Source organism: Nocardia sp. CDC159, assembly GCF_023740735.1.
In the GTDB taxonomy this organism is placed as follows: domain Bacteria; phylum Actinomycetota; class Actinomycetes; order Mycobacteriales; family Mycobacteriaceae; genus Nocardia; species Nocardia pulmonis.
Genome location: NZ_JAMRXH010000013.1, coordinates 1 through 55516 on the forward strand (window position 1 = coordinate 1; position 55516 = coordinate 55516).

59 protein-coding genes and 1 rRNA gene (1 of these 60 cut by a window edge) are annotated in these 55516 nt (G+C 67.5%); 39 read left to right on the top strand and 21 right to left on the bottom strand.

What is annotated here, in order from left to right:
• The first annotated feature begins 158 nt into the window (after positions 1-158).
• Positions 159-275 (top strand): 5S ribosomal RNA (gene rrf, locus NDR87_RS25270).
• Positions 276-408: 133 nt separating this feature from the next.
• Positions 409-1371, top strand: coding sequence for a nitronate monooxygenase family protein (locus tag NDR87_RS25275; protein ID WP_251912667.1), 963 nt, complete (start codon positions 409-411; stop codon positions 1369-1371).
• Positions 1372-1387: 16 nt separating this feature from the next.
• On the opposite strand, the gene NDR87_RS25280 is transcribed toward NDR87_RS25275, so the two are convergent.
• From NDR87_RS25280 to NDR87_RS25290, 3 genes are read right to left on the bottom strand one after another with little or no spacing between them, the layout of a single operon-like run.
• The gene (locus tag NDR87_RS25280) at positions 1388-1852 is read right to left on the bottom strand and encodes an LOG family protein (RefSeq protein ID WP_251912669.1); all 465 of its coding nucleotides are present in this window, start codon (positions 1850-1852) and stop codon (positions 1388-1390) included.
• On the bottom strand, positions 1849-2298 hold the full coding sequence (locus NDR87_RS25285; RefSeq protein WP_251912671.1) for an SRPBCC family protein: 450 nt from the start codon (positions 2296-2298) through the stop codon (positions 1849-1851). Before NDR87_RS25285 ends, NDR87_RS25280 begins: the two co-directional genes overlap by 4 nt.
• A gap of 2 nt (positions 2299-2300) precedes the next feature.
• A complete protein-coding gene (locus NDR87_RS25290; RefSeq protein ID WP_251912673.1) occupies positions 2301-2639 on the bottom strand; it encodes a metalloregulator ArsR/SmtB family transcription factor in 339 nt (112 codons plus the stop codon).
• Between the two features lie 597 nt (positions 2640-3236).
• Here NDR87_RS25290 and NDR87_RS25295 point away from each other — a divergent pair.
• The 3 genes from NDR87_RS25295 to NDR87_RS25305 all read left to right on the top strand — a co-directional run bounded on the left by NDR87_RS25295 (position 3237) and on the right by NDR87_RS25305 (position 6737).
• A complete protein-coding gene (locus tag NDR87_RS25295) occupies positions 3237-3869 on the top strand; it encodes a TetR/AcrR family transcriptional regulator (protein WP_251912674.1) in 633 nt (210 codons plus the stop codon).
• Positions 3870-3902: 33 nt separating this feature from the next.
• Complete coding sequence (locus tag NDR87_RS25300; RefSeq protein WP_251912676.1) at positions 3903-5576, top strand: NAD-binding protein; 1674 nt, start codon at positions 3903-3905, stop codon at positions 5574-5576.
• A 300-nt stretch (positions 5577-5876) separates the two neighbouring features.
• Positions 5877-6737 carry an alpha/beta fold hydrolase gene (locus NDR87_RS25305; RefSeq protein ID WP_251913211.1) on the top strand — a complete coding sequence of 287 codons (861 nt, stop codon included), beginning with the start codon at positions 5877-5879 and terminating at the stop codon, positions 6735-6737.
• Here NDR87_RS25305 and NDR87_RS25310 read toward each other — a convergent pair.
• The gene (locus tag NDR87_RS25310) at positions 6734-8800 is read right to left on the bottom strand and encodes a prolyl oligopeptidase family protein (RefSeq protein WP_251912678.1); all 2067 of its coding nucleotides are present in this window, start codon (positions 8798-8800) and stop codon (positions 6734-6736) included. The genes NDR87_RS25305 and NDR87_RS25310 overlap by 4 nt on opposite strands.
• Positions 8801-8885: 85 nt before the next feature.
• Here NDR87_RS25310 and lpdA point away from each other — a divergent pair, with 85 nt between their 5' ends.
• Positions 8886-10289, top strand: coding sequence for a dihydrolipoyl dehydrogenase (gene lpdA, locus NDR87_RS25315; protein ID WP_251912679.1), 1404 nt, complete (start codon positions 8886-8888; stop codon positions 10287-10289).
• Positions 10290-10331: 42 nt separating this feature from the next.
• Here the strand turns inward: lpdA and NDR87_RS25320 are convergent, their stop codons facing one another.
• Positions 10332-10730, bottom strand: coding sequence for a helix-turn-helix domain-containing protein (locus NDR87_RS25320; RefSeq protein WP_251912681.1), 399 nt, complete (start codon positions 10728-10730; stop codon positions 10332-10334).
• 108 nt (positions 10731-10838) lie between these two features.
• On the opposite strand from NDR87_RS25320, the gene NDR87_RS25325 reads away from it, so the two are divergent.
• A complete protein-coding gene (locus NDR87_RS25325; RefSeq protein WP_251912683.1) occupies positions 10839-11696 on the top strand; it encodes an SDR family oxidoreductase in 858 nt (285 codons plus the stop codon).
• 93 nt (positions 11697-11789) lie between these two features.
• On the opposite strand, the gene NDR87_RS25330 is transcribed toward NDR87_RS25325, so the two are convergent.
• Entirely contained in the window at positions 11790-12191 is a 402-nt protein-coding gene (locus NDR87_RS25330) for a VOC family protein (RefSeq protein WP_251912686.1), read from the bottom strand.
• Between the two features lie 166 nt (positions 12192-12357).
• Between NDR87_RS25330 and NDR87_RS25335 the strand changes: the two genes are divergently transcribed.
• Complete coding sequence (locus NDR87_RS25335; RefSeq protein ID WP_251912688.1) at positions 12358-13116, top strand: TetR/AcrR family transcriptional regulator; 759 nt, start codon at positions 12358-12360, stop codon at positions 13114-13116.
• A 1-nt stretch (position 13117) separates the two neighbouring features.
• On the opposite strand, the gene NDR87_RS25340 is transcribed toward NDR87_RS25335, so the two are convergent.
• The 3 genes from NDR87_RS25340 to ramB form a co-directional block, all read right to left on the bottom strand.
• On the bottom strand, positions 13118-13990 hold the full coding sequence (locus NDR87_RS25340) for an LLM class flavin-dependent oxidoreductase (protein ID WP_251912689.1): 873 nt from the start codon (positions 13988-13990) through the stop codon (positions 13118-13120).
• 31 nt (positions 13991-14021) lie between these two features.
• The gene (locus NDR87_RS25345) at positions 14022-14561 is read right to left on the bottom strand and encodes a carboxymuconolactone decarboxylase family protein (protein WP_251912690.1); all 540 of its coding nucleotides are present in this window, start codon (positions 14559-14561) and stop codon (positions 14022-14024) included.
• A gap of 116 nt (positions 14562-14677) precedes the next feature.
• Positions 14678-16087 carry an acetate metabolism transcriptional regulator RamB gene (ramB, locus tag NDR87_RS25350; protein ID WP_251912691.1) on the bottom strand — a complete coding sequence of 470 codons (1410 nt, stop codon included), beginning with the start codon at positions 16085-16087 and terminating at the stop codon, positions 14678-14680.
• A gap of 94 nt (positions 16088-16181) precedes the next feature.
• Between ramB and NDR87_RS25355 the strand changes: the two genes are divergently transcribed.
• Together NDR87_RS25355 and NDR87_RS25360 are read left to right on the top strand one after the other, a co-directional pair.
• Positions 16182-17774 (top strand): ATP-dependent DNA ligase, encoded by a 1593-nt coding sequence (locus tag NDR87_RS25355; RefSeq protein ID WP_251912692.1) that lies wholly within the window; start codon positions 16182-16184, stop codon positions 17772-17774.
• Positions 17775-17850: 76 nt separating this feature from the next.
• Positions 17851-19101 (top strand): lipase family protein, encoded by a 1251-nt coding sequence (locus tag NDR87_RS25360; protein ID WP_251912693.1) that lies wholly within the window; start codon positions 17851-17853, stop codon positions 19099-19101.
• A 149-nt stretch (positions 19102-19250) separates the two neighbouring features.
• Here the strand turns inward: NDR87_RS25360 and NDR87_RS25365 are convergent, their stop codons facing one another.
• Positions 19251-19688: a DUF4254 domain-containing protein gene (locus NDR87_RS25365; RefSeq protein WP_251912694.1), complete on the bottom strand. Its 438-nt coding sequence runs from the start codon at positions 19686-19688 to the stop codon at positions 19251-19253.
• A 50-nt stretch (positions 19689-19738) separates the two neighbouring features.
• Positions 19739-20284, bottom strand: a complete 546-nt coding sequence (locus NDR87_RS25370; protein ID WP_251912695.1) for a MarR family transcriptional regulator — start codon at positions 20282-20284, stop codon at positions 19739-19741.
• Between the two features lie 75 nt (positions 20285-20359).
• On the opposite strand from NDR87_RS25370, the gene NDR87_RS25375 reads away from it, so the two are divergent.
• Positions 20360-21085: an SDR family NAD(P)-dependent oxidoreductase gene (locus tag NDR87_RS25375; protein WP_251912696.1), complete on the top strand. Its 726-nt coding sequence runs from the start codon at positions 20360-20362 to the stop codon at positions 21083-21085.
• A 34-nt stretch (positions 21086-21119) separates the two neighbouring features.
• Here the strand turns inward: NDR87_RS25375 and NDR87_RS25380 are convergent, their stop codons facing one another.
• From NDR87_RS25380 to NDR87_RS25395, 4 genes are read right to left on the bottom strand one after another with little or no spacing between them, the layout of a single operon-like run.
• On the bottom strand, positions 21120-21899 hold the full coding sequence (locus NDR87_RS25380) for a DeoR/GlpR family DNA-binding transcription regulator (RefSeq protein WP_251912697.1): 780 nt from the start codon (positions 21897-21899) through the stop codon (positions 21120-21122).
• A complete protein-coding gene (locus NDR87_RS25385; RefSeq protein ID WP_251912698.1) occupies positions 21896-22816 on the bottom strand; it encodes a carbohydrate ABC transporter permease in 921 nt (306 codons plus the stop codon). Before NDR87_RS25385 ends, NDR87_RS25380 begins: the two co-directional genes overlap by 4 nt.
• Positions 22813-23709, bottom strand: coding sequence for a carbohydrate ABC transporter permease (locus NDR87_RS25390; protein WP_251912699.1), 897 nt, complete (start codon positions 23707-23709; stop codon positions 22813-22815). Before NDR87_RS25390 ends, NDR87_RS25385 begins: the two co-directional genes overlap by 4 nt.
• Positions 23706-24950, bottom strand: coding sequence for an extracellular solute-binding protein (locus tag NDR87_RS25395; protein ID WP_251912700.1), 1245 nt, complete (start codon positions 24948-24950; stop codon positions 23706-23708). Before NDR87_RS25395 ends, NDR87_RS25390 begins: the two co-directional genes overlap by 4 nt.
• A gap of 118 nt (positions 24951-25068) precedes the next feature.
• On the opposite strand from NDR87_RS25395, the gene NDR87_RS25400 reads away from it, so the two are divergent.
• The 5 genes from NDR87_RS25400 to NDR87_RS25420 all read left to right on the top strand — a co-directional run bounded on the left by NDR87_RS25400 (position 25069) and on the right by NDR87_RS25420 (position 30007).
• Complete coding sequence (locus NDR87_RS25400; protein WP_251912701.1) at positions 25069-25980, top strand: sugar isomerase; 912 nt, start codon at positions 25069-25071, stop codon at positions 25978-25980.
• 10 nt (positions 25981-25990) lie between these two features.
• Positions 25991-26917 carry an ROK family protein gene (locus tag NDR87_RS25405; RefSeq protein WP_251912702.1) on the top strand — a complete coding sequence of 309 codons (927 nt, stop codon included), beginning with the start codon at positions 25991-25993 and terminating at the stop codon, positions 26915-26917.
• A gap of 174 nt (positions 26918-27091) precedes the next feature.
• On the top strand, positions 27092-28243 hold the full coding sequence (locus NDR87_RS25410; protein ID WP_251912703.1) for an N-acetylglucosamine-6-phosphate deacetylase: 1152 nt from the start codon (positions 27092-27094) through the stop codon (positions 28241-28243).
• On the top strand, positions 28240-29169 hold the full coding sequence (locus NDR87_RS25415) for a hexose kinase (protein ID WP_251912704.1): 930 nt from the start codon (positions 28240-28242) through the stop codon (positions 29167-29169). Before NDR87_RS25410 ends, NDR87_RS25415 begins: the two co-directional genes overlap by 4 nt.
• A 13-nt stretch (positions 29170-29182) precedes the next feature.
• Positions 29183-30007 carry a class II fructose-bisphosphate aldolase gene (locus NDR87_RS25420; protein WP_251912705.1) on the top strand — a complete coding sequence of 275 codons (825 nt, stop codon included), beginning with the start codon at positions 29183-29185 and terminating at the stop codon, positions 30005-30007.
• Positions 30008-30010: 3 nt separating this feature from the next.
• Here NDR87_RS25420 and NDR87_RS25425 read toward each other — a convergent pair whose 3' ends face one another.
• A complete protein-coding gene (locus NDR87_RS25425) occupies positions 30011-30247 on the bottom strand; it encodes a hypothetical protein (RefSeq protein ID WP_251912706.1) in 237 nt (78 codons plus the stop codon).
• Between the two features lie 164 nt (positions 30248-30411).
• On the opposite strand from NDR87_RS25425, the gene NDR87_RS25430 reads away from it, so the two are divergent.
• The 5 genes from NDR87_RS25430 (at position 30412) to NDR87_RS25450 (ending at position 34365) form a co-directional block, all read left to right on the top strand.
• Positions 30412-30789 (top strand): hypothetical protein, encoded by a 378-nt coding sequence (locus NDR87_RS25430; RefSeq protein ID WP_251912707.1) that lies wholly within the window; start codon positions 30412-30414, stop codon positions 30787-30789.
• Positions 30790-30855: 66 nt separating this feature from the next.
• Positions 30856-31695 carry an ABC transporter ATP-binding protein gene (locus tag NDR87_RS25435; RefSeq protein WP_251912708.1) on the top strand — a complete coding sequence of 280 codons (840 nt, stop codon included), beginning with the start codon at positions 30856-30858 and terminating at the stop codon, positions 31693-31695.
• The gene (locus NDR87_RS25440) at positions 31692-32441 is read left to right on the top strand and encodes an ABC transporter permease (protein ID WP_251912709.1); all 750 of its coding nucleotides are present in this window, start codon (positions 31692-31694) and stop codon (positions 32439-32441) included. The genes NDR87_RS25435 and NDR87_RS25440 overlap by 4 nt, the downstream gene beginning before the upstream one ends.
• On the top strand, positions 32438-33226 hold the full coding sequence (locus tag NDR87_RS25445; protein WP_251912710.1) for an ABC transporter permease subunit: 789 nt from the start codon (positions 32438-32440) through the stop codon (positions 33224-33226). Before NDR87_RS25440 ends, NDR87_RS25445 begins: the two co-directional genes overlap by 4 nt.
• Before the next feature lie 62 nt (positions 33227-33288).
• Positions 33289-34365: an ABC transporter substrate-binding protein gene (locus NDR87_RS25450; RefSeq protein WP_251912711.1), complete on the top strand. Its 1077-nt coding sequence runs from the start codon at positions 33289-33291 to the stop codon at positions 34363-34365.
• Position 34366: 1 nt separating this feature from the next.
• On the opposite strand, the gene NDR87_RS25455 is transcribed toward NDR87_RS25450, so the two are convergent.
• Positions 34367-35350, bottom strand: a complete 984-nt coding sequence (locus NDR87_RS25455) for an XdhC family protein (protein ID WP_251912712.1) — start codon at positions 35348-35350, stop codon at positions 34367-34369.
• Between the two features lie 261 nt (positions 35351-35611).
• Between NDR87_RS25455 and uraD the strand changes: the two genes are divergently transcribed.
• Positions 35612-36124, top strand: coding sequence for a 2-oxo-4-hydroxy-4-carboxy-5-ureidoimidazoline decarboxylase (gene uraD, locus NDR87_RS25460; protein ID WP_251912713.1), 513 nt, complete (start codon positions 35612-35614; stop codon positions 36122-36124).
• A complete protein-coding gene (gene uraH / locus NDR87_RS25465) occupies positions 36121-36441 on the top strand; it encodes a hydroxyisourate hydrolase (RefSeq protein WP_251912714.1) in 321 nt (106 codons plus the stop codon). Before uraD ends, uraH begins: the two co-directional genes overlap by 4 nt.
• A 4-nt stretch (positions 36442-36445) precedes the next feature.
• Here the strand turns inward: uraH and NDR87_RS25470 are convergent, their stop codons facing one another.
• Entirely contained in the window at positions 36446-37585 is a 1140-nt protein-coding gene (locus NDR87_RS25470) for a lipase family protein (RefSeq protein WP_251912715.1), read from the bottom strand.
• A gap of 474 nt (positions 37586-38059) precedes the next feature.
• Between NDR87_RS25470 and aceA the strand changes: the two genes are divergently transcribed.
• From aceA to NDR87_RS25525, 11 genes are all read left to right on the top strand, one after another.
• Positions 38060-39349, top strand: a complete 1290-nt coding sequence (gene aceA, locus NDR87_RS25475) for an isocitrate lyase (protein ID WP_251912716.1) — start codon at positions 38060-38062, stop codon at positions 39347-39349.
• Between the two features lie 269 nt (positions 39350-39618).
• Positions 39619-40494: a 3-hydroxybutyryl-CoA dehydrogenase gene (locus tag NDR87_RS25480; RefSeq protein WP_308212144.1), complete on the top strand. Its 876-nt coding sequence runs from the start codon at positions 39619-39621 to the stop codon at positions 40492-40494.
• Positions 40495-40625: 131 nt separating this feature from the next.
• Positions 40626-42956: a 5-methyltetrahydropteroyltriglutamate--homocysteine S-methyltransferase gene (metE, locus tag NDR87_RS25485; RefSeq protein ID WP_251912717.1), complete on the top strand. Its 2331-nt coding sequence runs from the start codon at positions 40626-40628 to the stop codon at positions 42954-42956.
• Between the two features lie 36 nt (positions 42957-42992).
• Positions 42993-43214, top strand: a complete 222-nt coding sequence (locus NDR87_RS25490) for a CopG family transcriptional regulator (RefSeq protein ID WP_251912718.1) — start codon at positions 42993-42995, stop codon at positions 43212-43214.
• Between the two features lie 24 nt (positions 43215-43238).
• Entirely contained in the window at positions 43239-44150 is a 912-nt protein-coding gene (locus tag NDR87_RS25495) for a hypothetical protein (protein WP_251912719.1), read from the top strand.
• 215 nt (positions 44151-44365) lie between these two features.
• Positions 44366-45280, top strand: coding sequence for a triacylglycerol lipase (locus NDR87_RS25500; protein WP_251912720.1), 915 nt, complete (start codon positions 44366-44368; stop codon positions 45278-45280).
• A 282-nt stretch (positions 45281-45562) separates the two neighbouring features.
• The gene (locus NDR87_RS25505; protein ID WP_251912721.1) at positions 45563-46240 is read left to right on the top strand and encodes a hypothetical protein; all 678 of its coding nucleotides are present in this window, start codon (positions 45563-45565) and stop codon (positions 46238-46240) included.
• Between the two features lie 76 nt (positions 46241-46316).
• Positions 46317-47312 (top strand): BtrH N-terminal domain-containing protein, encoded by a 996-nt coding sequence (locus tag NDR87_RS25510; protein WP_251912722.1) that lies wholly within the window; start codon positions 46317-46319, stop codon positions 47310-47312.
• Positions 47313-47475: 163 nt separating this feature from the next.
• Entirely contained in the window at positions 47476-48393 is a 918-nt protein-coding gene (locus tag NDR87_RS25515; RefSeq protein WP_251912723.1) for an NADP-dependent oxidoreductase, read from the top strand.
• 39 nt (positions 48394-48432) lie between these two features.
• The gene (locus NDR87_RS25520) at positions 48433-48831 is read left to right on the top strand and encodes a PPOX class F420-dependent oxidoreductase (protein ID WP_251912724.1); all 399 of its coding nucleotides are present in this window, start codon (positions 48433-48435) and stop codon (positions 48829-48831) included.
• Between the two features lie 134 nt (positions 48832-48965).
• The gene (locus NDR87_RS25525) at positions 48966-49202 is read left to right on the top strand and encodes a hypothetical protein (protein ID WP_251912725.1); all 237 of its coding nucleotides are present in this window, start codon (positions 48966-48968) and stop codon (positions 49200-49202) included.
• Positions 49203-49212: 10 nt separating this feature from the next.
• On the opposite strand, the gene NDR87_RS25530 is transcribed toward NDR87_RS25525, so the two are convergent.
• Together NDR87_RS25530 and NDR87_RS25535 are read right to left on the bottom strand one after the other, a co-directional pair.
• A complete protein-coding gene (locus NDR87_RS25530; RefSeq protein WP_251912726.1) occupies positions 49213-50538 on the bottom strand; it encodes a DoxX family protein in 1326 nt (441 codons plus the stop codon).
• Positions 50535-51203, bottom strand: coding sequence for a M15 family metallopeptidase (locus NDR87_RS25535; protein ID WP_251912727.1), 669 nt, complete (start codon positions 51201-51203; stop codon positions 50535-50537). Before NDR87_RS25535 ends, NDR87_RS25530 begins: the two co-directional genes overlap by 4 nt.
• Positions 51204-51292: 89 nt before the next feature.
• Here NDR87_RS25535 and NDR87_RS25540 point away from each other — a divergent pair, with 89 nt between their 5' ends.
• The 4 genes from NDR87_RS25540 to NDR87_RS25555 all read left to right on the top strand — a co-directional run bounded on the left by NDR87_RS25540 (position 51293) and on the right by NDR87_RS25555 (position 54685).
• Positions 51293-51988, top strand: a complete 696-nt coding sequence (locus tag NDR87_RS25540; protein ID WP_251912728.1) for a response regulator transcription factor — start codon at positions 51293-51295, stop codon at positions 51986-51988.
• Positions 51981-53063 carry a HAMP domain-containing sensor histidine kinase gene (locus NDR87_RS25545; protein WP_251912729.1) on the top strand — a complete coding sequence of 361 codons (1083 nt, stop codon included), beginning with the start codon at positions 51981-51983 and terminating at the stop codon, positions 53061-53063. Before NDR87_RS25540 ends, NDR87_RS25545 begins: the two co-directional genes overlap by 8 nt.
• A gap of 519 nt (positions 53064-53582) precedes the next feature.
• Entirely contained in the window at positions 53583-54488 is a 906-nt protein-coding gene (locus NDR87_RS25550) for a helix-turn-helix transcriptional regulator (RefSeq protein WP_251912730.1), read from the top strand.
• Positions 54485-54685, top strand: coding sequence for a DUF397 domain-containing protein (locus NDR87_RS25555; RefSeq protein ID WP_251912731.1), 201 nt, complete (start codon positions 54485-54487; stop codon positions 54683-54685). Before NDR87_RS25550 ends, NDR87_RS25555 begins: the two co-directional genes overlap by 4 nt.
• An 81-nt stretch (positions 54686-54766) precedes the next feature.
• Here the strand turns inward: NDR87_RS25555 and NDR87_RS25560 are convergent, their stop codons facing one another.
• A complete protein-coding gene (locus NDR87_RS25560) occupies positions 54767-55207 on the bottom strand; it encodes a pyridoxamine 5'-phosphate oxidase family protein (RefSeq protein WP_251912732.1) in 441 nt (146 codons plus the stop codon).
• A gap of 147 nt (positions 55208-55354) precedes the next feature.
• Between NDR87_RS25560 and secY the strand changes: the two genes are divergently transcribed.
• Positions 55355-55516: the start of a preprotein translocase subunit SecY gene (gene secY / locus NDR87_RS25565; RefSeq protein WP_251912733.1), read on the top strand. It continues 1143 nt past the right edge of the window; 162 of the gene's 1305 nt are visible here — the first part of the coding sequence; its start codon is at positions 55355-55357; the stop codon falls past the right edge of the window.

The following is a 55516-nucleotide window of genomic DNA, read 5'->3' on the forward strand; positions in this document are numbered from 1 at the left end:
GGGTGTAGGTGACCGGTACTAATAGGCCGAGGGCTTACCAACAAAGGTGCTACGCGTCCACTGTGCGGTATCTGAAACAACACACAGATACCAGAAGACGAGGGATGGGAGTGTTTGTGCTCCTGGGCCTTGGCTTGCTGTGTACAGTTTCATAGAGTTACGGCGGTTATAGCGGTGGGGAAACGCCCGGTCCCATTCCGAACCCGGAAGCTAAGCCTGCCAGCGCCGATGGTACTGCACTCGACAGGGTGTGGGAGAGTAGGACACCGCCGGACATACTTTCAGAAAGGCCCCCAACACAGTTGGGGGCCTTTCGCATGTCCGTACCATTTCGCGTCCACTGACACAGTTCTCATCGCCACCTACGCCGCTCGCGAAGGCCGGCTGCGCTCTGCCAAGCTCGTAGGTATGGCCTTGCAGACATCGTTCACGAAGTCCCTGTCCATCCGATACCCGATCGCCTCGGCACCGATGGGCGGGGAGGCCGGCGGCGCACTCGCGGCGGCGGTTTCCAACGGAGGCGGCCTCGGTCTGATCGGCGCGGGACGCGGTGACCGGGAATGGCTCACCCGCGAGGCGCGCACGGCCCGGGAGTCGACCGTCGAGCCGTGGGGTATCGGCTTCCTCACCTGGGCCATCGATGCCGACGCCGTGGCCTTCGCCCTGGAATTCGCACCCGCGGCGATCATGCTGTCGTTCGGTGACCCGCAGCCGTTCGCACGGCGGGTGCTCGACTCCGGGGCCAAGCTGATCCTGCAGGTGACCGATCTGGAGGAGGCCCACCGCGCGCTCGATGCCGGTGCCGACATCATCGTCGCCCAGGGCAGCGATGCCGGCGGTCACTGTGGTGAGAACGGCATGGGCACATTGTCTTTCGTCCCCGCGGTGGTCGACCTGGCCGGTTCGACGCCGGTGCTCGCCGCGGGCGGGATCGCCGACGGTCGCGGACTGGCCGCGGCGCTGACGCTCGGTGCGTCCGGGGTACTGATCGGCACCCGTTTCCAAGCCACCCCGGAGGCGCTGGTCTCGGCCGATCTGCGCGCGGCCCTGCTCGACGCCTCCGGCGCGGACACCGAATGCAACCGCACCCTCGACATCGCCCGCGGCGCGCCCTGGCCGCACCGCTACCCCGCCCGCACCCTGCGCAACGAATTTCTCGATCGCTGGCGCGGCCGCGACGAGGAATTGCGTTCGGACGCAACGGCCCTTCGGGAGTATCGCGACGCCCTCGAGCGCGGCGACCTGACCGCCGCCCCGGTCTGGGCGGGCCAGTCCGTCGGCCTGGTGACCGCCATCGACTCGGCCCGAGATCTCGTCGCTACGATCGCCGCCGAGGCCGAGCAAGCCCTTACCCGCGCCACGGCGCATTGAGCCGAACCGGACCTGTTCAGGCGCCCAGCGCGAGCGCGACGGCCTCGGTCGGGTCGGCGGCGGTTGTGATCGCAACGGCATTGCCGTCCCGGTCGAGCACTGTCCAACCGCCCAGGGACACAACGGGAATGCCGCGGCGCCGGGCCAGTGCCAGCTCCGACAGGGTCCCCCACGAGCCGCCGATCACGATGACCGCATCGGCGGACTCGACCAGGATGGCATTGCGGGCCTCGCCCATATTCGTATAGATCACGGCGGAGAGGTTTCGGCAGGCCGCGGTGCGATCGGTATCGGGCCGTACGCCGATCACCAAACCGCCTGCGCCGCTGGCGCCTTCGGCAACGGCGGCCATGACGCCCGGGCCGCCGCCGCACAACACCGTCGCACCGGCCTCGGCCAGCATACGACCCACCTCGCGGGCGCGTGCGGCCTCGATCCGATCGCAGTCGCGCGGGCCGCAGACCGCGACCTGAGGCGTCATCGGGAGGACGGCGTGCGTTCGAGTTCCCTTGCCAGGGCGTACAATTGGTTACCGGTGCCCTCTTCGCGCCAGGCGGGCTGCTCATGGCCGTCGAGATAGACACCGTGTTCGGTCACCACCAGGCGCGTGCCCGCCTCGGTCGCCACGAATTCCACCGCGGCCAGCGATATCGTCGCCACGGTCTCGCCCCAGTGCATCGTGGAGGTGTAGACGAGGCGCTCGTCGGGGACGATCTCCTGATAGACGGTCTCGAACATCAGGTCGACGCCGTCATGGACGCCCCTGGCGGTCTCTCGGCCGCCGACCCGGAAGTCGAGTTGGTGCTGGGCGCTGCTCCCGGCGAACCAGCGGGCCTTGATCGCGGGGTCGGACCAGGCGGCGAAAACCGTTGCGGGCGAGGCGTTGTACTCGCGTTCGAGGGTGAAGGTGGCGTGGACGACGGACATGGTTACTCCTCGTGATCGGTGTGCTCGGCGAGGATCTCGCCGAGTGCGTCCAGCCGGCGCTCCCAGGCGGTCCGCCGCGCCCCGAGCCATCGCTCGGCGTCCCGCAGCGCATCGGGCACCAGCTGGCAGGTTCGTACTCTCCCAACCTTTTCCGACCGCACCAGCCCGGCATCCTGCAGCACCTGCAAATGCTGGACCACGGCCGCCAGCGACATCGACAGCGGCTCGGCGAGTGAACTCACACTCGCGGGGCCGCTGCTCAGTCGCTCCAGCAGCCGCCGCCGAGTGGGATCGGCGAGTGCGCGGAAGATTTGATCGAGCTCCTCGGATTGGTTAAGCACCGACTTAAGTATAGAACGAATGGGTCGATAGTCAAGAGGTCACTTAACTATTGTCTGTCCGGAGTTTCGGAAACCGACATCCTTTCACGCACAACGCATCCCGTGTGCTCAGTCCGATTCGGGCGGTTCGGGGCCTGCGGGATGGTGCGAACGGCTCGCTACCTCCATTGCCTCGGGACGGCGCGTGTTCGCCCCTCTTGGCGGCCGGTTGTCCGGTGGCGCGAACGAGCGCGCGCGCCGATGTCGGGGTCGCCCGGCCGGACCCGATCTGCGGGCCTCATCCGCATTCGACCTGGTCCGGGCATATGTCGCACTTGCCGCAATAAGTACCGCTCGGTGCGATTTTCGGGCCGAGTCCTCATAGCGGTGAGAATTTCCAAATAATAGCTAAAAAAATCCTCCAAAAAGTCTTCCCCTGATCGACGCGATCGACTATCGTCCGATTCGGCAAATTGTCAGTGACCCGGTCGTTGCTGTTTGTCAACCACATCCCAGGTCAAAGAGACAACTTTCGGCTAACACGCGAAAAGTCGGAGGTACAACCGAAGAGCCCGATCTATGACGAGGGGATCGGGCCCTTCGGTAAAGTCCTGCGCAATGTCACAGGAAACGAACGCGGGCAGGATGTACGCCGGGCAGCCCGTAGAAGACCGGCAACGGCAGCGACGTGCGCGTTTTCTGGAGTCCGGATTGACGGTTTTCAGCCGAGACGGCTATGCCAACAGCTCGGTCGGAGCCATCTGTAAAGATGCCGGACTCTCCTCACGGCAGTTCTACGAGGAGTTCACCGGGCGCGAATCGCTGCTGCTCGAGCTCTACGAACATATCGACCGGGAGTCACGGGAGGCGGTATCGGCCGCACTGGCCGACCATCCCGACCACAGCGCGGTCGGAGCCATCGACGCGGCCGTGCGGGCCTACGTCGAATCCATCGGCCGCGATCCGCGTCGGGCGCGCATCGTGCTGGTCGAGGTGGTCGGCGCGGGACCGAAGGTCGAGAAATTCCGACTGGAATTACGCCGGGCCTGGGGATCGCTCCTGGCCGGTGCGGCGGAAGACGCTGCGCTACAAGGGGAGATCCCGCTCGGCGACTACGAGATGCGCTCGCTCGCGATCATCGGTGCGGTCAACTACGTCGTCGACGCGTGGAGCGGATCGGAACCGCGTCGGCCCCTCGACGATGTGATCCGAGTGCTGCGCCGGGTGATCATCGGAGCCCTCAGCGCATAGCTGAGGTGTCCGATTCGCTCTAGCATCGCTGGTATGCACGTCCATGAGGGGGGCGGGACGGCCCCGAGTTTCGTTGTCTGCGGGGATAATCCGCTCGTCTACCAGCTGTCCCTGCAGCTGGTGACCCGGTTCGCCGACGCGACCGTGACCGTCGTACTGCCTAACCGCGACGGTGCGTACGTACCGCAGCTGGAGCGATTGGAGCGGGTGCGGATCCAGTGCTCGGACCGATTGGACGAGGAGACGTTGCGGCGGGCGGGCGTGGCGCAGGCGCGTGCGTTGGTGCTCGTGGACCAGGCCGACGTGGAGAACTTCCATGCCGCCCTGCGCGCACACGAGCTCAATGCGCACATCCGGCTGGTGGTCCGGATGTTCAACACCGGCCTGGGGTTTCGCATTCGCAGCCTGTTCGCCGACTGCGTCGTGCTGTCGATCTCCGAGATCGCCGCGCCGTCGTTCATCGCGGCGGCGCTCGGCGAGAAGGCGCTGGACTATCTGCGGCTCGGGGAACGGACGCTGTATGTCACCGGGGCGGGGGACGCACCGGCCGGAAAGGTGGTCTGCGCGCTGACCGAGCCGGACGGGGCCATCCGGCTGCTGCCGCCCGGTCGCGGTGGTGAGCGGGTGCTGGCGTTGGCGGATCGGGCGCCGTATCGGCCCAACCGGCGCAGCCGTTGGCTGCGCATCGTGCGCTATCTGATGCGAAACAACCTCGTTCGGCTGGTGCTGGTGTTGCTGACGCTGATGACACTCGGTTGCGTGGGCCTGGTGGCGATCGGAACCGCCTGGGGCGACGCGATTTACGAGACGCTGCTCGATGCCGCCGGGGCCGCGCAGCCCGAACACCACCGCGATCCCATCTTCAAGGTGCTGCAGGTGGGCGTTGTATTCACCGGGCTGGCACTGACTCCGGTCGTGACCGCCATGGTCGTGGGCGGCGTGCTGCGCGCCCAGCTGTCGGAACAGATCGGTCCCGATCCCGCGGATTTCTCCGACCACGTCGTGGTGGCCGGGTTGGGCAATGTCGGCTCCCGCGTGATGGAGCAGCTGTGCGATCTCGGCGTACCCGTGGTCGGCCTGGATTACGACGAGAACTCCCGCGGTATCGCGCTGGCCCGCACGCTCGGGGTGCCGGTGGTGATCGGCCAGGCCACCTGGGAGGATTCGCTGCGCGCGGTCGGTGTCTCCCGGGCCCGCGCGCTGGTGCTGCTGACCAGCAGCGATGCGGTCAATCTGGAGGCGGCGCTGCTCGGCCAGTCCTACCGCGACGACCTGCGGGTGGTGCTGCGGCTGTACGATGACGACCTCGCCGAGCGAGTCCAGAAGAGCCTCGGAAAGGCCGTGGTGCGCAGCGTGTTCCAGCTCGCGGCCGACGGCTTCGCGGCCGCGGCCGCCGAGCGCCGGGTGATCGCGACGCTGTCGGTCAACTCCGACACCCTGATGGTCGCCGAGGTCCCGGTCGAGCCGGAATCGGAACTGGTGGGCAGGCCCATCCGCGCCGCCGACCTCACCGAGCACACCCGCGTCATCGCCCTGCAGCGCGCGGTCGGCGCGGAGCTGGAGTGGCAACCGGATCCGGAAACCCTACTGGCCCAGGGCAACCAACTGGTGGTGGTATCCACCCGCACGGGCCTCGAGCAGCTGCTGTCCCGCAGCGAGGGCAGCGCCGACGGCGATCCCACCGCACCGGACCCATTGCCCGGCTGATCCCGGCGAAAAGCGTGCCGGGATAAGGAAGGTCTGGTGCGTGCCGGGTTATGAAGAGGCTGGGTGTGTGTCGGGGCACGAAGGAGCTGGGTGTGTGTCGGGGCACGAAGGAGCTGGGTGTGTGTCGGGGCACGAAGGAGCTGGGTGTGTGTCGGGGCGCGAAGAGGCTGGGTGTGTGTCGGGGCACGAAGGAGCTGGGTGTGTCGGGGCGCGAAGAGGCTGGGGGATGCCGGGATGACGGAGGAGTTGGGGGTGTGCCGGGGTGACGATCGGCGGCGGGGACGCAGTAGCGTGCTGGGAGTGGAGATCGTTCCGATTCAGGTGCCCGATGGCAGTACCGTGCCGGTGCGGTTGATCGGGGCGCGGGGGGAGCATGTGCGGGCGATTACCGCCGATGCGCCGCGGCCGGTGGTTGTGATCATTCCTGGGCTGGGGGTGCCCGGGGCGTATTACGAGATGTTCGCGGCGCATTTGGCGCGGCGGGGGTTCGATGCGGCGATCGGGGAGTTGCGCGGTAACGGTGACAGTCGCCCCAAGCCCGGTCCGGCCAGCGGATATGGGTATCAGGAACTGGTTTCGGTGGATTTTCCGGCGATGTTCGAGGTGGTGCGCGAGCGGTTTCCGGACAGTACGCCGTATCTGCTGGGGCACAGTATGGGCGGGCAGCTGGGGGTCATGTACGCGTCGCGGATTCGCGGGCGGCTGGGCGGGCTGATCCTGATCGCCTCGGGCACACCCTATTTCCGCGGCTACAACGGGCTCGCCCGCTCGGCCCTGCTGCTCGGCCCGGCGGCCATCTCGCTGACCGCCAACCTCGCCGGTTTCTGGCCCGGCGACCGGATTACCGCGGGCGGATTCGGCCGCCAGTCCAAGGTGCTGATCTCCGATTGGGCGCGGCTGGCCCGCACCGGCCGCTTCGAACCGGCCGGTGCGGACATCGACTACGAGGAACGCATCGCCCGACTGAAGCTGCCGGTGCTGTCGATCACGATCGAGGGCGACGACCTCACCCCGCGCGGATCGGCCGACCATCTGCTGGAGAAGCTGCCCAATGCCCGGATCAGCACCTGGCATCAGCCGGAAGCGCTGGGGCACAACGGCTGGATCACCAACCCGGCCACGACGGTCGACCGCATCGAGAAGTGGATCCGCGACCTCTAGCGCTCCATCAGCAGCTGGGTGAAGAACTCGTAGATCAGCGCCGCCTGGAACGCCATCTGCTTGTTGTCCGCCGCACCGCCGTGGCCGCCCTCGATGTTCTCGTGATACCAGACCGTATGGCCCTGCTCCTCCAGGAGCGCGGCCATCTTGCGCGCATGGCCGGGATGGACGCGATCGTCGCGGGTGGAGGTGGTCAGCAGGATCGGCGGATAGGTCGCGTCGGCGCGCACGTTCTGATACGGCGAATACTTGCCGATGTACTCCCACTCCTCCGGCTTGTCCGGATCGCCGTACTCGGCCATCCAGGATGCCCCGGCCAGCAGCAGGTGGTAGCGCTTCATATCCAGCAGCGGCACCTGGCACACGATGGCGCCGAACAGTTCCGGATACCGGGTGAGCATCACGCCCATGAGCAATCCGCCGTTACTGCCCCCGACGGCGCCCAACTGCGGTGCGGTGGTGATGCCGCGCTCCACCAGATCGCGGGCGATGGCGGCGAAGTCCTCGTACACCTTGTGCCGGTTGGCCTTCTGCACCTGCGTGTGCCACTGCGGCCCGTACTCGCCGCCGCCGCGGATATTGGTCATCACCCAGGTGCCGCCGCGTTCCAGCCAGCCCATACCGGAGGCGCCGCTGTAGGCGGGGGTGCGGGAGACCTCGAAACCGCCGTAGCCCGACATCACGGTCGGACCGGGCGCGCCCTTGCGGTCGCGGTGCCGAATCACGAAGTACGGCACCATGGTTCCGTCGTCGGAGCGCGCGAAGAACTGCTCGGTCTCGATGCCCGCGGCGTCGAAGAAGGCCGGTTCCTGCTTGAGCAGTTCGGTCGAACCGCCAACCGAACTGGCCAGCAGCGTGGCCGGCGTGGTGAAACCGCTTGTGGTGAGCATGAACTCGTCACCACCCTCGAGCGGGTCGAGGTTCATGACATTGGTGGTGGCCATGGGTGGCGTATCGGCCAGCGGCTCGCGCGTCCATCCCGCTGTTCGCCCGGCACGCTTTTCGCCGGGCTTCACCACGTACAGCTTGGTCTGCACATCCTCGAGGGTGATGAGGATCAGATAGTTCTCGGTCCAGCCGTACCCGTGCAGCGAGGTATGCGCATCGGGCGTGAACACCACCTCAAAATCCCTTGCGCCCGCGAGGAATTCCTCCAGATCGATGGCCAGCAGCGCCCCCGCCGGATAGCTGTTGCCGCCCACCTCCCACGGCGACTTCAGCCGCACCAGCAGCCAGTCCTTGTACCACGACTCCGAGGCGTCGCTGGGCACATCGATATGGCGCAGGCTGCCGTCCGACTCGAGCAGATACACCGATTCGTTGAAGAAGTCGGTGGCCCGGCCGATGTAGTGCCGCTCGTATCCGGGTGTGCGGTCGTACCCCGCCGACACCAGCACATCGCCCTGTTCACCCTCGAACACCGTCTGCGCCTGCGACAGCGGCGTACCGCGCTTCCACCGCTTGGCGATGCGCGCGTATCCGGAGTCGGTGAGCGAGCCCGGCCCGAAATCCGTTCCGACATAGACGGTATCGGCATCGATCCAGCGGATCTGCGACTTCGCCTCGGGGAGATGGAAACCGCCGTCGGCCGGATCGCGGAACCGCTTGGTGGTCATGTCGAATTCGCGCACCACCTTGGCGTCGGCGCCGCCGCGCGAGAGGCTGATCAACGCCAGCGACTGTTCCGGCCGCAGCACCGCGGCCCCGCCCCACACCCAGTTCTCCTCCTCGGCCGCGGCCAGCGCGTCGAGGTCGATCAGCACCTCCCACCGCGGGTTGGCGTTGCGGTACTCGTCGAGGGTGGTCCGGCGCCACAGGCCCTTGGGATGTTCGGCATCGCGCCAGAAGTTGTAGAGCCACCCGGCCCGGCGGGTCGGATACGGGATGCGGGTGTCGGTGTCGAGCATCTCGAGGATGCGGTGTTCCAGCTCCGAGAACCGATCGGAGGTGGCGAATCGCTCGACCACCACCTCGTTGTGCGCCCGCGCCCACTCCAGGGGCCGGTCACCGGTCACCTCTTCGAGCCACAGGTACGGATCGGGCTGATTCTCGACACCGCTCATGAAGCCATTCTGGCCGACGCTGTCGGGGCCGCGAACACGCGACGCCGGAGGCGGCGCAACAGGACACTGCGTTAGGCTCGACTACGTGACTTCCCACTACGATGTCGTCGTTCTCGGTGCTGGTCCCGGCGGGTATGTCGCCGCGATTCGCGCCGCTCAACTCGGCCTGCGAACAGCGATCGTCGAGCAGAAATATTGGGGTGGCGTGTGCCTGAACGTCGGGTGCATTCCGTCCAAGGCGCTGCTGCGGAACGCGGAGCTGGCACACATCTTCACCAAGGAAGCGAAGACCTTCGGTATCACCGGCGAGGCGAGCTTCGACTTCGGCGCGGCATTCGATCGCAGCCGTAAGGTCGCCGACGGCCGCGTCAAGGGCGTGCACTTCCTGATGAAGAAGAACAAGATCGACGAGTTCGACGGGAAGGGCACCTTCACCGACGCCAACACGCTGTCGGTCGAGCTGTCCAAGGGCGGCACCGAACAGATCACCTTCGACAACGTCATCATCGCCACCGGCACCGTCACCAAGCTGCTGCCCGGCACCTCGCTGTCGCAGAACGTGGTCACCTACGAAGAGCAGATCATGACCCGCGACCTGCCGGGCTCGATCCTCATCGTGGGCGCGGGCGCGATCGGCATGGAGTTCGGCTACGTGCTGAAGAACTACGGCGTCGACGTGCGCATCGTGGAGTTCCTGGATCGCGCGCTGCCCAACGAGGACGCCGACGTGTCCAAGGAGATCACGAAGGCGTACAAGAAGCTGGGGATCACGATCACCACCGGCGCCGCGGTGCAGTCCATCGAGGACAACGGCACCAAGGTCACCGTCAGCATCAAGGACAACAAGTCCGGCAACATCGAGACCGTCACGGTCGACAAGGTGCTGCAGGCCGTCGGCTTCGCGCCGCGGGTGGAGGGCTACGGCCTGGAGAACACCGGCGTGCAGCTGACCGAGCGTGGCGCGATCGCCATCGACGACTACATGCGCACCAATGTGCCGCACATCTACGCCATCGGGGATGTCACCGCCAAGCTGCAGCTGGCCCATGTGGCCGAGGCGCAGGGCGTGGTCGCGGCCGAGACCATCGCGGGCGCGGAGACCTTGCCGCTGGGCGACTACCGGATGATGCCGCGCGCGACCTTCTGTCAGCCGCAGGTCGCCAGCTTCGGCCTCACCGAGGAGCAGGCGCGCAACGAGGGCTACGACGTGAAGGTCGCCACCTTCCCGTTCACCGCCAACGGCAAGGCGCACGGCCTGGGCGACGCCCAGGGCTTCGTGAAGCTGATCTCCGACAACAAGTACGGCGAACTGCTCGGCGGTCACCTCATCGGCCCCGACGTCTCCGAACTGCTGCCCGAGCTGACCCTGGCTCAGAAGTGGGACCTGACGGTCAACGAGCTGACCCGCAACGTGCACACGCATCCGACGCTCAGCGAGGCGCTGCAGGAGGCATTCCACGGCCTGGCCGGGCACATGATCAACTTCTAGTTGGCGCGCCGACGCCCCGCACCGGAAGGTGCGGGGCGTTTTTCATTCCCGGTGATACGCCGCCTGCGCCGCGCTGATCGTGTCCATATTGGTCTCCAGCGTCACGATCAGCGCCTCGAGGTGCTCGGCGACCTGCGCGCCCAGGTCGGTCAGCGTGTACTCGACGCGCGGCGGAATAGCCTGGACGACCTCGCGGTGAATCATCCCGTCGCGCTCGAGGGCCTGCAGGGTCTGCGACAGCATGCGCTCGCTGACCCCGTCGACCCGTCGGCGCAGGGCGCTGAATCGGTAGGGCCCGTCGCGCAGGGCCACCAGGGCCAGAACTCCCCAGCGACTCGCGACATTTTGCAACACCGGCCGCGAGGTGCAGTTCTTGGCGAAGACGTCGGCTTCCAGCGTCGGATCGGCGCTGTCGGCCGCCTGGATGTGCCCCGTGCTCATGACTGCGATGCTACCCATCGGTGGTGTAGTGCCGGAATATCATGTACTAACTCTTAGTTAGTGCTAGTTGTTCCGTAGGCACTGAACAAAAGATCACTGGAGGTAGTCATGACCGTCGCCGTCACCGCGGCCAGCGGGCAATTGGGTCGTCTCGTCGTGGAGGCGCTGCTGCGCCGCGATGCCGGTCCGGTCGTCGCGATCGTGCGCGATCCGGCGAAGGTGGCCGATCTGGCCGAACGTGGCGTCGACGTCCGGCAGGCGTCCTACGACGACGCCGCGGCACTGGATCGGGCGCTGGCCGGAGTAGATCGGGTGCTGCTGGTCTCCGGCAACGAGTTCGGCGCCCGGGTTACCCAGCACACCAACGTGATTCGCGCGGCCGAGCGGGCCGGTGTGGAACTGCTCGCCTACACCAGCATTCCGCGGGCCACCGAAAACCCGACCATCCTCGCGCAGGAACATCGCGCGACCGAGGCCGTGCTCGCGAATTCGGCCGTGCCGTATGCCCTGCTGCGCAACAGCTGGTACTGGGAGAACTACGAGCACAGCGTGCCCGCGGCCGTCGCGTCCGGGGTGCTGTACGGCGCGGGCGGCGAGGGTCGGATCGCCGGGGCGTCGCGCGCGGATTACGCCGAGGCGGCCGCGGTGGTGCTCACCACCGATGGGCACGCCGGGCAGGTCTACGAACTCGGTGGCGACGAGCGGTTCACCTATGCCGAACTGGCGCAGCGGATTTCGGAAGCCGCCGGAAAGCCGGTCCGCTATCGGGACGTCGCCGAGGCCGACTACTCCGCCGCGCTGCAGCAGGCCGGTCTGCCCGCGGATTATGCGAATGTGCTGGCCGATTCGGATGCCAAGGGCGTCGCCCTCGGATTCCTGGACGTCACCGGCGGCGAACTGCGCAAGCTCATCGGCCGGGCTTCGACGCCAGCGGTCGAGGTGTTTCGGGCCGCGTTGACCGGGTAGCACGAGGATGCGCCGTCCGATGCCACGCGGCGCGCTTCATGGGATGGGATGGACAGGCGTTCCCGGCTCCCGGCCGGGAACGCCTGCGCCCGATCAGGATTCGGCGCCCGCCGGCACGGTCACCCACTGCACCAGCTGAACGACGATGCCGTTGGGATCGCGCATCTGGAAGTAGCGCTCACCCCAAGGTTCGGTCTCGATCGGCGTTTCGATCGGTACCCCTTCCCGTTGCACCCGTTCGTATTCGGCATCGATGTCCTCGACGACGAACACCACCAGCGTGCCCTGCCCGGCGGAATCCGCGATCCGCTCCGGCTTGAAGCTGGACAGCCCGGTCCGCAGGTAGATCACATTGAGCCCGCCCTCCGGGCGAGACAGCGATACGAACTCCTCGGCCGACATCCGCACCTCGAATCCGAAGTGGTCGATGAGGAACTTCGCCGAGGCCTCGGGGTCGGCGACGTTCAGCGAGAGCGCGTACTCGGTGATTTTCATGGCTGCCTCCTCCTGCCGCGCGGTCCGCCCGGCGGGTGCCGGGCCGGTGCGGGGCGTAGTTGTATTCTATACTTAGTACTAAATACTTTGTATAGTAATCTACGGTGTGGTAACGGTCACACCGATAGGATCGGGCGGTGGCGAGCGGGAAAGTGGGTGGGCAACGGTGAGTGCGCGCAGCAGCGCCGGAGATCCGGCGCGGACATTGGAACTGCTGTGGGGTGAGCCGGGCCGGGCGCCGACGCGCGGGCCCAAGCAGCGCAGCAGCGTCGAGGAGGTGGTCGCCGCGGCGATCGGGATCGCCGACACCGACGGCCTGGAGGCCCTGACCATGCGGGCGGTCGCCAAGAAGCTGGGCCTCACGCCCATGGCGACCTATACCTATGTGCCGGGCAAGGCGGAACTGCTCGACCTCATGCTGGATGCGGTGTACCGGCGGATGCCGCGCGCGGACCTGACTGGAATGGCTTGGCGGCAAAGGGTTTCCACCATTGCCGCCGAGAACCGGGAGATGCTGGCCCGTCATCGCTGGGTCGCCTACGTGCCCACCACCCGCCCGCCGCTGGGCCCCGGCCTGGCAGCCAAATACGATCACGAGCTCAGCGCCTTCGACGGCCTCGGCCTCGACGATCTGACCATGGACGCGGCCCTGACCCACGTCCTCGGCTTCGTCACCGCGGTCGCGCGCATCGCCATCGATACCGAGCGGGCCGCCGCCGACAGCGGGCTGTCCGACCACGAATGGTGGCAGCGCACCGCCCCCGTGCTCGATCGGGTCTTCGATCCGAGCCGCTATCCGCTCGCGGCCCGCGTCGGCGCCGCCGCGGGCCAGGCCCACGACAGCGCCTACAGTGCCGACCACGCCTGGGAATTCGGCCTCGCGCGGGTGCTGGACGGGCTGGCCGTGCTCATCGAGCGGGAGTGAGTTACGGCACCAGCGGCCGCACCTTCTCCGCGACGAAGCGCACGAATCCGGCCAGATCGGGCTCGTCGGCGGTCGGCTGCAGCGTCACCGAATCCGCCCCCGCGTCGACCCGTTTCGCGATCGCGTCGGCCACCGCCTGCGCATCCCCGGCCACGCCGAGTCCCGCGGTGTCGGTCGCGCCCATCGCGCGCAGATCCGCGTCCAGGCGTTCGGCGGCATCGGCTCCGGTCGCCACGGCGAGATTCACAACGACGGGGGGCTTATCCGCGCGGCCGGCGGCGGCTCGCCCCTCCGCGACGAGTTCGACCGCGCCGCGCAGCTTTTCGACCGTGGTGCCCGAGGTGAGCACTACCCCGTCGGCCACGGCCCCGACCAGGCGCAGCGTGCGCGGGCCCGTGGCCGCGGACAAGACCGGGGGAGTGTCGACAGGCGGCCACTCCAGGGCGACATCGTCGAGCTCGACGTAGCGCCCCCGCACCGACACCCGCTCGCCCGCGAGCAGCCGACGCAGCGCGTCGATGTACTCGCTCAGCAGCGTCACCGGTGATTCGACCCGCGCTCCCGCCTGGCCCATCCACTCCTGAACGCCGTGCCCCACACCCCAGATCGTGCGGCCGGGGAACATTCGCTCCAGCGTGGCGATCTCCATGGCGGCCAGCGCCACATTGCGCAGCGGCACCGGGAGTACGCCCACGCCGATCCGCACGCGCTCGGTCCATGCCAGCGCCGCGGCGGTGGTGGAGACGCCCGCCTGGAAGAAGCAGTCCTCCCAGATCCACAGCTCCTCGAGCCCGGATTCGTCTGCGATGCGGGCGATCTCGCGCAGGCTTTCGGGCGGATTCTGCGGACGGAAGGCAATACCGAGCGTGGTCATGCCCCATCGTTACCAGATGGGGCCGACAGCGTCAGTGGTCGTTCTGAATGCGCAGCGTGGTGATGGTACTGGCGAGGCCCTCGTACTGATTGACCAGCAGCACGATCTCGATCAACCGGTGCTCGTCGTAGTGCGCGGCCAGCGCCGACCAGGCGTCGTCGTCGAGGTCGCGCGTGGTGACGAGCTGATCGACGGCGGTGAGCAGGGCCCGTTCCCGGTCCGACCAGCCCGGCGCCTGCGGTCCGACCCGCAACCGCTCGAGAATCTCCTGGGTGATTCCGGCGCGCTTGCCCAGCCGGATGTGATGATCGGTCTCGTATTCGCACTGCCGCAGGTGAGCGACCCGCAGGATGACCAGTTCGGTCTCGTGGCGGCGCAGCTTCCCGCCGGGCATCAGCCGCCCCGAATAGTGCAGCCAGCCGCGGAACAACCCACCCGTGCGCCCCAGGGTGCTGAACAGCTGCGCGTCCGACGTCCCCGCCGCGCGCGAAAGCACCTGCCAGACAACCCAATTGATCGGCCCCAGCTCACGCAGCCGACCCGGTGCGATGCGCGGTTGTTTCGACACCATGCCCCACGCTAACAGGGCCCGCCCCCGGGGCGCAGGATTCGGGCCGGTATCCCGCTGCGCCACCATCCCGATCCGAATTCGGAATCGCCGCCCCGGCCGCGCCCCCGATCGCGCGGCTATCGCAGCACGTAGGGCGAGATGGAGCTGCGGTGCTCACTGATGTCCAGCGACTTGCCCAGCGGCGGGAACGCGCGCTGCGGGCAGTTGGTGCGCTCGCACACCCGGCAGCCCGCGCCGATCGGGGTGGCCTTGGGGTCGTTGAGGTCGAGACCGTCGGCGTAGACGACCCGATTGGCATGGCGCAGTTCGCATCCCAGGCCGATGGCGAAGGTCTTGCTCGGTTCGCCGTAGCGGGTGGCGCGGCGCTCGACCGTGCGCGCGATCCACAGATATTTGCGGCCGTCGGGCATCTGGGCGATCTGGGTCATGATTCGGCCGGGATAGGCGAAGGTCTCGTAGACATTCCACAGCGGGCAGGTGCCGCCCGCGGAGGAGAAGTGAAATCCGGTGGCGGACTGGCGCTTCGACATATTTCCGGCGCGGTCGACGCGCACGAACGAGAACGGCACCCCGCGCAGCTTCGGGCGCTGCAGCGTCGAAAGCCGGTGGCAGATGGTCTCGTAACTCTGGGTGAAGAACGCCGAAAGCCGCTCTATGTCGTAGCGGAAGTCCTCGGCCACCTCGTGGAAATAGGAATACGGCAGCACCGTGGCGGCGGCGAAGTAGTTGGCCAGGCCCAGCCGCGCCAGCTTGCGGGTGTCCTCGGAGGCGAAATTGCCCTCCTCGACCAGCTTGTCGATCAGCTCCCCGCATTCCAGATAGGCCAGCTCGGCGGCGAGTTTGAACACCCGTTGCCCGCCGGACAGATAGGGCGCGATCTCGAGCCGCCGCTCGGCCGCGTCGAAGCGGTGCAGCACGCCCTCGCCCAGATCGATGCGCTCGACGATCTGCACGCCGTGGGCGGTGGTGAGCCGGCGGGCGATCTCGCGCTTGAGATCGCCGCCGTGGAAGCGCATGCGGGTCGCCAATTCCTCCGCCGCGGTATCCAATTCGTGGATGTAGTTCTGCCGCTGATAGAAGAAGTCGCGGACCTCCTCGTGCGGGCGTGAGATGGCGCCGGAGCCGCTGCCGTCGGAGAAGCGGTCCTCGGTGGCCGCGGCCAGCTGGGCGGTGGTATTGCGGTAGCGGCGATGCATATTGACCATCGCCCGGGCCAGACTCGGATGTGCGGACACCATATCCGCGATCTCCTGGGCGTCGGCCTCGATGCCCAGCTCCTGATCCATCACGACCTCCTGCAGCTCGGCGATGAGCCGGGTGTCGTCCTGGGAGGAGAAGAAGCTGGCGTCGACGCCGAAGATCTCGCTGATGCGCAGCAGCACCGGCACGGTCAGCGGGCGCACATCGTGCTCGATCTGATTGAGGTAACTCGCCGAGATCTCCAGCTTCTTGGCGAGCGAGACCTGGCTCAGCCCTCGTTCGGTGCGCAGCTGGCGAAGCCGCGCCCCGACGTAAGTCTTGGCCATATGTCCAGTTTATGGGCGCTTTCGCAGGTTTGCCAATGCGGGAATTAGCAATCCGCTGCGCGATATGTCACACCCCGGCGCTACCGTCGAAACCGTGCTGCTCACCCGAGTCGTCGAGGCGTCGCAGGCCGTGCGGGCGACCTCCTCGCGCAAGACCAAGATCGCCACGCTGGCCGAACTGCTGGCGCAGGCGGGTCCCGGCGAGCTCGCGCAGGTGGTTGCGTGGATCTCCGGCGAGCTGCTGCAGGGGCGGATCGGCACCGGATGGCGCACGCTGACGGCCATCGCGGTCGATCCGGCCGCGCGGCCGCGCCTGACCGTGGCCGAGGTCGACGCCACCTTCACCGACCTGGCCGCGACGGCGGGGTCCGGTTCGGCCGCCCGTCGCCGCGAATTGCTGGTCGCCCTGCTGGGCGCGGCCACCGCGGCCGAACGCGACTTTCTGATCCGCCTGCTCACCGGCGAGCTCCGCCAGGGTGCGCTGACCGCGATCGTCGCCGAGGCCGTCGCGCGCGCGGCGGAGGTGCCGGTGGATCTGGTCCGCCGCGCCTACATGCTGTCCGGTCAGCTGCCGGTGACCGCCGCCGCGGCGTTGACCGGCGGCGCGGCGGCGTTGGCGGAATTCCGGCTCGAGGTGGGCAGGCCGATCCAACCCATGCTGGCCTCGCCCGGGGCCGCCCTCGACGAGGCGCTGAAGGAGTTCGCGGGCGAGGTGAGCGTGGAGCACAAGCTGGACGGTGCGCGAATTCAGGTGCACCGCAAGGGCTCCCGGGTGTGGGTGTTCACCCGGACGCTGCGCGACATCACCTCCGGCGTACCGGAGCTGGTGCAGCTGGTCGGCGAACTGCCCTGTGAAAGCGTGGTTCTCGACGGCGAGACGCTGGCGCTCAACGACTCCGGCCGCCCGCGCCCGTTCCAGGAGACGATGAGCCGCTTCGCCACCGATCCCACCCTCGATCCGGCCCTGCGCCTGCCGCAGGCGGCCTCCACCCGGGATCTGCTGCTGCATCCGTACTTCTTCGATTGCCTGCACCTGGACGGAGCCGACCTGCTCGACGCCCCGCTGAGCGAGCGCCGCGCCGCGCTGACCAAGGTCGCGGGCGAACACAGCATTCCGGCGCTCATCCGCCCCGACGCCGAGACCGCGGCCGAATACTTCGACGGCGCCCTGGCGGCCGGACACGAGGGCGTGATGATCAAATCACTGTCCGCGCCCTACGCCGCGGGCCGACGCGGCCGGGCCTGGCAGAAGATCAAACCGGCGCACACCCTCGACCTCGTCGTTCTCGGCGCGGAATGGGGCTACGGCCGCCGCACCGGCTACCTGTCGAATCTGCACCTGGGCGCGCGCGACCCCAACGGCGGCGATCCGATCATGGTCGGCAAGACCTTCAAGGGTCTCACCGACGCCCTGCTGCGGTGGCAGACCGCCGAATTCCCCCGCCACGAGCGCACCCGCGACGAATACACCGTCTACCTCTATCCGGAGCTGGTCGTCGAAATCGCCCTCGACGGCGTCCAGATCAGTCCCCGCTATCCGGGCGGGGTGGCCCTGCGCTTCGCCCGCGTGCTGCGCTACCGCCCGGACAAGGAACCCGCCGACGCCGACACCATCGAGACGGTCCGCGCGCTGCTGCCACCCGGGCAGGCCGCCTCCCCGGACGCCACGCCGATTCGAAAAACCTGAACAGACCATCGGGTATGAGACGCTGTGATCACCTCTGACCTGTGCGAATGCACCGATTCCCGGGAGTGATCAGGACGTGGCGGCTAGGTGGCGGGCGGTCGCCCGGCTGTGGGTGGTGACCGTGCTGGCGGCGGTGTCGGTGGGTGCGCCGGTGTTCGTGGGCGCCGAGGAGTCGATCGCCGAATTCGTCGATCCGCCGCACGAACTCGCCGCGGTGCTGCCGACGCCGCTGCCCGATCCGTTCTACGTGCCGCCCGCGGACTTCGAAAGCCGTTCGCCCGCAACGCTGCTGCGGGCGCGCTCGGTGCCGTCCTGGTTCACCACCCCGGTGCGGGCGATCCAGCTGCTGGTGCGCTCCACCGACAGCAAGGGCAAACCGGTGCCGGTGGTGGCCACGCTGATGCTGCCGAAGGCGCCGTGGACCGGCGCCGGGCCGCGGCCGCTGGTCTCCTACAACATCCCGATCTCCTCACTCGGCCACTGGTGTGCGCCCTCGTACACGCTCGAACGCGGCTTCTCCGCCGACCAGCTGTCGATTCAGCTACTACTGGACCGCAATTACGCCGTGATCGTGCCCGACCATCAGGGTCCACGGCAGGCATACGCGGCCGGGCTGATGGGTGGGCACGCGGTGCTCGACGCCGCCCGCGCGGCGGTGCGTCTCGGTATGCCCGAGCTGGAACCGAAGGCGCCGGTAGTGATCAGCGGCTACTCGGGCGGAGCGATCGCCACGGGTTGGGCCGCCCAACTGGCCCCGGAATACGCGCCCGAGCTGAATCTGGTCGGTGCGCTGGTCGGCGGCACCCCGGCCGATTACGACCTGCTGGTGAAGATCATGAACGGCCGCCAGGTGGGCTCGGGCGTCCTGCTCGGCGCCACACTGGGTTTGGCGCGCGAGTATCCGGAGCTGCTGGGCCTGCTCAACGACAACGGCTGGCGGCTGGCGCATCTGTTCCGGGACGTCTGCTCGGGTCAGCTGGCCGCCCTGGGTACGGTGCCGGTGCGGCTCGAGCAGCTTACCGACGTGCCCGATCCGACCGAACTGCCGATGGTGCGAAAAATCGTGGCGGACAACCGGCTCGGCGCGATCGCGCCCAAGGTTCCGACCATGGTCTACCACGGCAAGGACGAGTTCTGGGTCCCGTACGAGGGTGTGCGGAACCTCTATCACAGCTGGTGTGGCAAGGGTGCGCAGGTGCGTCTGGCGCCCTATCCGGGCGAGCACTTCGTGGTCGGGGCGATGGCGGTGCCCGCGGTGTCGAACTGGGTGACCGAACTGCTCGAGGGTGAGCTCGTACCGCCCGGGTGCACGGTGGCCGTGCCCTGAGCCGCTGCGCCGGCCGTCGAAATTCAGCTACTTCTCAGCTTGATCCTGGCCACAGTTCAGCCAACGGGCGCACACTGTAATACGAGGACGCGGAACCACTTTCCCGCTACCGGCGGCGCAACCCCCTGCGCGTCGCCGGTAGCACCATGTCAGTGTTCGTATTCGTGATGGCCATTGAGCCGCGGCAGCCGGGTCCGACCCGCGCTCACCTCGGTCGCCAGATCCGCATACGCGGTCGCCAATTCCGACAGTCGGCGCCAGGCATCGTCGGCCAGCCACTGGGGCGTGCTGGTCAGGGCGAGGTAGGCCAGGGCCGAGAACTGGGCCAATCGGTCGATGACGGTGCCGATGGTCTCGGTGTGCAGGCGCGCGCCGCCGGGCGCGGACGGTAACTCCGTATCGACCCACCGATCGATATCGTGCACCAACTGTGCCCGCTGCCGGTCGATATCGGCGGTCACGGTCACGGTGAGCCGGTGCTCGTGCAGCTCGGCCAGGCGGCAGGCGCAGCGCAGCACGAAGTGCTCGCCGGGTTCCAGTCCCCGGCACGCCTGCAGCAGAAGGTCTTTCGGTGGGAGCGATGCCACGGCGCCATATTGCACGGCCAATGTTTCTGATCGGCAACGGCTCGGCGAGCTCAGCCCACGCCCGCATCCCCGACCTGGCTCAGCCCCTCGTACCCGGTGCGGATCTGCACATCGCGCAACAGCACTCGCAGCAATTCGGCGAGCCGCTGCCGCTGCTCGGCGTCGAGCGAATCCAGCAGTTCCAGCTCGCGATCGAGCACCAGGTCGACCGTGCGCTCGACCAATGCGTGTCCGGCGGGGGTCAATTCGACCCATACCGTGCGTCCGCCCGGCTCGCGGCGGCGCGCGACCAGGCCGTCGCGTTCGGCGCGGGTCACGCGCTGCGAGATCGCGCCGGGGGTGACCAGGGTGCGCTCGGCGAGTTCGCGGGTGCTCAGCGTGTAGGGCGGTGAACTGCGCCGTAGCACGCTCAGCAGATCGAGCGTGGCGGTGTCGACCCCGGCGGCGGCCAGTACCCGGCGGCGGTCCTCGCCGAAGATCTTCGCCAGCTGCCACAGCCGGGTCACGATGCCGATCGATTCGGTGGACGTGCCGGGTCGTTCCCGGTTCCAGGCCGCGGCGATCCGATCGGCGGCATCGCGATGGTCATCGTTCACGCCTTGCAGTTTAGACCTAAACGACTACAGTGGGGAACGTACGTTTAGATCTAAACAAACCGGGAGGGATCTCCGATGACCCGAAACATCCTGGTGACCGGCGGGGGAACCGGTATCGGCTACGCCATCGCCGAGCGCTTCATCGCCGACGGCGACACCGTCTACCTCACCGGCCGCCGCCCCGCGGTGCTGGACAAGGCGGCCGCGGCCCTGGGCGATCGGGCGCACGCGCTGCCGTGCGACCACACCGATCCCGACCAGCTGACCGCACTCGCCTCCCGGCTGCCCGACCGCCTCGATGTGCTGGTCAACAATGCCGGTGGCAATACCGGATTCGACCTACCCGAGCGTGCGGGCCTGGCCGCGCTGGCCGAAGCCTGGTGGTCCAACCTGAACGCCAACCTGCTCAGCGCGGTCCTCACCACCCACGCCCTCGCCGACCGCCTGACCGAGGGCGCCAGTGTCATCCATATCGGCTCCATCGCCGCCGACCAGGGCTCCGGCTCCTACGGCGCCGCCAAGGCCGCGCTCTCCTCCTGGAACATCGACCTCGCCCGCACCCTCGGCCCCCGCGACATCACCACCAACATCGTCTCCCCCGGCTACATCGCCGACACCGAATTCTTCCGCGACAAACTCACCCCCGACCGCCGAAACACCCTGATAGCCAACACCTTCACCCACCGCCCCGGCGCCCCCGCCGACATCGCCGAAACCGTCCACTTCCTCACCACCCCCGGCGCCCACCACATCACCGCCCAAACCATCAACGTCAACGGCGGCGCCCACCCGACGCGCTGACCGGCCCAATCGCCCGCGGTCCGGGGCGGATCGCTCAGACGAGATCGACTCGCACCCCGGCCTCGCGAATGGCCGTGATCGCCTCCGGATTCGCGGCGGTATCCATGACGAGGACATCGATGTCCTCGATCGGGCAGATACGGGCCAGGGCGGTCTTTTCCAGTTTGTCGGCGGTGGCGACCGCGATGACTCGCTCGGCGCGGCGGACCATTTCGGCGTTGATGCCGGATTCGTCCAGGTGGCGGCCCTGGGCGCCGCCCTCGGCGGTGATGGCGTTGACACCGAGAATCAGGGTGTCCAGGCGTAATTCGGCCATGGCGCGCTCGGCCAGTGGGCCGTGCAGTTCGTAGGATTCGCGGCGGGCCTGGCCGCCGATGCAGATCGTGCGCAGGTGGGGGCGCAGCACCATCTCACCGGCGATGTTGAGCGCGTTGGTGACGATGGTCAGCTCGGCGGTGGCCAGATCGGGGCGCCCGGCCAGGGCTCGGGCCACGGCCGTGGTGGTGGTGCCGCCGTTGAGGCCGACCACCTCGGTCGGCAGCACCAGGCTCGCGGCGTGTTCGGCCACCCGCTGCTTGGCCTCGTCGCCGCCGCGGTAGCGGGCGGGCAGCTCGTAGGCGACCGAGGTGGCCACGATGCCGCCGTGGGTGCGGGTGGCCAGCTGCTGGTCGGCGAGCGCGGTGAAGTCGCGGCGAATGGTCGCGGGGGAGACGCCCAATCGCTCGGACGCCTCCTCCACCGACAACCGGCCGGTGTCGGCCAGCAACTCCAGCAGCCGATTCCAGCGCTGGGAGCGATCCGTCGCAGCGGTCATTTCACGCTTCCGGCGGTGAGACCGGCGACCAGGCGCTTCTCGATGAGCGCGAACAGAATGACAACGGGCACGATGCCGACCGTAGAGATAGCGAAGACATATTGCCAAGCCGTGTCGTACTGCCCGATGAACTTCGTCAGGGCCACCGACAGCGGCTGATTCTCCGGCGTGGTCAGGATCACCAGGCTCGCGGCGAATTCGTTCCAGCACGAGACGAACGCGAAAATGGTCGCGGTCACGATGCCCGGCCACACCAGCGGCAGGCTCACTCGGGTCAGGATCTGGAACCGGCTCAACCCGTCCAACTGCGCCGCCTCCTCGATCTCCACCGGCACCGAGGCGAAGAAGCTGTGCAGGATCCACACCGCGAACGACAGATTGAATGCCGCGTTCACCAGAATCATCGCCAGCCAGGTGTCGTTGATTCCGAGGGTGAAGAACTCCCGCAGCAGTCCGGTCACCAGCACCACCGGCTGCAGCATCTGCGTGACCAGCACCAGCCCCAGAAACGCCACCTTGCCCGGAAACTGCTTGCGCGCGGTGTAATACGCCGCCGGAATCGCCACCAGCAGCACCACCACCGTGGCGAATACCGAGATCACCAGCGTGCTCACCAGATTGAACGGCAGCGGCGTCTCCGGCGTGTTCCACATGGTGGCGTAGTTGTCCGGCCGCCACTGCTCGGGAATGTAGGTCGGCGGAATGCGCAGGATCTCCGAGCGCGGCTTGAGCGATCCCAACACCATCACGACATAGGGGATCAGGAACAGCGCGGCCAACGCGATGCCGACCAGCGTCAGATCCCACCGCCGCCGCACCTTACGCGGGGTCAACGCCGAATCATTCGGAGCGACAATGGTTTCCGAGGTCACCGCGGCCGCGGCGCGGTCGACCGTGACCGGATTGGATGCTGTCATCGCGCCTCCTCACGGGCCGATCGAGTGAACCGCACGTACACCGCGATGATCACCACGATCAGCGCGAAGTTCAGCACGCTCATGGCCGCCGCCGTGGCGACCTCCTGATTCTGCCGAATCAGCTTGAAGGTCAACGTCGTCGTGGTGTCGGCATCGAAACCCGCGATACTGCCGGTGAGTACCTGCAGAATGGGCAGCGAATTGAACACGTTGATGATGTTGATGATCGTGGCCACCGCGATCGCCGGACGCAGCTGCGGCAGCGTCAGATGTCGGTAGCGCTGCCAGGCGCTCGCGCCGTCGACCCGGCCCGCCTCGCTGATCTCGGCCGGAATCCCTTGCAGTCCGGCCAGAATCGTGTACGTGGTGAACGGCACCGAGACGAACACCGCCACCCCGATCGCCACCAGGAATGCCGGGCCCGCCTGCTTGGTGAAGCCGAAACCCCGGTCCAGCAGGCCGATGTCGACGAGGAACCGGTTGGCGATGCCGACATCGGGATCGAGCATGTAGGCGAAGATCGAGGTGGTCATCACCACCGAGGCCGCCCACGGCACCAGAATCGCCAGCCGCACCGCGGTGCGCCCCGGGAACTCCTTGTTCAAGAACTGGGCCAGCGCCGCGGAGAGCACCAGCGTGATGACCACGACCGCGACCACCCACACCACCGTGTGCAGCAGCACGCTGCCCAATTCGTCGATGGCGAACAGCTTGCGGAAGTTGTCCAGACCGGCCGGGCCGCGATCCTGCCCGTACGGGCTCAGATCGCGGGTGCTGGTCCACAGCATGTACCCGGCCGGGAATGCGACGACCCCGGCGATCAGTACCAGCACCGGGCCGATCCACGGCAGCGCGCGCAGCGCCGCCGTGGATCGGATCAGGGCGCCCCTCAACTCGCCGCCTGCTGAATCTTGCCCAGTACCGCGGCCGGGTCGGCGCCCTGCGCGACGGTCCCCATCTGCTGGCGGATCGCGCCCTGGGCCGCACCCCACTTCGGGTTGTTACTGGGGTAGAACTTGGCCACCGGCAGGGTGGCGGCGAAGGCTTTGGTGACCGGGTCGTCGGCCATGGCCTTGGTGCCGCTGTCGGTGATCGGGATGAAGTGCTCGGCCTTGACGAAGCCGGAGTACACCGGCGCGGAGTAGAAGTAGGTCAGGAACTTCTTGATCGCGGCCTGCTTCTTGCCGTCCTTCTTGAACGCCATCAGGTGGTCGGCGACGCCCAGGGTGACCGGCTCGCCGGACTTGGTGGGGGAGGGCGCGGTCGCGTACTTCAGCCCCGGATTCTTCTGCGCGATCTGACCGATCGTCGGTGGCAGGCCCTCGATCATGCCGATCTTGCCCTGGATGAAGGCGTTGATGACGTCGAGACGGTCGGTCGCACCCGGATTCGGCTGGGTGACACCGGCTTCGGCGATGGCCTTCATCGCCGCCACGCCCTCACGGTTCTGCGGGGTGTCGATGGTGATCTCGGTACCGTTGGACCAGCTGCCGCCCGCACCGAAGGTCCAGATCGAGGTCTCGCCCTGGGCCTCCTCGCTGCCCAGCGGCAGGCCGTAGCCGGAGACGCCGCCGCCGAGCGCCTGGATCTTCTTGGCGACGTCGGTGAGTTCGGCCCAGGTCTTCGGCGGTGCGGTGATGCCCGCGCGGCTGAACAGCTCGGTGTTGTAGAACAGCGTGCGCGTCGAGGCGAACAGCGGCAGCGCCCACTGCGTTCCGCTGATCGAGGCATTCTTGGCGAAACCGGGCTGGATATCGCTGATCACCGACGGCTCGACGATATCGGTCGCCGGGTACAGCATGCCGTCGGTGGCGAAGCTCGAGTAGGCGTCGATGTTGAGGATGTCCGGGGTGGTCGACGGGGACTGCAGCTTGGTGCGCACCACGTCGTTGATCGAATCCCAGGACTCCATCTGCAGATTGACCTTGATGTCGGGGTTCTGCTTCTGGAAGTCGGAAATGATCTTGTCCCACTCCGACTTGGTGCCGTCGCTGTAGATCGGTGCGAGGAAGGACAGGGAGTTCGGGTCCGAGTCATCGGACTTGCTGCCGCCGAACCCGCAGGACGACACCGCCAACACCAGGCCGGTGAGCAGCGCGAACGACGAAACTGCGCCGCGGAGTGGACGTTTCACGAGCTAGACCTTTCAATGAACAATCCGTGTGGTCAGAATCTAACCCCTACAGTGATCGAATGTGACCGTTTTCGTTGTTAAGTTGACATGAACGATCAATTGGGTTGATCCTGAATTCGTGCCGACCTCTGCCGAGCGAATCCCCGAAACTCATCTGGCCGCCGAGGTGGCCACCCAGCCCGATGACTGGACGCGTGCCGCGTCGATCGCCGCCGAGCACTCCGCGCTGCTGCCGCAGCCGGGTGAGCGGGTGGCCGTCATCGGTTGTGGCACCTCGCTTTTCATGTCCCGCGCCATCGCCGCGCTACGCGAGTCGGCCGGTCAGGGTCTGACCGATGCCTGGCCCGCCAGCGATGTGCGCACCCGCCGCGAGTACGACCGGTTCCTGGTGATCTGCCGTTCCGGCACCACCACCGAGGTGGTCGACGCGATGCGCGCCATCCCGAGCGGGGTGCCGCGCACGGTGATCTGCTCCAGCCCGGGCACGCCGGTGCTCGAGCTGGGCGATCCGATCCTGATCGACGAGGTCGACGAGCAGTCGGTGGTGCAGACCCGCTTCGCCACCACGACGCTGGCGATCCTGCGCTGGCATCTGGGTGAGGATCTGGGCCCGGTGGTCGAGCAGGCCCGCGCGGTGCTGGCCGAGGATCTCGAAACCTCCCTCGCCGCAGTGCGTTACGCGGAGCAGATCAGCTTCGTGGGCCTGGGCTTCGCGGCCGCGCTCGCCGAGGAGGCCGGGCTGAAGCTGCGCGAATCCTGCCAGTCCTGGGCCGAGAGCTATCTGGCCACCGAATACCGGCACGGTCCGATCAGCATCGCCGCGCCGGGGCGTGCGGTGTGGGCGTTCGGTGAGGTGGACCCCAGCCTGGCCGTCGACGTCAAGGCCACCGGCGCGCACTTCGAGCAGCGTGCCATCGATCCGATGGCCGATCTGGTGCGCCTGCACCGGTTGTGCGTACTGCGCGCGGCGGATCTGGGCCTGGACCCCGACCACCCGCGCAGCCTGAACCGGTCGGTGATCCTCGGGTGACGGGCGCGCCATGACCACCGTCGGGCCCGAGGATCTGGTGCTCGCTGTCGACGTCGGCGGCACCACGATCAAGGCCGAGATCACCGATGCCGCGGGGACGGTGCACAGCGCCGGTACCGTCGCCACGCCACACGGCGAGGCGGCCTTCGACGCCATGGCCGACCTCGGCGCCAAACTGCTGGCCGAACTGCCCGCGCCGCACCGCGATCGGGTGGCGCGGGCGGCGGTCGTCCTGCCCGGGATCGTCGACCCGATCCGCGGGCTCGCCGTCTTCAGCAGCAATATCGGCTGGCGGGATGTCAAGGTGGGCAACCGCTTTCGCGATCGCTGGCAGATGCCGGTGCTCCTCGAACACGATGTCGCCGTCGCGGGCTGGGCGGAATGGCGCTACGGCGCCGGGCGCGGTCACGACGATGTCTGCGTGGTCATCCTCGGCACCGGCATCAGCGGAACGCTGTCGGTGAACGGCCGCCTGGTGCGCGGGGCGGTGGGCCAGGCCGGGGAGTACGGCCACATCCCGGTCCGCCACCGCGACGGGCTGCGCTGCCCGTGCGGCAGTATCGGCTGCGTGGAGACCGTGGCCTCCGGGGCCGCCATCGCCCGCGCCTACACCGCCCGTACCGGCCGCGAGATCCCGGGCGCCGAAACGGTATTCGCCGTCTTGGACACCGATCCGGACGCCCGCTTCGTGGTCGACGACGCCGTCGACGCGCTGGCCGAGGGCCTGTTCGGCGTCATCCACGCCAGCTGCCCGTCGCTGATCGTGCTCGGCGGCGGCCTGGCGGGTGCGGGCGCGGTCCTCACCGGCGCACTCCAAAGCCGCTTCGACACACTGCTACGGGTCGCCACGGCTCCGCGAGTCGTGCTGGGCGAGTTCGGCGCTCGCGCCGGACTGGTCGGCGCGGCGCATTACGCACGGGTAGGGGCGCTCGAATGATCACGATCGTCCCACACCCCTCCGTCGGCATCTCGTGCCTTCGTCATCGCGGTGGCGTGGTCTCTCGCTATCCCGGTGGCATGGTCCCTCTTCCTTATCCCGGCGTGCATTCGGCCGCGACCTCCCAGGAGTCCGGCCGAAAGCACGTCGGAATGACGCGGCAAGGCGGGCACGATGAGTGAACTGTGGCTGCGCGGACGGGTGGTCACCGCTTCGGGCGAGATCGACGACGGCGTCGTGACCGTGCGCGGTGAGTACATCGCCGCGGTGGAGACGCTGGCCGATTGGCTTGCCACACATCCGGATACGGAACAGCCGCCGCATCTCGGCACGATCTTGCCCGGCCTGGTCGACATCCACAATCACGGCGGTTTCGGCCATCGCTTCGACACCACCGACCCGGCCGAGGCACGGGCGGCGGCCCGGTATCACCACGAACAGGGCTCCACCACCGTGGTGGCGAGCATCGTCACCGCGCCCCCCGACGAGATGGTGGCACAGGTGCGCGCACTCGCCGAAGTGGCTGCGGCGGGAGGGATTTCGGCCATCCACGTCGAGGGACCCTTCCTGTCGGCAGCGCGCTGCGGCGCGCAGGACCCGAACTACCTGATCGACCCCGACCTCGGATTGATCGAACGCCTGCTGACCGCCGCCGACGGCCACCTGCGCATGATGACCCTCGCGCCCGAGCGGCCGGGATTCGAGGCCGCGGCGAAACTGCTCACCGACAGCGGCGTCGTCGTCGCCCTGGGCCACAGCGACGCCTCCTATGAGACCTTCCGGGATCGGCTGGCCCCCGACGGTTTCGCCACGGTGATCACCCACCTGGCCAACGGCATGCCGCCGCTGCACCACCGCGACCCCGGCCCCGTTGCCGCCGGACTGGTCGCGGCGTCGGAACGGCAAGCCTACGTCGAACTCATCGGCGACGGCGTCCACGTCGAACCCGGTTTCGGCGCACTGGTTTTCGCGACCGCACGCGATCGCGTCGCACTCGTCACCGACGCGATGCAGGCGGCCGGGCTCCCCGACGGCGAATATCGACTCGGCCCGCAGCGAGTACGAGTCGTCGACGGGGTAGCCCGGGTCGCCAGCGGTTCGATCGCCGGCGGCACTGCCACTCTGCTGCGCTGCCTGCGCTGGGTGGTGCGCGAATGCGGAGTGCCGCTGGCCGCGGCCGTCCGGGCCGCGACCGCCACCCCCGCCGCGGCGCTCGGCCTCGCAGACGTGGGCGAGCTGCGGCCGGGCCTGCGCGCCGACGCCGTCGTGGTCGACGCCGAGCTGGGGTTGCGCCGCGTGCTCCGTCGGGGACAGTGGTTGACGTGATCCTCACCGTGACCATGAACCCGGCCTACGACATGACCTACCGGCTCGAGCATTTCGAGCGGGGCAGGGTGCACCGGGTGCTCTCGGTCGAGCAGCGCATCGGGGGCAAGGGCATCAATGTGGCCCGGGTACTCAATCAGCTCGGCCGCTACACGCGCGCCACGGGCTTCGCCGACTACGCCTTCGCCGCGGCCGCCGAACTGGAACTGCCGGTCGATTTCGTGCACGCGCTGCCGTGGGTGCGCCGCACGCTGGTGATCAGTGAATCCGACGACGGCACCGCGACCTCGCTGTGGGAACCCGGCGCGCGCGTGACCGATCCATATGCCGTCGATCAGCTCATGGTCCGAGTCACCGGATTTTTCCCCGAGACCAGCGGCATGGTCGTCTCCGGCTCGCTGCCCGGCGGCGTCGGCCCACAGGTCCCGGCCAAACTCGCTCGCGCCGCGCTGGCCGCGGGTGTGCCGACCATCTGCGATGTGGACGGCCGCGCCCTGGAACTGGCCGCCGAGGTGCCGGGCGTGGTGCTGATGCCCAACGGCGACGAACTGCAGCATCTCACCGGCGAGAGCGCCGAGACCCCCGAACAGGTCGCGGCCGCGGCGCGCCCGCTGCTCGAGCGCGGCGTGCGCGCGATCATCGCCACCCGCGGCGGCGCGGGCATGGTCGCGGTCACCGCCGACGGCGCCTGGTCGGCGGCCCTGCCCGAGCCGATGGCCGGAAACCCCACGGGCGCGGGCGATGCCGCGGCCGCCGCGGTCATCGCCGCCCTGGCCGCCGACCCGAAACCCGATTGGGCGCAGCTGCTCGTGGACGCGGTCGCCACCTCCGCCGCGGCCGTGGTGATTCCGGTCGCGGGCGAGATCGATCGCGCCGTGCGCACCCGGTTGACCCCCGACGTCGTCGTCACCGAGCTGAATACCTAGGAGAGCCACCGGCATGACCCTGCTGCCCGTCCCCGACCTGCTCGCCGCGGCCCGCCCCGGTGGCCTGGCCGCGTTCAACGTGATCGCCCTCGAACACGCCGAGGCCATCGCGGCGGCGGCCGAGGCGGCGAATCGCCCGGCGATCCTGCAGATCTCGCAGAACACCGTCCGATACCACGGCGGGCTGAAACCGCTGGTCCGGGCCTGCCTGGCGATCGCCGAGGACAGTTCCGCCCCGCTGGCCGTCCATCTCGATCACGCCACCGAGCGCCGGTTGATCACCGCGGCGGTCGAACTCGGCATCACCTCGGTCATGTACGACGGTTCCACCCTCGACTACGCCGAAAACGTCGACAGCACGGCCGATATCGCGCGCTGGTGCCACGAGCGCGACGTCTTCGTCGAGGCGGAGCTGGGCGAGGTCGGCGGCAAGGACGGCGCCCACGCTCCCGGGGTGCGCACCGATCCGGACGAGGCGGTGGCCTTCGTCGCGGCCACCGGCGTGGACGCGCTGGCGGTCGCGGTCGGCTCCTCGCACGCCATGCACACCCGCGACGCGCGACTCGACGACGAGCTGATCGCCCGCCTGGCCGCGAAGGTGCCCGTGCCGCTGGTGCTGCACGGTTCCTCCGGCGTGCCCGACGCGGGCCTGCGCTCGGCCATCGACCACGGCATGACGAAGATCAATATCGCGACCCGCCTGAATGTGGTTCTCGCCGAATCGGTTCGGGGCATCCTCGGCGCGGACGACCGGCTGTCGGATCCGCGTAAGTACCTCGGTCCGGGACGCGCGGCGGTACAGGCCGAAGTGGAACGATTCCTGCGACTGCTCGCCTGAGCCTCAGGCGAAGACCACGCTGGCCACGAACTCCTCGGGCTGGGCCCGATCCCCCGGCGCGAGCGGATGGGAGCGGCCGTCGCCGTCCTCCTTCTCGTGCAGCCAGGCTGTGGTGTCGGTGTCGTTGACCACCTCGGCATCGATCCACATCTGCACGTTGTAGGCGATCGTGTCGACGGGGTCGGTGAGTACCCGCCGGTGGCCGTCCGAGTCGATGTAGACGAACGTGCCGATTGCCATACTGGCTCCCTACTTCCGATGGCAGCGGTGTGTCCCCCGCCTCTGCCCTCTCCGGAATTATCCCCGCGTCAGGGGCGCTTTCCGCGCCGATTCCCCGGCTGGTGAACAACTGTGACAGCGCGTTGCCACCGCTGTTATCCGACCGCGCGGTACAGTCCGCACTGATGTCCGACAGCGCATTTCAGACCCAGCGAATGCCCGCGCCGGTACGCGCGGCACAGCTGCTGGCCCTGGCCATGGCGGCACTGGGCATCGCATGCACGGCCTCGGCGGGCTGGCTGCTCGGCTCCCGGCTGGCACTGATCACCGCGCTCGGCTTCGTACCGAGCTGGCTGCTGGGACTGCTGGCCCTGGCCTTCGGCGCGGTGGGCGAATCCATCCGCGTCGGCGCGGTACTGCTGTCCGGCCTGAACATGCTGTGGACCGTCCCCGCCATCACCGCCGGTCACCCGCCCGGCTGGCTGGGCCCCGCCGCCTCGGTGATCGTGATCGTGCTGCTGTTCCGCCCCTCGGCCCGGCGGTGGTTCGAACCCGGCTGGTAACGCACCCGAAATCTGATGCGCCGATTCGCAATATCGGTGCAACCGGTAGCTCCTAGGGTGACCGATATGAGCAGTACGGCGGCCGCGGGGACGGGTATTCACATCAGCGGCCTGGACAAGACATTCCGGGTCGGTCGGCGCACGGTGCGGGCGCTGGATTCGGTCGAACTTCATACCGAGCAGGGCGCGTTCCTGTCGTTGTTGGGGCCGTCGGGGTGTGGCAAGTCCACGGTGTTGCGCATCCTCGCCGGCCTCGAAACGCCGTCGGCGGGCACCGCCCGGATCAATGGGGCCACCCCGGCCGAGCTGCGCCGCCGCCACGAATTCGGCATCGCCTTCCAGGATTCGGCGCTGCTGCCCTGGCGCAGTGTGGAATCCAATATCAAACTGCCGCTACAGGTGGCCGGGCTGCCGGTGGAACCGCGACTCATCGCCGATCTCATCGCGCTGGTGGGCCTCGAGGGCTTCGAAAAGGCCAAACCGGCGCAGTTGAGCGGCGGTATGCGCCAACGAGTTTCGATCGCGCGGGCGCTGGCGGTCAAGCCCACCGTGCTGCTGCTGGACGAGCCGTTCGGCGCGCTCGACGATATGACCCGGCAGCGGCTGAACCTGGAACTGCTGCGCATCTGGACCGAGAAGCCCGCCACCACACTGATGGTCACGCACGGCATCGCCGAGGCGGTGTTTCTGTCGGATGTGGTGGCGGTGATGAGCCCGCGGCCGGGCCGGGTGGTGGAGACGGTTCCCATCGATCTGCCGCGCCCGCGCACCCCGGAGATGATGCGCTCGCCGGAATTCCACCGCCTGCACGACTACCTCTCGGAGCTACTGTTCGGCCGCACCGGGCACGGCGGCATCGAGGCGGAAGCCGAAGCGGCCCTGAATATTCCGGAGGCAGTGGAATGAAACGCATCAGTGGCGCCCTCGGCATCGTCGCGCTGATCGCGCTGTGGTGGCTGCTGGCCGAACTGCGGGTGGCGGGCGGCACGGTGCCGAGCCCGTGGACGGTGCTGCACACCATGTACACCGACGGCTGGGCGCTGTACGGCCCCAACTTCCGCATCACCGCCCTCGGCGCGCTGCAGGGCTTCGCCTGGGGCAACGGCCTGGCCATCGCGCTGGCCGTGCTGGTCATGCTAATCCCGCCCATCGAGGCGCTGGCCACCCAGCTGGCAATCCTGAGCTACTGCACCCCGCTGCTGGCGCTGGGCCCGATCATCCTGGTGGTCTTCGGCGGGCGCACGCCGACGGTATTCCTGGCCGCGATGTACTGCTTCTTCACCACCATGGTCGGCACCGTGGCCGGGCTGCGCTCGGCCGATCGCACCAGCCTGGATCTGGTGCGGGCCTACGGCGGCGGGCGCTGGCAGCAGCTGCGTCGGGTGCAGCTGTTCGCGGCGCTGCCGAATACGTTGGCGGCGTTGAAGATCGCCGCGCCCTCGGCGGTGCTCGGCGCCATCATCGGCGAATACCTCGGCGGGGTGGACAGCGGTATCGGCGTGGCGCTCACGGCCGCGCAGACCGCCTACAACGTCCCGCGCACCTGGGGCATGGCCCTGGCGGCCGCGGCGTTGGCCGGGCTCGGATATGCGGTGGTGGCCTTGGTCGCGCGGCTGGTCGCGCCGTGGACCGGACGGGAGGTACGGGCGTGAACGCGTTGCGCCGAATCGGGAAATTCCTGCTCCCGCTGGCCATTTCACTGCTACTGATGCTGCTGTTCTGGTACGCGTTCTTGAAGTTGTTCCCGCAAGTGGGTCCGCGCGTGGGTAAGACGCCCGGCGACGTATGGACCTATCTGGCCACCAGCGACAGCGCGCGACAGGCGATTCTGGCGGATCTGCGGATCACCCTGCAGGACGCGGCCATCGGATTCGGCGTGGGCATGCTGGCGGCGCTGGTGGTCGCCGCGCTGTTCGTCACGTTGCCCGCGGTGGAGCAGTCGTTCATGCCGGTGGCCATGCTGCTGCGCTCGGTTCCGCTGGTGGCGCTGACGCCGATCATCGTGCTGGTGTTCGGGCGCGGGCTGTTCGGCGTGACCGTGCTGGCGGCCATCGTGGTGTTCTTCCCGGCCCTGGTGATGATCATGACCGGCCTGCGCTCGGCATCGGTGCAGGCTATGGAACTCGTTGCGGCATACGGTGGTTCGCGCTGGACCCGGCTGCGCATGGTCGCGGTCCCGGCGGCGCTGCCGTCGGTCTTCGCCGCGGCCCGCATCTCGGTGCCGGGCGCGCTCATCGGGGCGCTGCTGGGGGAGTGGCTGGGCAGCGGAACGGGGCTGGGCGCCAGCCTGATTCGCGCCATCCCCACCTTCCAGTACAACCGGCTGTGGGCCTCGATCGTGCTGGTCACCCTGGTCTCGGTACTGCTCTACGCGATCGTCGGCGTGATCGAGAACCTGATCCTCACCCGCTTCGGTCCCGACGCCGGGCGGAGCTGAGTTCACACAGTCGATCCCGCGAAAGCAAAGAAATCGCAATCCGAACGCCCTAGATTTCCGGCATGACTCGCGTTACATCCCTGGACCGTCGGTCCTTTCTCCGCTACTCGGCGCTGTCCGGGCTCGCGCTCGGCGGCGCGGGACTGCTCGCCGCCTGCGGCGGTGACTCCACCTCCGGCAATTCCAACGGCACCACCCCCGACGGCTCCAAGTACGGCACGGTAGCCATCCAGCTGTCGTGGTTGAAGAACATCGAATTCGCGGGTGAGTACTTCGCCGATTCCAAGGGCTACTACCGCGAGGCCGGATTCGGCAGCGTCAACCTGATCGCGGGCGGCGCGGCCAGCACCTCGGTCGAGGCCGGACTCGACACCGGCAAGATCTGGCTGGGCATGTCCGCACCCCAGACCACCGCGCCCGCGGTCCTGGACGGCCTGCCTGCCAAGATCGTCGGCACCACCTACCAGAAGAATCCGTTCTGCATCGTCAGCTCCGCCGCCAAGCCGATGCTGACGCCGAGGGAGATGAAGGGCCGCAAGATCGGCGTCCAGGACACCAACCAGCTGATCTTCAACGCCCTGCTGGCGGCGAACGGCATGCAGCCCAGCGACGTTCAGATCGTGCCCGCCCAGTTCGATCCGACGCCCCTGGCCAACGGCGAGGTCGACGGCTGGGTGAGCTATGTGACCAACGAGCCGATCACCCTGGAGGCCAAGGGCTTCGAGACCGCACACTTCCTGTTCGCCGACTACGGCCTGCCGCTGACCGCCGAAACCCTGACCGTGCGCCAGGAGACGATCGACTCCGAGCGCGACAAGCTGAAGGCATTCCTGGCCGCGGAGATCCGGGGCTGGAAGGACGCCGTGGCGAATCCGGCCGAGAGCGCGCGCCTCGCCGTGGAGGTCTACGGCAAGGATCAGCGCCTGAACCTGGCCGAACAAATTCAGCAGGCCAAGGCGCAGAACGATCTGGTCGTCTCCGCGGACACCAGGGCCAACGGCCTGTTCACCATGACCGACCAGCTCATCGCCGCGAATATCGAGGCGCTGGCCAAGGCGAAGATCAATATCAAGGCCGAGCAGCTGTTCGACCTGTCGGTCCTGCGCGAACTGCTGGCCGAGCGCCCGGACCTGAAGTAGCTCAGGGCACCGGCACCGCCGTGCGGGCGCCCGCCCGCACGGCGAGCAGTTCCGCCGCCACCGCGACGGCCGTCTCCATCGGCGTGCGCGCCCCGATGTCGAGCCCGGCCGGGGAGTGCAGCCGGGCCAGGGTGGCCTCGCCGAAGCCACCGGCCCGCAACGCCTCCACCCGGTTGGCATGGGCGCTGCGCGATCCGAGCGCCCCGAGATAGCCGAATTCCGGCAGCCGCAAAGCCACGGTGAGCAAGGGGATTTCGAACTTCGGGTCCTGCGTGGCCGCGACCAGCGCGGTCCGCGCGGTGATCTCGCCCGCGGCGGCCTGGGCGTTCAAATAGCGATGCGGCCAGTCCACCACCACCTCCGCGCCGGGAAACGAGGCGGCCGAGGCGAAGCTCTCGCGGGCGTCGCAGATGGTGACCCGATAACCCAGCAGCCGCCCCTGCACCGCCAGCGCGGCCGCAAAAGTGTTGGCGCCGAAGATGATCAGTCGCGGCGGCGCGGTGAAGGAGGAGACGAAGATATCCGACTCCGGCAGCGACACCATTTCGGTGTTGTGCTTGCGATCGGTCACCAGATGCTGGCCGATCACCTCCGGATCGGCATGCCACACCACGGTGAACACCGTGACCGGACGATATGCGGCGATATCGGCCGCGACGGAAGGAAATTCGGGAAAATCGTTGCGCGAGAAAGGTTCCACGAACACATCGATGGTCCCGCAGTCCGCCCCCACCTCCAGTCCGGTCTTGGTATCGAACCGCCGCAGCTCGCGCCGCCCGGTCCGCGCGGCCTCGACCGCCGCCTCGAGCACCGCGCCCTCGTAGCATCCGTCGGAGACCGACCCGAACACACCGCCGTCCGGATCCACCAGCATCGCCGAACCCACCGGCAGCGTGGCGGGGCCGAAGGTCCGTACCAAAGTGGCCAGTCCGGCCGTTCGGCCCCCATACCACACCCGCAATAGGTCATCGACGATGTCACGCATCACACTGCTCCCGGTCAGCGTGCGCGACCGGGCGGGTAGTCGTTGTCGCGACCCGTCGCCGAATCGTCGCACGTGACGGCCACAATATCGGTTCTGTCGGGAAACGGTACGGGCTAGCGAATTTCCTTGCGCGGTTTTGATCACCGTTGCCCGTTGTTCATGAGATAGCACAACCGAATTACCGGAACGGTCGGAAAATGCCATCGGTGATCTTCGCCCGTCGAGTGGCAGCCCCGAATGTCGTCGCCGATATTGGAGGCGATGACGAACGACGAATTCGATCTGGTCACCTTCGCGGCGCTACCCGAGGACGAGGCCGTCACGGCCCTGCTGGGCTGCTGTTCCTCGCGCGCGTGGGCGCGATCGGTGGCCGCCGGCCGCCCCTACGCCACGGTCGAGGACCTGCTGCGCGCCGCGGACGCGGCCCTGGCCGAAATCTCGGAGGAGGAGTTGGACCGCGCCCTGGCCGGGCACCCACGCATCGGCGCGACCCCCGACAACCCGTCCTCGGCCCGGGAGCAGGCGCGCGTCGCCGAGGCGGGCGATGATCTGCGGGCCGCGCTGGCCGCCTGGAATCGCGAATACGAGGCCAGATTCGGCCACGTCTATCTGGTCTGCGCCACCGGCCGCTCGGCCTCGGAACTGCTGGACATCCTCATGGCCCGGCTGCACAACGACCACCGCACCGAGCGCGGTATCGTGCGCGAGGAACTGACCAAGATCAACCGAATCCGGCTGCGCCGGTTGGTGCACGACCCGACGGAGGCGCGATGAGCAGCGTGAGCACCCATGTCCTGGACGCGGTCCGGGGCGTCCCCGCCGCGGACGTGGCGGTCACCCTGTTCGCCCCGGACGGCACCGAATCGACCACCGCCGTCACCGATGCCGACGGCCGCGTCGGCAGCCTCGGCTCGGACCTCGGGCCCGGGGTGTATCGGCTGCGTTTCGCCACGGGCGAGTATTTCGCGGCGCAGGGCGTGCCGACCTTCTATCCCGAGGTCACCATCGCCTTCATCGTCGAAGACGACCGCCATTATCACGTCCCGCTGCTGCTGTCCCCCTTCGCGTATTCCACGTACCGGGGCAGCTGATCCGCTACGCAAACAGATTTCGCACGAACGGCACCGAATCCGCCAGCGAGGCATTCACCGCGCCGCTGTGATCGGTCGGATAGACCCGCACGGTCACCGGCTGCCGATTGAGCTGTAGCACCGCGGCGAAACGCAGCGTCTCCGGAGTGATCACATCGGTGTCGCGCAATCCCTGGCCCAGGAACAGCGGCTTGTCGTAACCGGACTCGGGCAGGCCGAGGTAGCGGTGCAGCAGGCCGTGCAGATCCGGAATCTGCGCCAGCGGCCGGGCGAACAGATCGCCGCCCACCACATTGTGCGCGGCCAGTTCCTCGATCAGCGGTTCCGCGCACACCTGCCGCGCCCGCTCGGTCCAGTGGCGGCCCGCTTCGGTCAGGAAGGAGTCGATATCCAGCTCGGGGTAGGTCGTGCGCAGCCCGTTGAGGATGAACAGCACATAGGCGGTGCTGTTCGCGCCGAGCTTCACCGGCGGCACACCCGGCCCGAGCGGAACCAGGATGTCCTCGATGTAGGCGGGCACCCCGGTGCCCACCGCGCCTCGGTAATCCAGTTCGGCACCGCCGAATTCGGTCGCGTACCGCGCGGTGGTCACCGCGGCCCCGCCGCCCTGCGACTGGCCGACCACCACCCACTTCTTCGACAGCGTTCCGTAGTGGCCGCTCGCGGCCCGCACCGCGTCGACCACGTTGTGCGCCTCGACCACGCCGTTCAGATAGGGATGCTCACCGGGCGTTCCGAGCCCCGCGTAATCGGCGGCGACGATGGCATAGCCCTGCCGCAACCAGGTGCCCAGATAGGCCCAGTCGCGGTCGACCTCGGCGGGCCCACCCAGGCTGTAGGCGCAGTCGTCGGCCAGTCCGACCGTGCCGTGCGCCCACGCGATGATCGGCCAGCCGCCCGCGGGCGGCGCACCGGGCGGGAAGTACACCGCGGCGCTGGCGACGGTCGGTCGATCGCCGACCGTCGTCGTCGAATACAGGATCCGCTCGGAATGCACCGATCCGGGCAGGGTCGCCGCGGCCGGTAGCGGTTCGACGGATTGCACCGTTCCGGCCGCGGGTCCGGCCTGTGCCGCCGGCAGGCCGAGCAGCCCGGTGGCGGAGGTGAGCGTGAGGGCGGCGGCGATCCAGAGTTTCCGCAGCATCGTGGTCCTTTTCGATTGGGTCCCCGGGGCTCGGCATCCAGTCTGCAGCAGGACGCATGACCATCTCCGGCGCGGGTATCCGGAAGACCCGTCAGTGGTCCGGCCCACACCTGAGGCAGCCGCCCCTACTTGTGAACGTCATCACAAGCGAGAACCGGTGCCCCGGATGCGTCCGGGTGGTAACGATCACGCAAACAGTACGCGCGTTACGCTAAACTGCAGGTCAGGCCTACTCACGAGTAGATCCGTGCTGCGCAATCAACGCGCTAATTTCGCAGAATTAGCAAAGATGCGGGCAAAGCTAGCGGAGATTCGCATTAGCAACAGGTAGACGGCACTTTTGGTCTGTGCAATCGTGTGGAAGTACACCCCAAGGCCCTAGCAAGCCTGCAAATTGCCGCTCCAGCAGAGTTCGGACATTCCCCCGGATGTTCGGACGTGGGGCACCGACTGAACCAAGAAGTGGAGTCAGAGATGTCGAAGACCGGCACCCCTAAGACCGCTGCTGAAATCCAGAAGGACTGGGACACCAACCCGCGCTGGAAGGGCATCACCCGCAACTACACCGCCGAGCAGGTCGTGAAGCTGCAGGGCACCGTCGTCGAGGAGCACACCCTCGCCCGCCGTGGCGCCGAGATCCTCTGGGATCTGGTGAACAACGAGGACTACATCAACTCGCTGGGCGCCCTCACCGGTAACCAGGCGGTCCAGCAGGTGCGCGCCGGTCTGAAGGCCATCTACCTGTCCGGTTGGCAGGTCGCCGGTGACGCGAACCTCTCCGGCCACACCTACCCGGACCAGTCGCTGTACCCGGCCAACTCGGTCCCGGCCGTGGTCCGTCGCATCAACAACGCGCTGCTGCGCGCCGATGAGATCGCCAAGATCGAGAACGACACCTCGGTCGAGAACTGGCTGGCCCCGATCGTCGCCGACGCCGAGGCCGGTTTCGGTGGCGCGCTGAACGCCTACGAGCTGCAGAAGGCCATGATCGCCGCCGGCGCCGCCGGTGTGCACTGGGAGGACCAGCTGGCCTCGGAGAAGAAGTGCGGCCACCTCGGTGGCAAGGTGCTCATCCCCACCCAGCAGCACATCCGCACCCTGACCTCCGCGCGGCTGGCCGCCGACGTCGCCGACGTGCCGTCGGTGATCATCGCCCGCACCGACGCCGAGGCCGCCACCCTGATCACCTCCGACGTGGACGAGCGTGACCGCGAATTCCTCGACGGCACCCGCACCCCCGAGGGCTTCTTCGGCGTGAAGAACGGCATCGAGCCCTGCATCGCGCGTGCCAAGGCCTACGCCCCCTACGCCGACCTGATCTGGATGGAGACCGGCGTTCCGGACCTCGAGGTCGCCCGCAAGTTCGCCGAGGCCGTCCGCGGCGAGTTCCCGGACCAGCTGCTGGCCTACAACTGCTCGCCGTCCTTCAACTGGAAGGCGCACCTGGACGACGCGACCATCGCGAAGTTCCAGCGTGAGCTCGGCGCGATGGGCTTCAAGTTCCAGTTCATCACGCTGGCCGGCTTCCACTCGCTCAACTACGGCATGTTCGACCTGGCCTACGGCTACGCCCGCGAGGGTATGACCGCCTTCGTCGACCTGCAGGAGCGCGAGTTCAAGGCCGCGGCCGAGCGTGGCTTCACCGCCATCAAGCACCAGCGCGAGGTCGGTGCCGGCTACTTCGACACCATCGCTACCACGGTGGACCCGAACACCTCGACGGCCGCGCTGAAGGGCTCGACCGAAGAGGGCCAGTTCCACTGAGCGGTTGACTTCCCGACGCATGTCGGGAACGGCGGCCGGGACCCAGTCCGCATCACCTGGGTCCCGGCTGTCGCCCCGGGAGCGCGGAAGTTGCTCCCCCACAAACCAATAGCCGTCCCGCGAGGGGCGCACCCCGGCCCTTCCCGCTGAACAGCCCCGGCGGGAAGGGCGTCCCTATAACGTTTCCCGTCGAAGGCGCGGGGCTCTACGAGAGCCGACACCTTCCCAGATCAGATAAGTCACCGACAGCCAGACACCAGGAGCGGGACGTGAGCAGCGAAAAGATTCAACGCGTCGGCATCATCGGCGCCGGACAGATGGGCGCCGGAATCGCGGAGGTGTGCGCGCGGGCGCACGTCGACGTGCTCGTGTTCGAACCCACCCGGGAGCTGGCTGCCGCCGGTCGCGCCCGCATCCTGCGGTCGCTGGATCGGGGCGTCTCCTCCGGCAAGATCACCGAGCGTGAGCGGGAGCAGGCCGCCTGGCGGCTGCGCTTCACCTCCGACCTCGGCGACTTCGCCGACCGTCAGCTGGTGGTCGAGGCGGTCGTGGAGAACGAGGAGGTCAAGACCTCGATCTTCGCCGAGCTCGACAAGGTCGTGACCGATCCCAACGCCGTGCTGGCCTCCAACACCTCCTCCATCCCGATCATGAAGGTCGCGGTCTCCACCACCCAGCCCGAGCGGGTCGTGGGCATGCACTTCTTCAACCCGGTGCCGGTGCTGCCGCTGGTCGAGCTGGTCACCACGCTCAAGACCAGCGAGGCAGTCTCCAAGCGCGCCGAGGCGTTCGCCTCCGACGTGCTGGGCAAGCAGGTCGTGCGCTCGGCCGACCGCTCCGGCTTCGTCGTCAACGCACTGCTGGTGCCCTACCTGCTCTCGGCCATCCGCATGGTCGAATCCGGTTTCGCCACAAAGGAAGACGTCGACAAGGCCATGGTGCTCGGCTGTGCCCACCCGATGGGACCGCTGGCGCTGACCGACCTGGTCGGCCTCGACACGGTCAAGTCCATCGCCGATTCGATGTACGCGGAGTTCAAGGAGCCGCTGTACTCGGCCCCGCCGCTGCTCATGCGCATGGTCGAGGCCGGGCTGCTGGGTAAGAAGACCGGCGCGGGCTTCTACCAGTACAACAACAACCGCTGATTTCCTCAGCGTTCATGCTCTACTGCTCCGCCCCCGGGTCTGGCGACCGTGGGGGTGGAGCACACCTCGGTACCGGGCATAAGCTGCGAAAAGGGTCGGGCTGAACCCGCAGCTCGGAAGGAGTTCCGCTCATGGTCAACGTCGTCGACGGCTTCGGATCGAGCATCCTCGGATATCCGAGGATCGGACCGCACCGGGAACTCAAACGCGCACTGGACTCCTATTGGCACGGCGGCATCTCCCGTGAGGAACTGCTGCGGGTCGGCCGGGAGATCCAGGACGACCAGTTCGCCGAGCTGCACGCCGCGGGCCTGACCCAGGTGCCGGGCAACACCTTCTCCTTCTACGACCACATCCTGGACAACGCGCTGCTGTTCGGCGCGGTCCCCAAGCGGTTCGAGCCGTATCGAGAAGGCTTGCACCCGTTGGACTTCTACTTCCTGATGGCGCGCGGCCGCCCGGACCTGCCGCCGCTGGAACTGGTGCGCCTGTTCGGCACCAACTACCACTACCGCCAGCCGGAGCTGGACGCGGACACCGAATTCTCCCTGCACCCCGAGGCCCTGCTGGACGAGTTCGACCGCGCCAAGGAGAAGGGCATCGAGCTGCGGCCGGTCGTGCTGGGCCCGCTGTCGCTGCTGCTGCTGTCCAAGGCCGGACACGTGCCGGGCGAGGACGAGTTCGACCGGCTTTCGTTGCTGGACAAGCTGCTTCCGGTCTATGAGCAGCTGTTCGAGATCCTCGCCAAGCGCGGCTCGACCTGTGTGCAGTTGGACGAGCCCTGCTTCACCAGCGATCGCACGCCTGCGGAACTCGCCGCGTTCGAGCGTGCCTACCAACGGCTTTCGACCGCGCCGCTGCGCCCGCGCATTCTGGTCACCGGCCAGTACGGCGATTTCGGTGAGGCCGTGCGCATTCTGGCCCAGACCGCCGTGGAGGCGATCGGGCTCGACCTGGCAAGCTACCGGGTGCGCCCGGAGGAACTGGCCGAGATCCCGGGCATCAAGCGCAAGCGCCTGTACGCGGGCGTGATCAGCGGCACCAATGTGTGGCGCGCCGACCGCTACGTCACCCTCACCTACCTCAACGAGCTGGCGAAGGTGTGCCCGGATCTGGTGGTCTCCACCGGAACCACGCTGCTGCACGTGCCCTACGACCTGCTCGTCGAATACGACATCGAGGGGCCGGTCGCCGATCGGCTCGCCTTCGCGAAACAGAAGGTGCTCGAGGTGGTTTCGCTGGCCAAGGCGCTCACCGAGGGCTTGGGCGGGTCTGGGGGCGTCGAGACAGCGAAGTGGCGCAAGCGGCCCAGCGAGGTGCACTTCAAGCAGAAACACGCCGTGCGCCAACGGGTTTACGCGGTTACGCCGGATATGCGCGAGCGCGAGCCGTACGAGGTGCGCCGGGAGGCGCAGCGGCAGAAGCTGAATCTGCCCGTCGTGCCCGCGACCACGCTCGGCTCCTTCCCGCAGACGCCCTCGGTCCGCCAGGCCCGCCACGACCTGGGCGAGGGTCGGCTGTCCTACGACGAGTACCGCAAGCGCATCGAGGCCGAGATCGAGTCGACCATCCGGCTGCAGGAGGACATCGGCCTGGACGTGCTGGTGCACGGCGAGCACGAGCGCAACGACATGGTGCAGTACTTCGCCGAACTGCTCGACGGCTTCGCCACGACGCATTACGGCTGGGTGCAGGTGTACGGCTCGCGCTGCGTGCGCCCGCCGATCCTCTACGGCGATGTGGCGCGGCCGAAGCCGATGACCGTCGAATGGATCACCTACGCGCAGTCGCTCACCGACAAACCGGTGAAAGGCATTGTGACCGGCCCGGTTACGATGGTCGCCCGCTCGTTCGTGCGTCAGGATCAGCCGCTGTACGAGACGGCCGACCAGGTGGCGCTGGCCATCCGCGACGAGCTGGCCGATCTGGAGAAGGCCGGTGTGTCCATCATCCAGGTCGACGAGCCCGCCGTGCGCGAACTGTTGCCGCTGCGCCCCACCGGTCGCCGCGAGTACCTGCGCTGGGCGGTCAACGCGTTCCGCCTGGCCACCTCGGGCGTCGAGCCGGAGACCCAGATCCACACCCACATCGCCTATTCCAGCCGCGCCGAAATCGTCCAGGCCATCGAGGAACTCGACGCCGACGTCACCGCGATCGTCGCCAGCCGCTCCATCGAATGGGTCCTCGAGGCCCTGAAGAAGGACGCCGACCAGGGCCACGGCCTCTCCCACGGCGTCGGCCCCGGCGTCTACGAAAGCCGCTCGGCCCGCATCCCCGACATCGACGAACTCGACGCGGCCCTCACCGCCGCCGCCGAGGCCGTCACCCCGGAACGCCTGTGGGCCAACCCCGACGGCGGCCTCAAGACCCGCCACTACTGGCAGTTGGAGCCCTCGCTGCGGAATATGGTCGCCGCCGCCCGCCGCGTGCGGCGACGGGCGGAGGGGTCCACGACCGAATAGGCATTGCGGCACGTCTCCCTGTGCTACATGTAGGGCATGTCCGGGAGGCGTACGAATGTCTACGCCGATGCCGCCCATCTCGAGCTGATCAGAGCGGCGGCACGGCGGCGCGGTGTGCCTGCGGCCGAGATCATTCGGGAGGGGATTCACCTGGCGGCGTTGAGCTATCGAGTGTGGGACGAACGCCTCGACTGGCCGACCTTCGCCGGTGGTGGCGCGCCTGCCGATTCGGCCGCCGTCAGTGACGCTTTCGGCTGAACCACTCATGAGCGGGAGGGCGGCGTGCCGAGTATCGGAAAGCGCGGCATCGGAGTCTGCGCGGGGTTGTTGGGGCTGGTGGTCGCCGCCGTTGAACCGGCTGTGGCGCGGGCGGATTCGCCTCCGTGTCCGGCGGCGGTGTCCACGCTGTTGCCTGCGGGGACTCCGCTGCTCGATTACGCGGAGAATCTGACCTACGATCAGCACGGCAATCTTTGGGTGGCTCGTCTTGTCCGCAATCAGGTGCAGCGGTACGACAGCGGCGGGCGGCTCACGGGGACGGTGGCCGTCGAATCGCCCGGGGCGGTGCGGTTGGGGCCGGACGGTTTGCTGTACGTGGTGTACGGGGATTCGCTGACGAGTCGATTGCCCGGGGCGCGTGGGGGTGGGGTGGTTCGTTTCGATCCCGATGCCGCCGCGCCGGTGCCGGAGGAATTCGTCTCCGGGCTCGGCATGCCCAATGGCGCGGCCTTCGACAGCGCGGGGAATCTGTATGTCGCCGATACCGCGAACGGAGTCATCCGAATTCGCCGCGAGGGCACTCCGGATTCGAACTGGAACGCCCACGCCGCGATACCCGGCGCCAACGGCATAGTCGTCGCGGGCGATTCCATCTATGTGACGGAGTACTCCAGTCTCGACGGCCGCGTGGTCCGCATTCCGATCTCCGATCCCGCCAGGAAGCAGACGGCGGCTAATGTGACCATGGGAGCCAGCGGATTGTCGGCGCTGCCCGACGATCTCGCGGTCGGCCCGGATGGAAAACTCTACGACGCGACCACCACCGGCGACCTCGTTCGGATCGATCCGGCCCAGCACACCACCTGCACGGTGTATTCGGGCGCCGATCCATTGACCGCGGTGGCGCTCGCCCCCGATGGCTCGCTGTCGGTTTCCACCATCGGCGGCGCGGTGCTGCGGATGATTCCGGGCTGATCGGTTGGATAGCCTGTCTGCGACCGATTTTCGACAGGAGTTGTGGATGGGAATGTTCGAGACAGGTGGACGCCGTACAGGAGGCGGCGCGTAAGGCGCTGCGCGAGCAGTAGTTCGCGGCGGCGTTCCGGCGCTGCCTGCGCGGATTTTCGTGCCTTTACGTCTAGCATCGGCTAACGAATCGTTACTTCTCTTCGGTGTGGAAGGGATGGTCGATGCGGTCGCTGGCGGTGTTGGTTGTCACGCTCTGTTGTTGCACGGTAGTGGCGTTCGGCGAGGCGACGGCCGATCCGCTCGAGGCGATCGAACGGCCCGTGGACGGAAGTCTCTCACCACCCGGGGCTAATGACTGGCAATGCGCACCGCGGGCGGCGCATCCGGAACCGGTCGTACTCGTGCACGGCACCTGGGGAAATCAGAATGCGTGGGATGTGCTGGCCCCGGAACTCCGCACCTCGGGATATTGCGTCTTCTCGCTGAACTACGGCCGCGACACCTCCAGCATCTGGGGTGCCCGCCCGGGCGTCTACGGCACCGCCGATATTCGCGCCTCGGCTCGCGAACTCGCCGCCTTCGTCGAAAAGGTTCGCGCCGCGACGAATTCCCCCCGGGTCGACATCGTGGCTCATTCGCAGGGCGGGGTGGTCGCCCGGCAGTATCTGCGATTCGAGGGCGGCGCGAATCCGTCCGACCCACAACGCAACAAGGTGCACAAGGTGGTGATGATGGCCCCCACCAACCACGGCACGACCGCATTGGATTGGGGCCACCTGCTCCACCTCGGCAGTTCCGACGGGCCGGGCGATCGGATGGTCGGTGCGGTACTCGGCACCGCCGCCGCCCAACAGGTGATCGGCAGCGATTTTCTGCACCGACTCAATGCGGCCGGTGACACCGAGCCCGGCGTGCAATATACAGTTATCGCAACACGCGTCGACGAAGTCACGACCCCGCCGGAATCCGCATTCCTGCGCCCAGGTCCGGGCGCGACCGTGGAAAACCTGTGGGTGCAATCGTTCTGTCCGGCCGACAATACCGATCACGGGCGACTACCCGAGTCGCCCACCGTAATTCGCCTGGTGAAACACGCCCTCGATCCCTCGTATCAGGAGCTGTCTTGCGCCGCATGAGCTCGAATTCGTTCGATCGCCACACCGCGCCCACCCCGCGGCCCTGCCTTTTCCCGATGGTGCCGTTGCTGTGCCTGGTCCCCGTGGCCTGGTTGAGTGCGAGCTGGTCCTTCCGCCGGATCGCTCGGATGTTCCGGCGGCCGGTTTCGCGGCCAACGGGAAAACGGTTCTCGGGCCGCCCGAACATTCGGATGATCGGCGCGGCGATGGAGCGGCCGGTAGCGCGTCCTCGCCGTCGCACCGTCGTCCACTCGATGTAGCCCCCGCGCGAAGGAGTGCGACATGCGTGTACGCAGCCGGTTGTGTCCGATGGTGCTGGGTGTGCTGACGACGGTGGTCGTGGTGAATGCGGTACCGTCACCTCCCAGCGCAGCCGCGCCGATCACCGAGCAACCGAACGAGTCGTCGATCCTGGACGCCATTCGCGACACCGTCACCGCTCTCGTGCCGATCGATGGTGAGGTCCGGAACGAACTGATCGCCGATGCCCGCCACGCCCCGCTGCCTCCTGGCCTCGCGCCCGACTGGGACGAGACCGCGGCATATCGGCTGCCCGCCGGACGATCCGCGACGATCACACCCCTGACCGACGCGGACGGCGCGATCGCAATCCTGTTCGACGCCGACGGCGCGATCGCCCATCACATCGAAACGAGCGCGACCTCCGCGCCGGACGCCACCACCTCCCTCACGACCAGTATCGATAGGCGTTCCCCCGCAACGCATCACGTCACCGCCGACGATTTGCGCGCCGCCACCCGCGACATCCTGCTCAAAAAGGTCTTCCTCGGACCGGGCTGCTGGGCCGCCGCCGCCACCGCGATCCTGGCAACCCTCCTGGTGATCGCCCTGATCCCCCTCAATCTGATCCCCTTCTTCGGCAACATCCTGTACTCGATCCTCGCCGCGGCCCTGCTGATGACCTGGATTCCCGTGATCCCCGCCTGCCTGGGCCTGTGACCCTGCGGCAGTGGACTTTCCCGCCACGGGCGAGTCCACCATGATCGGGAGCAGAGCCGATCCGGGAAGGCGCGACATGACCACGGTATTGACCATCGATGCCCGCGGCACCCAGCACTGCGAGACCACAGCCGTGGGAGTTCTGCTGCGCCACCAGGGCGTCGACCTGTCCGAGCCCATGCTCTTCGGTCTCGCCTCCGGCCTGTCCTTCGTCTACTGGGACAGCAAGAATCTCGGCTTCCCCTTCCTCGGCGGACGAGTCAAGCCCTTCGAACTCACCCGAAATCTGGCCACCACCCTCGGCCTGGAACTGCTGGTCCAGGAGACCTCCTCTCCCCGAAAGGCTTGGGAGAACGTGGCAACCCGCATCGATGCCGGTACCCCCGTCGGCCTCCAGCTGGACAGCTACCACCTGGACTATTTCGGCTCGAAGGTGCACTTCGGCGGTCATGTGGTCGCCATGTACGGCTACGACGACCACAACGCCTACCTGGTCGACACCGACCAGCAGGGCGGCGCGGTGACCACCAGCCTGACCAGCCTCGCCGAGGCCAGGGCCGCCCGCGGCCCCATGACCGCCAGACACCGCTCCTTCACCCTCACCGCCCCGAAGCATCGGCCCGCCCCACCGAGTCGCATCATCCCCGCCATCACCGCCTGCGCCCACGCCTTCCTGAACCCACCCATCGCCAACCTCGGCTACCGAGGCATCGAGAAGGCGAGCAAACTCATCACCACCTGGCTCGACCGCACCGACAACCCACAGCGCGACCTCCCCCAGGCCGCCCTCCTGATGGAGCGAGCCGGAACCGGCGGCGCCCTGTTCCGCAACTTCTACCGCGACTTCCTCGCCGAATGCCTTGGGACGCTGGACAACCCGCACCTGCGCACCGGCCACCGGCGCTACGCCGAGGCGGCCGCCCTGTGGACCGAAGTCGCGGCCCTGATCACCCGAGCCGGTGAATCGAGCAGTGCCCAACACCTCGGACAGGCCGGGGCCATCCTCGGCGATCTCTCCCGCGTGGAACGCGAGGCCATGCAGGCCCTGATGTCGGTTGCCAGTCCTGAGTAGGTGTGAGTGTCACCCTCCGGCTACCGCGCCGTCCTCGTCACCGTCGCCGCATAGGCACACCGATCCGGTGGCTTACGCACTTCGAAGTGCCTTCTTCCCGTTGGAGAGTTACCCAACAAACATGGAGCAGGTCAACCACAGAATCCATGTGAAGAAGTGAGCCATGAGTACGTCAACCTTCCGAGCCGCCGTCGTCCGCACCCCCAATGGGCCCGACTCGATCGAGATCATCGATGTTCCCGTCGCCGAGCCCGGCCCCGGCGAGGTTCTGGTCGCGGTCGCCGCCGCACCGGTCAACCCCACCGACCTCGGAGTGGTGGGGGGCTTGTTCCATGGCATGGGCATGATCGATCAGCCCGAACACACGGGCCTGGGCTGGGACTTCGCCGGCATCGTGCACGCCGCCGGTCCCGGAGTCGACCTGGCTGTCGGCACCCGGGTCGCCGGCGTCGTCGTCGGTTTCGACCGCGACTTCGGTACCTACGCCGAACGGCTCATCGTGCCCGCCGCCGAAATCGCCGTGGTACCCGACGAACTCGACCTGGTCGCGGCATCGACGGTGCCGCTCAACGGACTGAGTGCGGCGCAGATTGTCGACATGCTCGGCGACGCGCCCGCCGACGGCAACCGGCTGCTGGTGACCGGCGCGGCCGGGGCGATCGGGTCGAACGTGGCCGCGCTCGCACCCGATCGCGGCTGGCGGGTAACCGGTTTGGCCCGAGCCACGGACGAGGCATTCGTGCGCGGTCTCGGCGCCGACTTCGCCACGCACGCCGAGCCGGGCTGGGACGCGGTCGTCGATACCACGCCGCAGCAGGTGTGGGGCCTGACCTTGGTCCGCGACGGCGGCGCCTTCGTCGGTGTCCGACCCAACCTGGTGCCCGCGGCCGAGCGCGGGATCACGGTGAACGCATTGATGATGCACTCCGACAGTTCGCGATTGGGGGAGTTGCTGGCCCGTGCGGCGTCCGGCCGATTGCCGACCCGAGTGCACGCGGTCGTGCCGTTGGCCCAGGCAGCCGACGCCCACCGGGCCGTGGCCGAGGGCGGGATACGTGGCCGTTACGTGCTCGAGCCCTGACCAACTGGCCGAAACAGAATTCACCGAGGAGTGACCGACATGACCTTCACAATCAACGAACAGAAGTTCCTCGCGGAGGCCGGAATCGGTCGGCTGGCCACGGTGTCGCCCGACGGCGTCGTGCAGAACAACCCGACCAGCTATCGGGTCAACGCCGACGGCACGATCGACATCGGGGGCATACGGATGCGTGCCAGCCGAAAGTACCGCAATGTCGAGACGGGCAGCCGGGTGTCGTTCGTCATCGACCAACAGGTTTCGTTGGAACCGTACGTGATTCGCGGCATCGAGGTGCGCGGCACGGCCGAGGCGCTCGACGACGAGGAGCCGCCGTTCCCACCCCAGGAACGTGCCGTTATCCGAATTCACCCCGAACGGATCATCTCCTGGGGCATCGATGGCGGGCCCTTCGAATTCACCGGTCGCGACGCCGAGTAGCCGGCCGTTCGCCGTCCGCCGAGACACATACCGCCGGCCGCCGAAACCTCGGCCAACGATCTTGGGGGCGTGCCCGCGGTGAACGGCGTGACTACCGTTCCGGGTGGCCCCGTCCACTACAGAGGAGTTACACGATGACCCGTGCCGCACTGAACGTCCTTGCCGCCGTATCGATTGCGTTGTTGGCTGGGGCGGGGGCGGCGAATGCGGTATCCGGCGGAATTCCGTTGGAGCCCGCGTCGAACAGTCAGGTGACACCCGTTGGCGCGCAGGGTGATCCGATCGGCGTTGCGCCCGGCTCGAGCAGCCCCCAGGCATTGGCCTGCCTGCTGCAGTCGATCTCCAGCGGTGCCAAGTACTGCTTGAGCTGATCTTCCTCGGCTAGCGGAAATACGGGTAGTCCTGCACCCAGTGGAAGCCGCGGCTGCGCAGGGTGAAGCTGTTCGGATCCACGCGTTCCAGGGTTATCGCCACCGGGCGGTCATGCAGTTTCCCGCGGAGTACCAGCCGGTCCGGGGTAGGCCGCTCGGCGGCCAGCGTCGCGAATGGTGGCTGGCTCCCGACCTTTCCGTCGGGAGCTTCCGCCATCGCGGTGAGTTGCAGCTGTCCGTTGGGGAAGAAGTCGGCGCGCGCCGGTACCAGGTCACCGTTCATCCGCTGGTAGGTGGCTCCCTCTGGATCATCGAAAACAAGCCGTTGCCAACGGTTCTCGGCGGTCGTCAGCGGCGGCACCGGCTGCCCGTCGAGGGCGAACTCACGCACGTCCCAGATGCCGTACAGCTCGGACTTGGGGCGTTCGGGACCGTATTGATTCTGCCAGACCACCCAGCGGTCATAGCCGCTACCGAGCGCGACCCAGATGCCGAGGGCCACCGGAACCCACAGCGCGACGCGGTTCTTCCGGTTGTCGGTGAACAGCGCGGGTTGCGTCAGCGGCTCGCACGCGCGTTGCAGCACGAACACATTGGTCAGCCGCCGGAGATACGGTGCGAGCAGAACCAGGCTGATCAGCAGCAGGTGTGCGGAAAGCAGCTTTACCGGTATATCGAAAGTCAGGTTCACCAGCAGGACCTGAGCCATGCTCGCCAAAGTCACCGCCGCGCCCAGCACCGCGGTCCGGGAAACGAACAGCAGCAGCCCGGCCACGACCTCCACCGCACCGAGCGCCATCTCATACGGATGAGAGCTGCCGACCTGCAGCCACAGCACCGAAGCCGGGCTCAGATCGCCGTACGGCTGCAACAGCTGTGCCAGCGTGGGGCCGGGCATCTGGGTGGGGATCAGCTTGGCGAATCCGAACGACAGCAGCTGCCCGCCCAGACACAGCCGCAGAAACAGCGTGAACCAGGCCAGCAGGCGGGGGTGGGAGGCACGGCGGTCGAGGGCCGTCCACACCGCGGCCGCCACAACCGCCACGACCAGCAGGCAGAACGTCAGTACCCACATGGCCGCCTGATCTCCGGCTCCGGAGTCCTCGTGCAGCACCGCGTCGACCCCGAAGAAGGTTCTGCCCACCCAACCGGTGACGGGGTCGGTCAGGGTGACGATCCACGGTCCGCCGGGACTGCGTAGCCAGCGGCCGACAAGGCCCAGCAGCGTGAACGGGATGTAGGTCTGGAGCAGGCAGTACAGCCCGAAATAGACGACGCAGAGCCGAAATACGATCCGCGTGAACGGATGCCAGCGGACAAGGTGTGACTCCGTCACTGATGCATCCTCGGGTCCTGGGTGGGGTTGGCATACCGGGGCGGGCAGCCGTGCTCGTCCGCGTCGGGGCGAAATTCGAAGTGCCAGGGTTCGTTTCGGTAGATCTGGCACAGCCCGTACCGGGCGCCGTGCCTGGACAGCCACGTCGTGGCCGCGGCGGGCCCGATGTCGATCGCGTTGCCCGAGACGTGCGGGGACGTGTCGGGAGTGGCCACCCATCGCGCGGCCTCGGATTCCGAGCCGTACTTCGAGATCGCCTCGCGCAGTAGGTGTTTCTGATACTCCCCGGAACGCCAGCCACTGTTGACGACGAACTCGACCCCATCTTTCGCGGCAGCCTTTGCGGCTCGGCGCAACGCGCGGAGCAAATCCGGGTCGAGGTTGGCCACGGCCGGGATGTCGTCATCGAAGACCGTCACACCATCGGGGACGACACCATCGGCGACGGTGACTCCGGAGCGCGTCTCGCCGCCCGGCCGCGCCGCGCCGGGCGGACCCTGGTTGCCGTGTGGATTTCCGAAATACCTTGCGGCCGAGATAGATAGGTCCGTCAGCGGCTGGAAAACGCGGACGCCGATGAGCGCCGCGCCGATGGCCACCAGGACGGCGAGGACGATCCATCGGCGACGGCGAGTCCCTGTTCGAGCTGGTTCGCGGTAGTTCATACCGTCAGTCAAGGCAGCGCGGCGTTGTCGGCGCGTATGCCGTTTTCGATATGCCGCCGATATCCCCTCGCTGGGAGAATCGAAAGTCTATGCGCGTATTGATCGTCGAGGACGAGCCCTATCTGGCAGCGGCAATCCGCGATGGCCTGCGCCTGGAGGCGATCGCCGCCGACATCGCCGGTGACGGTAACACCGCCCTGGAACTGTTGAGCGTCAACGCCTACGACATCGCCGTCCTCGACCGCGACATCCCGGGGCCCTCCGGCGACGAGATCGCCCGTCACATCGTGGCTTCCGGCAGCGGTATGCCGATCCTGATGCTCACCGCCGCCGACCGTCTCGACGACAAGGCGACCGGATTCGAGCTCGGCGCGGACGACTACCTCACCAAACCCTTCGCACTGCGCGAACTCGTGCTGCGCCTCAGAGCGCTCGACCGCAGGCGCGCCCACAGCAGGCCACCCGTGCGCGAAATCGCGGGCCTGCGTCTGGATCCGTTCCGCCGCGAGGTGTATCGCGACGGCCGCTATATCGCGTTGACCCGCAAGCAATTCGCGGTGCTCGAGGTCCTCGTCGCTGCCGAGGGTGGTGTCGTCAGCGCCGAAGAACTCCTGGAACGAGCGTGGGATGAGAACGCCGACCCGTTCACCAACGCCGTGCGCATCACCGTCTCCGCGCTACGCAAACGTCTCGGTGAGCCCTGGCTGATCGCCACGGTGCCGGGCGTCGGATACCGCGTCGACACGGGGCCGGACGCCGGGCGCGAGGAGAACGATCGTGGATAGGGCACCCGGGTTGAGCGTTCGCGTCAAACTCACGCTCAGCTACGCCGGGTTCCTGATGCTGGCAGGGGCCCTGCTGCTCGCGGTCGTGTGGGGGTTTCTCCTGCGCTACGTGCCCGACCGGACGATGCGGCCCAGGGCACCCGGCAGCGGACCCAATCGTTCCGAACTCCTGAGCGCCTTTGGCCCGAAGGCGGTCTGGGCGATGGTGTTCCTGCTGGTTTTCGGTCTCGTGGGCGGATGGATTCTCGCTGGGCGCATACTCGCCCCGCTCACCCGCATCACGAACGCCACCCGCCTGGCCGCGAGCGGGTCGCTGTCCCACCGAATTCAACTGGAGGGCCGAAACGACGAGTTCCGCGAACTCGCCGACGCCTTCGACACCATGCTCGCCCGGCTCGAAGCACACAACGCCGAACAGCAGCGGTTCGCGGCCAATGCCTCCCACGAACTGCGCACCCCGCTGGCGATCACACAGACCCTGCTCGATGTGGCCCGCAACGATCCGGACCGCGACACCGGTGAACTATTGGCCATCCTGCACGCGGTCAACACGCGGGCGATCAACCTCATCGAGGCATTGCTCCTGCTCAGCCGCGCCGACCAACGGTCCTTCACCCGAGAACCCGTCGACCTGTCCCTCATCGCGGAGGAAGCCACCGAGACACTCCTTTTCCTCGCGGAAAAGCACGGCGTCACCCTCGAGACCTCCGGTGACATCACGCCCGCCATCGGCTCACACGCGCTCCTGCTGCAGCTGACCACGAACCTCGTACACAACGCGATCGTCCACAACCTGGCGGAACGAGGCATGGTGTGGGTCACGACCAGCGCGTACCCCCAGGCCGCGGTGCTCACCGTCGAGAACACCGGCGACAAGCTCACGCCCCGAGTGGTTTCCACGCTGGTCGAGCCCTTTCAGCGCGGCACCCAACGCATCCGCACCGACCACGCGGGTGTGGGCCTCGGCCTGGCAATCGTCGAAAGCATCACCCGAGCGCACGCCGGAACCCTCACCCTCACCCCTCGCCCCGCGGGCGGACTCCGCGTCACGGTCCAACTCCCCACGCGGTGCTGAGATTCGCACCGGGCGCCCCCGCGGCCCATCGGTGTGGTTGCGCTGGATATTCCGCCGCGGGGATGCCATTTTGGAATATCCCTGCTATCGATCACCCCCTTTTGGTTGGGCCGGAATGATTTCGGTCCAGAACTGGTGGCGTACCGCGTCCCAGAGCCTCGTCAGTTCCGGCAGGCACTCACGGGCCGAGGCGAGATCCGGAAGGTGGTCGCTTTCGAACATCACCACGCCGGTCCCGTCGTGAGCACGGTGGACCGCGACAATTCCGATCCGGTACCGATCCAGTCGCCACACCGCCTCCATTCCGTCGACCTCCGTTCGCCGGATTCCATCCATCTGACGTCCCCCTTTCCATCGCCTGCCGGATCAGGGGACCACGGCCCCGGTGTGGAACCGAGAGAATCGGTCTGCCCGAGGCCTTTTCGGACGAAACCGCTGGATACGGTCCACAAGGGGAGTAAAGTTCGGACCGCGCTGGATACCTGAACGGTCCACTTCTGTAGGGGGTGTAGTCGAACTATGTCCAACGACGACGACGATGATCAACCGTCAACTCTTGCCCAGCGACAGCTGGGACGCTTCCTTCGCGAAAAACGTGAGGGAGTCGGCCTGACGCTCCAACAGGCCGCGCAGTTGGTGGAACTGAGCAAGACCGCTCTCCAGCGCTTGGAAACGGCGAGTTTGAAGAGGAAGTATCGGACGAACGATGTTAAAGCGCTGTGCGAAATTTATGAGGTCAGTGCCGAGGAGACCGCCCGCGCAATCGAACTGACAGAGCAGGCCAAGACGGCAAGCTGGTACACGGCCTTCAGCGGGCTGTTCGGTGACTCGAAGTTCAACATGTTTGTCGGCTTGGAGGCGGTCGCATCTCGGCTGATCGTCTATCACGAAATTGTGCCCGGCCTGTTGCAGACGGCTGATTATGCTCGTGCGTTGATTGTCTCGTTCCATCGAGACGACGACCCCGAAGATATCGACCGTCGTGTCGAACTACGGTTGAAGCGGCAGGTCATCGTCAAACGAAAAGCTCGGCCAGTGAAACTCGAAGTTCTGCTTCATGAGTCAGCTCTGTACCGGGTGATCGGCAGCCGTCGCATCATGCGTGCGCAGCTTGCGCACTTGGCTGAGATGGGTAAGTTGCCAAACATCACTCTTCGCATCATCCCTTTCGGTGCAGGATGTGCATGGGGCGAACTCCATGGTCCATTTGTGGTTCTGGACTTCGGCGTCGACAACAAGGGGCGGATAATTGAGCCGCAGCTCGTTTACGTCGAGGGTCATGGACTGATGCCTGATATGTACGTCGAGGACAAGGATGCCGTCGAGCGCTACCATGACCTTGTTTCGGCCATCCGTGAAATGGCCCTGAACGAACAGCAATCACGCGACCTGCTGAGGCGGGCGGCAAGGAGTTACGAGCGATGAGTGATCTGTCCGGGGTGCGCTGGTTCAAGAGCAGTTACAGCGGCGGCAATACTGAATGTGTCGAGATCGCTTGGCTCGAGGACAGTCAGATCGGCGTCCGCGATTCGAAACATCCCTCCGGTCCAGCCTTGATTTTCACCCCGGCCGAGTGGGACGCCTTCACCACCAACCTTCGCAACGACATGTTCTCCGTGTAAGCAGCGCTCTCCGGACAACCTCCAAACGGCCTTGTTCCGTTCTCCCGCAACGGAACAGGGCCGTTGCCCATAGCGGCTCCATCAGCGCCGCTTGGTGACCTCCACCCCTCTACCCGGCCGCCAGTGCTGAATCACCAGCAGTTCCGCGGCCTGATCGACGGATGTCAGAACCACATCGGTGAGGTCGAGCCGGAAGTCGTGTACGCCCGGCGGTGATCCGAGCGCCTCCTTCTCGGGTCCGATGATCTCGACGGCGACGCCCATCACCTTGGCGTCGCCCTCGCCGGGATGGGCGTGGATAGCACACCGCCCGTCCCGCAACAGATCTCGTGCCTTCATCGCATCCGGCATCGACCCGAACATCAGATCCGCACCGATGAGTTCGACCTCGGACCCGCTCACCCGGGGTGAACCGTCGCGTCGCAGCGTCGCCAATACATGTGTCTTGTGCGCCTCGAAACGCTGCCGCACCTCGGCCGCCAGCTCCGGCGCTTCCCCCTCGAACTCCCGCCATGTCGCCATGTACGGAGTGTGCCAGCACCCACCGACAAGTTCCGGATTCCCTCCATCGGGGGAGCACGAATTCCGACTCGCGGCCGACGTGGCGGCGGAGGCCCGTCCGTAGCGTCGAAAGCCCCTGTTCACCAGCGACTTTCGTCGGGAGGATCTGTGCTCTCCGCCTTCGTACCGGCCCTGCGGCACCCGGAATTGCGGCGGAAGATCCTCGCCACGCTGGGCCTGCTCGCGCTCTATCGGCTCGGGGCGACGCTGCCCTCCCCGGGGGTGGACTACCGCGCGGTGCGGGAATGCGTCGAGCTCGTCTCCGGCGGT

Excerpts from the sequence above, each read along its gene's own strand:
- NDR87_RS25275 (WP_251912667.1), top strand. The coding sequence starts at position 409 with ATGGCCTTGCAGACATCGTTCACGAAGTCCCTGTCCATCCGATACCCG.
- NDR87_RS25280 (WP_251912669.1), bottom strand. The coding sequence starts at position 1,852 with ATGACGCCTCAGGTCGCGGTCTGCGGCCCGCGCGACTGCGATCGGATC.
- NDR87_RS25285 (WP_251912671.1), bottom strand. The coding sequence starts at position 2,298 with ATGTCCGTCGTCCACGCCACCTTCACCCTCGAACGCGAGTACAACGCC.
- NDR87_RS25295 (WP_251912674.1), top strand. The coding sequence starts at position 3,237 with ATGTCACAGGAAACGAACGCGGGCAGGATGTACGCCGGGCAGCCCGTA.
- NDR87_RS25300 (WP_251912676.1), top strand. The coding sequence starts at position 3,903 with ATGCACGTCCATGAGGGGGGCGGGACGGCCCCGAGTTTCGTTGTCTGC.
- NDR87_RS25310 (WP_251912678.1), bottom strand. The coding sequence starts at position 8,800 with ATGAGCGGTGTCGAGAATCAGCCCGATCCGTACCTGTGGCTCGAAGAG.
- NDR87_RS25320 (WP_251912681.1), bottom strand. The coding sequence starts at position 10,730 with ATGAGCACGGGGCACATCCAGGCGGCCGACAGCGCCGATCCGACGCTG.
- NDR87_RS25325 (WP_251912683.1), top strand. The coding sequence starts at position 10,839 with ATGACCGTCGCCGTCACCGCGGCCAGCGGGCAATTGGGTCGTCTCGTC.
- NDR87_RS25330 (WP_251912686.1), bottom strand. The coding sequence starts at position 12,191 with ATGAAAATCACCGAGTACGCGCTCTCGCTGAACGTCGCCGACCCCGAG.
- NDR87_RS25340 (WP_251912689.1), bottom strand. The coding sequence starts at position 13,990 with ATGACCACGCTCGGTATTGCCTTCCGTCCGCAGAATCCGCCCGAAAGC.
- NDR87_RS25345 (WP_251912690.1), bottom strand. The coding sequence starts at position 14,561 with ATGGTGTCGAAACAACCGCGCATCGCACCGGGTCGGCTGCGTGAGCTG.
- ramB (WP_251912691.1), bottom strand. The coding sequence starts at position 16,087 with ATGGCCAAGACTTACGTCGGGGCGCGGCTTCGCCAGCTGCGCACCGAA.
- NDR87_RS25375 (WP_251912696.1), top strand. The coding sequence starts at position 20,360 with ATGACCCGAAACATCCTGGTGACCGGCGGGGGAACCGGTATCGGCTAC.
- NDR87_RS25380 (WP_251912697.1), bottom strand. The coding sequence starts at position 21,899 with ATGACCGCTGCGACGGATCGCTCCCAGCGCTGGAATCGGCTGCTGGAG.
- NDR87_RS25385 (WP_251912698.1), bottom strand. The coding sequence starts at position 22,816 with ATGACAGCATCCAATCCGGTCACGGTCGACCGCGCCGCGGCCGCGGTG.
- NDR87_RS25405 (WP_251912702.1), top strand. The coding sequence starts at position 25,991 with ATGACCACCGTCGGGCCCGAGGATCTGGTGCTCGCTGTCGACGTCGGC.
- NDR87_RS25410 (WP_251912703.1), top strand. The coding sequence starts at position 27,092 with ATGAGTGAACTGTGGCTGCGCGGACGGGTGGTCACCGCTTCGGGCGAG.
- NDR87_RS25420 (WP_251912705.1), top strand. The coding sequence starts at position 29,183 with ATGACCCTGCTGCCCGTCCCCGACCTGCTCGCCGCGGCCCGCCCCGGT.
- NDR87_RS25425 (WP_251912706.1), bottom strand. The coding sequence starts at position 30,247 with ATGGCAATCGGCACGTTCGTCTACATCGACTCGGACGGCCACCGGCGG.
- NDR87_RS25430 (WP_251912707.1), top strand. The coding sequence starts at position 30,412 with ATGTCCGACAGCGCATTTCAGACCCAGCGAATGCCCGCGCCGGTACGC.
- NDR87_RS25435 (WP_251912708.1), top strand. The coding sequence starts at position 30,856 with ATGAGCAGTACGGCGGCCGCGGGGACGGGTATTCACATCAGCGGCCTG.
- NDR87_RS25440 (WP_251912709.1), top strand. The coding sequence starts at position 31,692 with ATGAAACGCATCAGTGGCGCCCTCGGCATCGTCGCGCTGATCGCGCTG.
- NDR87_RS25450 (WP_251912711.1), top strand. The coding sequence starts at position 33,289 with ATGACTCGCGTTACATCCCTGGACCGTCGGTCCTTTCTCCGCTACTCG.
- NDR87_RS25455 (WP_251912712.1), bottom strand. The coding sequence starts at position 35,350 with ATGCGTGACATCGTCGATGACCTATTGCGGGTGTGGTATGGGGGCCGA.
- uraD (WP_251912713.1), top strand. The coding sequence starts at position 35,612 with ATGACGAACGACGAATTCGATCTGGTCACCTTCGCGGCGCTACCCGAG.
- uraH (WP_251912714.1), top strand. The coding sequence starts at position 36,121 with ATGAGCAGCGTGAGCACCCATGTCCTGGACGCGGTCCGGGGCGTCCCC.
- NDR87_RS25470 (WP_251912715.1), bottom strand. The coding sequence starts at position 37,585 with ATGCTGCGGAAACTCTGGATCGCCGCCGCCCTCACGCTCACCTCCGCC.
- aceA (WP_251912716.1), top strand. The coding sequence starts at position 38,060 with ATGTCGAAGACCGGCACCCCTAAGACCGCTGCTGAAATCCAGAAGGAC.
- metE (WP_251912717.1), top strand. The coding sequence starts at position 40,626 with ATGGTCAACGTCGTCGACGGCTTCGGATCGAGCATCCTCGGATATCCG.
- NDR87_RS25490 (WP_251912718.1), top strand. The coding sequence starts at position 42,993 with ATGTCCGGGAGGCGTACGAATGTCTACGCCGATGCCGCCCATCTCGAG.
- NDR87_RS25500 (WP_251912720.1), top strand. The coding sequence starts at position 44,366 with ATGCGGTCGCTGGCGGTGTTGGTTGTCACGCTCTGTTGTTGCACGGTA.
- NDR87_RS25505 (WP_251912721.1), top strand. The coding sequence starts at position 45,563 with ATGCGTGTACGCAGCCGGTTGTGTCCGATGGTGCTGGGTGTGCTGACG.
- NDR87_RS25510 (WP_251912722.1), top strand. The coding sequence starts at position 46,317 with ATGACCACGGTATTGACCATCGATGCCCGCGGCACCCAGCACTGCGAG.
- NDR87_RS25515 (WP_251912723.1), top strand. The coding sequence starts at position 47,476 with ATGAGTACGTCAACCTTCCGAGCCGCCGTCGTCCGCACCCCCAATGGG.
- NDR87_RS25520 (WP_251912724.1), top strand. The coding sequence starts at position 48,433 with ATGACCTTCACAATCAACGAACAGAAGTTCCTCGCGGAGGCCGGAATC.
- NDR87_RS25525 (WP_251912725.1), top strand. The coding sequence starts at position 48,966 with ATGACCCGTGCCGCACTGAACGTCCTTGCCGCCGTATCGATTGCGTTG.
- NDR87_RS25535 (WP_251912727.1), bottom strand. The coding sequence starts at position 51,203 with ATGAACTACCGCGAACCAGCTCGAACAGGGACTCGCCGTCGCCGATGG.
- NDR87_RS25540 (WP_251912728.1), top strand. The coding sequence starts at position 51,293 with ATGCGCGTATTGATCGTCGAGGACGAGCCCTATCTGGCAGCGGCAATC.
- NDR87_RS25550 (WP_251912730.1), top strand. The coding sequence starts at position 53,583 with ATGTCCAACGACGACGACGATGATCAACCGTCAACTCTTGCCCAGCGA.
- NDR87_RS25555 (WP_251912731.1), top strand. The coding sequence starts at position 54,485 with ATGAGTGATCTGTCCGGGGTGCGCTGGTTCAAGAGCAGTTACAGCGGC.
- NDR87_RS25560 (WP_251912732.1), bottom strand. The coding sequence starts at position 55,207 with ATGGCGACATGGCGGGAGTTCGAGGGGGAAGCGCCGGAGCTGGCGGCC.